A 57,671-nucleotide genomic window follows, 5' to 3' on the forward strand; every position below is an offset into this window, starting at 1 on the left:
CTTACTTCTTCCAATAGTTCTGCTAACTTAGCTTTATCCATATCTAATGTTTTATTCAACTTAACTACGTTATCGGCCATTTCGTTGAATGATTCGCCTAATTCTTGTAATTCATCACCAGTTTTTACATTGGCTCTAACATTATGGTTTCCATTTGCAAATTCTTGCACATTAGTTTTTAAAGAAACCAATGGTCTTACAATTAATCTGTTTGTGAATAAGGCTAAAAGTAACGTCAAAAGGACGTTTAATATACCTATTATTAATATAGTAATCTGTATTTCCGAAATTATTTGCATTGTTAATTCTGCAGGTAATCCCACATACCAAGCTCCAATAATTTCATTTTTTGCATTTTTAATTGGTATTATTGTATCGTAATATACAATACCTGCAATTTCTTCTTTAAATGGTTCGCTATTCTCATTTAAAATCTTTTCATAATTTGAGTCAGGTATTGTTTTACCCATTAATGACTGAGTACTATCCTTACCTAATGCAACCCATTTATTGCCCATAATTAATTCGGCCATTTCGTGGGTATTTCGTTGTATTTTATCTAAAACATATGCATCTTTATTTAAAAAATCAATACCGACAATATAACCTTCTACTTTACCATTAGCTTTTAATGGTACTGCAGAAACGGCACAGAAAACTCCATCAACGCCAGAAATTAAAGATTCAGGGTCAATTTTGTTTGCAGTTTCGGTATTCATTATTTCGTATGACATATATTTACCAGAACTTACTGTTGAACCAATAAGTGAATTTAAATTTAATGATTCAGTTTTACCTTGTGAAGAAGATATTACATTCATATCCGCATCACAAAACGCTACATAATCAATATACTCCATTTTAGATTTATATTCTTTTGATTTGGCATATAATGCATTATAATCTTTATCTTCAATCGCACTTACCAAAGGTCCCTGATTTACGGGGGTAATTGCAGATTTTAAATTGGATAAATGTTCATTTGTAAGGCCATTAATGGCCACAACATCCTGATTAACGTCAGAAATCATTTGTTGGTCTAACTTCTCAGAAACCATATTGTTTGTAATTATACCTAAGGAGGCAAGGGGGATTAATGATGCCGCCAAAATTATAATTAATAGCTTCATATTTATTTTATTTAATCCCGGGATTTTCATAACTATCTCCTACTTAATTGCTATTTGAGTAATATCGATATTAAAAATAAGATACTTAACAAATAATTGCCCAGATTATCATAAAATATTGTAATTAGTAATATAACCCGTAATATGTCATATGTTGCCCTTAATATTTTTGTGGACGTTATATAGTCACAAATATAATATGGTTTTTAAAAGTATATATATTTATGTAAAAATATGGTCAATTAAACTTTATTTAATTTAATAACCATTGTTCCGACTAAATTTAATAAAAATATTGCCATATCCCCCTCAGCAATATGTTATAAACTTAAAATGTCGTTCAAATAAAATAATAATAAAATAATAATAAAATAATAATAAAATAATAAAAATAAAGATATTTATTGATTCGATTTACTAATTTTTTCGGGAAAACTAATTGCACCATATTTGCAAGCGTGTGAAACGCACCCAGTACAGTTTATTACACAATTATAGGGATATTTAACCACTACAGAATTGTTATTTTGTACATATACACCTTTTGGGCAAAAATTCACGCATTCATTACAATTCACGCATTTTTCATAATCTATTTTTGGATACCATTGAATATCTTTTCTTTTTATATTGTCATATTCAATATACTCTGTTTCTTTGATTAATTCATAAAATTCTTGGTAAATTGAAATATGGTATTCTCTTAAAGTCTTATAATTATTATTGTATGCTTCTTTCAGCTTCGGTAATTCTAAAACATCTGCAATTTTTTTAATTTCCATATTTAAAATCATTGATTCTTTCATTTTCTTTAAAAGTTCTTTTTTATGAATTTCGGTATTTTGTAGAATAGTATCACCAAATTTCTCAATATATTTATACCAACAATGTTAGATATTTAAAGTTATATTTATATATATTCAAGTTATATTTATACTGCATTTATATTTTTAACTACGTTATAGATAATTAATTACCTAACTAACCAAAATACCGATAAAAATTTTAAAATGGTGTAATAATGTTTGAATTTAATATAATGGACATTTTTCAGTCCATAATCGAAGCTATAAAATATACAATAAGTATAGCTTTAGTAGTACTTTCTTCAATGTTTATAATGAATTATTTGATAAATACGGGAGTTATGAAAAAATTAAGTGATTTTATATACCCTATTACAAAAAATTTAAAAATGAATCAACTATCGCTATACTCAATAATTACGTGTTTTTTTAGCCCAACGGTAGGTTATTCAATACTTGCAGAAGGTTTAAAAGATGAAAAACTAACTGAAAAGGAATTAATTGGTTCATCACTTGCAAATTCGTTTCCGTCCATATTTTCGCACATTTTCACATTTTTCATACCTGTTGCAATTCCCATATTAGGTTTTACAGGTGTATTGTACATAGTATTACGTTCAGGGGTTGCATTATTAAAAACAATTATTGGATTGGCTTATTTAGCAGTAGTTTCTAAGTCTGTTGACTTTACACCTAAAGAAAATGAAAAAAACAAAATAAAAGATAATATAAAGAAATCCTGGAATAGCACGCTTAGATTCTCAAAAAGAATGGTTCCAGTGATGTTTATTACAATGTTTATAGTTATATATTTCACAAAGTTGGGGGTATTTGAGTATTTAAAATTGTTAATTAATCCATTTACGTCCGTTTTGAACCTTGATTCAAATGTAGGGCTTATTATATTAACCGACCTTGTAAATGTACAAGCTGCAATGATTATGGGCGGTGGATTCTTAAAAGAAAGTATATTAAATCCCCGTGAGGTTTTGATTGGGTTAATGTTTGCAAATGTACTCTCATTATCTACAAGGTATGCAAAACACTCATTACCGATGCACATTTCAATTTTTGGGGCTAAATTAGGTACTAAAGTTGTAATGATAAATGCAATAATAACATTCATATTGGATATTCTCATAATTACGGGTTTGTTATTATGGCAAATCTAACTAAAATTAACTAATGGAATAAAGATAAATTAATAATGATAAATTAATATAAAATAATAAAAAAATAAAATAATAAAATAATATAAAATAATAAAATAATATAAAATAAATACGGATTACTAAAGGGGTATATATGGAATTTTTTGAAATTATATATTCATCGGCATACGGTTCTTTAAGGTATACGCTCGGAATATCCATCACAATTGTAATTACCGTATTTATAATGAATTACTTGATTAATGCAGGGTTAATGAAAAAAATAAGTGAGTATTTAAACCCTTTTACTAAAAAATTGGGGATAAATGAAATATTAACATATTCAATGCTCGTATGTTTTTTTGACCCTACGGTAGGGTATAGTTTATTAGCCGACGGAATAAAAGATAACAAAGTAAGTGAAAAAGAGGCCATAGGTACTGCTTTGGCTAATTCTTTTCCATCAAATGCATCAGAAATACTTACCTACTACATTGCGGTTGTAGTGCCACTATTGGGCATAGTTGGAATATATTATACAGTTATTAGGTTAGGAATATCCTTATTCAAAACTTTAGTCGGTTTAATTTACCTAAAAAAAGTTTCAAAGCCACGTGAAGACATTTTTAAATTTAAAAAAATCGATAGAAAAAAGAATGTTAAAACATCATTTGAAAAAACATTTTCACTTGTTAAGCGTATTGTACCCGTAATGTTTATTACGATGTTTATTGTAATGGTAATTTCCGAAATGGGATATTTAGACAATTATAACATATTTATGGAGCCATTCACTGAAATTATGGGCATAAGTCCGAGTGTAGGCATATTAGTAATCACTAACTTAGCTAACTTTTCAGCTTCATTAGTACTTGCATCAGAATTTTTGCAAAATGGCGTATTAAATGGAAAAGAAGTTTTAATTGGATTACTTTTTGCAAATGTAATAAGTTTTTCAACTAAATATGCAAGATATTCCTTACCTTTTAATATTTCAATTTTTGGGGCTAAATTGGGTACTAAAATAGTTATAATAAGCTCGATACTTGCATTTTTGGGCGATTTATTCGGAATATTGTTTTTATTATTCCTTTTATAATAAATAACATACTTAAAAATAGATAAAATTATATTTTATATATTCAATTTTTGAATATATTTTTGAATATATTTTTGAATATGTGAAATATATTTATTAGATATTGACGATTTTTTATGAAAATTAGGGGAATTTCTAACTTTTTTAGGGTCTTTAATCTTATTTTTGGATATTTTTGATAGATTATCGTTTATTTTATAATCCATTTGTTCATTTGAGTATTTTTTAATAACATTTGTCCCTAAACCCATATTAATTTTTTCTTTTTCATAATTAATTTTTTCAATTAATTTTTTATAATATAATACATCAATATAGACTAAATAACTTCTATTACTTAGTAATTTATTAATATTATCCAGTGCAATGTCATAATTTTTAAAATAAATACTGTATTTTATATCTTTTTCCAATTGTTCAATGTTTTTAAGTATAACAACCTTGTCATCTTGCTCTAATTTTCTAATAGATATTTCTTCAATTAATTTAATATATTCTTCAGATTTGGTAATTTCAAATAATTTTTTAGCATATTGAAGTGCTAAATCATAATTATTATTATCCAAATAATTTTGCATTTTCTGATAGTATACTTCATTTTCATAATAATTTTTAAATTCCGGCATAGTTTCTTCAAATTCTGAAATGTAGTATGTAATATATTCATCTAAATCGCTGTAATCGTATGCTTTTTCAAATATTTTTTGAATTCTTTTACGGCAAAGCTCATAATCTCCATTGTAATATGCAATAACTGCAAAATAAGTATTTGATATTAAATCATCTGGGCAATTTTCCACGATATTATTTAATACAGTCGTAGCTTTGGCGTAATTTTTGGATTTTATGAGTATTTTAGCTTTTTCTCGTAATAAACATACATTATCAGGGTCTTCGTCAAGCATTTCGTTAATATCCTGCAAATTATATAGGTATTCTATATCAGTTAAATTTCCAGTAATTTTGCATTTTTTAGTTTTTTTAGTTTTTTTAGTTTTTTTAAAGTTATTATTAAATTTATTAACAAATTCCATTAATCCTTTTTTATTATAGGGTATTTTAGATATATTAGAGATATTAGATATATTAGATATATTTTTTATATGGGTTATATCTTTTACATTTTGTAAATATTGTCCATTTCTTTGGTCAACGAGTCTAATATTATCACCCCCACTTAATTAAATATCTATAAATTGAAATATATATAATTATAGATAATTAGGATTAAATAATAATGTATAATCGAGAATAATTAAAAAACTGAATATATAACCACCATATAAATGATTAATGGATAATAGTTTACCTAAATACAAAATGTAAGTATAATTAATTACTAATTTAAAATTATATCTCTATATTTGTGTTGTTTTATTAACAATTATTTAAATGTACTTTAATTATATATACTTTGAAAAAAATAATATTAATTAGAATAGTATCTATCAATTATCATACAACCATTTAATGGATTGACAATTTAACAATATAACTATTTTTTAAAATTTTAAAAACCGATATTTTATAAAAGTACTGGTAATTATTTAAAAAATTCAATAACGCAATGCCAACAGTTTATTAAAAGTTTACTAATTAATCATAAATTAACGAGGGGATAATTTATGAAAAAATATCTGATAAGTTGCGTGATTTTTGCAATGATTTTCTCATTAATCCCATTTGCAACCGCAACCGATTATGAGTTAGTCGCAGGAAATGGAATGTATGATGCAGGGATGGTCACGATATCAAACGACAACACTTGGGTTTACGTTACGATAGCTACAGGCCCAGGCTGGTGTTTAAATGAAAGCCACGTGCAAATAGTAGGTGCAGAACCTACCTTGCCAAGTGAAGAATATGAAAAACAGAAAGATGTTCCAGACGAAGGCTGGTATGAATACATTACATTTACAGGAAATCCAGTACCTGGTCAGTTTGAATATCACAATTATCAGGAAGGAGTTAAAATTCACTACTACCAAATACCTATTTCAGAAATTTGGAACTATACCGAAGGGGAACCGGTAACAATTGCAGTTCACGCAGCAATTTGCGAGTGTGCACTTGATTACGAATGTATAACTGTATATGACTCTTGGGCAGTTGACTATGAAGATTACCAACCGGGTGAAAAAGGAAGTAATCCAGTAAGTAGATATAATCCAGATTACTGTTTAGGTGAAAGGGATTCAGACGGTGGATTGGACATGTTTACAAGTTTAGGGCGTGGAGGCTCTATTGTACTATTATTTAACAACTCAATATGCGATGGTCCAGGACCTGATTTAGAATTTTACGAAATCACAAACGGGCACAATCCTGGCTGGGATGAACATGTTCGATTAGAATTATACTATGACGGCGAATGGCATAACTCCACAAGTTTTGTAAATAATGAAGGGGATGCAATAGGTAGCCGTACATTTAGAAACAGCGTAGAATTAGATTTGCCTTACGGAAAATGCGCTGAAAAAGTAAGAGTAATTGATGAATCCACTGGAAGTAGTGGGTCTTACTTATACGATTACGATATCGATGCAGTTAGAGCAAACTATGAATGCGTACCAATTTATGGAGACCCTACTCATTGCGAAACTGCGTGGGGAGATGGTCAACAATTCTATGGTAGAAATTGGGCAATGTTCTTTAACTACACAATTGAACCATTAGGACCTTAAAAAAGGAATTTAAATTAAAAATACTTAAAATAAAATAATAAAATAATAAAATAAAAAAGAATAATTAAGATATAATAAATAAAAAAGAATAATTAAGATATAATAAATAAAATAAATAAAATTTCTATTTTTTTAATTTTACGGCAGTTCCATAGCATAAAAGTTCTGAAACTCCTTGCATAACTTGTGAAGTTTCAAATCTCATACAAACTACGGCGTCTGCACCCATTCTTTCGGCATCTGCTATCATTCTATCCATAGCTTGTTCACGAGAGCCCGCTATCATTTCGGTGTATTCTTGTATTTCACCACCCACGATATTTCTAAATCCTGCAACGATGTCTTTACCTATATTTTTAGCTCTTGCAGTGTTTCCTTTTGCAATTCCCAAAGTTTTTTCAATTTCATAGTCTGAAAATTTATTTTGCGTTGTAATTAGCATCAAATCACCATTAAATATGCAGTTAAATATTTATTAATTTTAGTTTTATTTTTATTTCTTATTTTTATTTCTTATTTTTTTATTTTATCGTATTTAGAATCATCTTTATTTTTATATCTATCCCAAATAACTTTTATTAAAAGTATAAACGCAATAAGTATTGCAAATACGTAAAAACCTATGATTACATACGTAAACTCATCACCAGTCATAGTATCCCCTAATTTTTACCATTATACTATTAATTATGTAATCTAAAGCATATAAATATAATTATTTGATATTAAATTAAAAAAATATAACTTATATATTTTTAAGATAATATCTCGCAAAACAACCTTTTGAATTAAATTTGGGAAGTTTAAAATTATTATTGAGGTCATTTACAGTTCCAAAGTACATATTATCGATTCCTTCAAGAGTTGGGCAAGCATAAATATTTCCCACTTCATTGACGTACAATAAATCACCAGAATTCAAATAACAGTATTTATTACTGTTTCCATTATTGTTTTTTCGATTTAAATTTTTTATAGAAATAGGATATTTTTTAGCACCCAATTTATTAATTAATTTTATAAAATCTTCATATTCCGGTTCAAAAATTCCATTATTATCAAATTCGTCTTTATTTTTAAGTTTTAAAAAATCAAAGCTAATGCTATGAACCTCCAAACTCAATAAATAGATTATTAACTCTTCGAGTATGGTTTCACACATATTTTTAGATGTAATCACCGATGTAATACCAAAATGAACACCGTTCTGTTTAAGCAATGTCATATTTTTTAAAACATCGATTTTACAAGGCTTTTCATTTGCATATACCCTAAATTCATTATTTAAATCATCTAAGCTAATTCCAAGCCCTATTTTAAATTTTTTTATGAATTCTATTATCTCAGAATTAATAATCGTACCATTTGTTTGGATTGCGAATTTTATATTATATTTTTTATTATTTAGTTTATTTAGTTTATTTATTTTATTTATTTTATTTTCTCTTTTATTTTCTCTTTTATTTTCATTTTTTATTTGTAAATTAAGATTATTACAATATTCAACAATCTTTTTAAGTAGTTCAAAATTTAAAAGAGGTTCTCCGCCGGTAAATTGTATTTTTAAATTATTGTCGATACTTAATAAGTAATCTATGGCTTTTTTGGCGGTTTCAAAATCCATATTTCTATTACTAATATCACCATCCAAATCAGACGATAAATTTGCATAACAGTATTTACACCGTAAATTGCAATTATTAGTAAGTTTTAAAATCAAATACTTCATAATTTCACTACCAAAAGTTATAATTAATTTTAAAATTAAAAGAAGGGATAAATATAGTTATTATTTAAATAATTTTATATTATATAAACTAAGGTTATTTATATAAACTAAGGTTATTTAAATTTACATACTTTCTTCAAGGTCCCCATCGATTTCCAAATATCTTTGTCTTAACTTTTCAAGAGTTTCATCGGAAGCATTCCACATATTTCTCGCATTTGCTTCAAATAAACGCTCGATAATATTTAACTCAGCATAAGGATTGTTTTCTTCGAAGAATTCTTGCATTTCCTCGTCAAATACGTAAGTTTTAGCTATTGTCTCATACATCCAATCATCTGCAATGTTTGAAGTGGCGTCCCACGCAAATGTGTTGTCTATCATTTTGGACATATCTCCGGCTCCTTTATAACCGTGTCTTTTCATCCCTTTAATCCATTTTGGATTCATAATTTTTGTTCTGAATATCTGTTTACATTCTTCTTTCAAATGTTTAGTTTCTAATTTGTTAGGGTTTGAGGAATCACCCACATAACTCCTTGGCTGCTTACCTGAGTAATGTGTGATTGCTGCAATTAAACCACCGTGGTAGCTGTTAAAGTCGTCCCCTTCAAGGATATCCCCTTCCTGGTTATCCTCGTTTTTAACAGTCGCTTGTATCCTCGAAAGCTGTCTTATAAATTCGTCTTTTGCAACTATCCCATAGCAGTCTCTTCCATATACATTACAACCCCATTCAACATAAACTTTACCCATATCTTCAACGGTTTCCCAGTTTTGCTCGGTGATTAATTCGGCAATTCCTGCGCCGTAAGTACCTGCCCTATCCCCAAAAATCCGATAAAGACTTGTTTTTTCAGCTTCAACTTCAGACATTCCGCCATTTATCTTTTCCGCCATTTCTTCCTTATAATGTTTCTTAATAAAGTTCATTTCGTCCGGTTCATCAAGTTTAGCAACAACTCTAATGGCGTCATCAATTAAATAGATGATTTGAGGGAATGTATCCCTTAATAAACCACTTATCCTAAGGGTTGTATCAATTCTCGGTCTTTTGAGCTCTTCGAGAGATATTACCTCCGTACCAATTACTTTTTTATTTTTCCAAACTGGTCTAACACCTAAAAGGTGCAATATCTCCGCTACATCGTCCCCTTTGGTTCGCATAGTAGGCGAACTCCAAAGTACAACACCTAAATATTCGGGATATTCCCCTTCTTCTGCAACGTATTTATCGATTAATTGATTTGCAAGTTTAATACCTAAATCATTTGCTGAAGTAGTTGGTATTTCTTCAGGGTTGCAAGAATAGAAGTTCCTACCTGTAGGTATACATCTTGTATCCCTTGTAGGGGCTCCTGCGATTCTTGGAGGTATGTATTCTCCCGCAATTCCTCGTACAGTATTTGTTAATTCATCACCTACTTTCATAAGATTTGTATGGATATCCGATACTATTGCCAATACTTCCTTTAATTCTTTTGTAAACGATATTTTATAGAGTATATTGTCAACATCTTCCGTATTGTTAATATTTTTATCTTCATTTATTTCAGGATTTTTACAGAATTCGTATAATTCATTTATCCTATTTTTATCAAAATTCAATTTTTCATACTCAAATAATAAATTACTTCCAATTTCATAAATTTTATCGATTATAAAATGATTTTTACCCTTATCTTCGTTTAATTCATCCCAATTATAACCTAAACTACTTGAAAGAATTTCCAAATATTGATATTGCCAACGAGTAATCATAAATAGCATATTATTTAATTTAGTATCATACAACGGTAAGCCCATTATATGTAAACCGTCATTAATTTGTCTTGTTTTTAAATCTTCCAAATAATTATGAATTTTTGTTAAAAAATCATCAAATTCTTCCTTAGAAAGACTATTTAAATAATTTATATAACTTTCATCATTTGAACCGGTTTCTTCTTCTTTATTCGTAGTTCTATCATTATTTTTTCTACCCGTGGTTTGAATATCGTCTAAACTCTTTGAATCCATCAAATCCTCATCGAGCTTTAATTCCCTTATCTTTTCGATAATTTCTTGCTTTAAAAATCCTTTTTTAGTACTCATATCTAAATCCAAATTAGAATCTTCCGCTGACATAGAACTCTTATTTTCAGTACCGTCTAATTCATAATATTCATCGATACTCCTCTCAAGAGTCATCAAATCATCGTAAATCTCAGATATGGTCATAGGAGGTATTAAATGCGTAATTATGGTAGCATAACCTCTTCTTTTGGCCTGCGTACCTTCTCCAGGATTATTTACGATATAAGGATATATATTAGGCAATTCCGAACAAACGTCTGGATAACAATCTTCCGAAAGTCCTAAACCTTTACCTGGCAACCATTCGAGAGTGCCGTGCTTACCGATATGCATAACCGCATCAGCCTTAAATACGTTTTTAACCCATTTATAATATGCTAAATAGTGATGGGGAGGTACAATATCTACAGAATGGTATAGGGCATCTTTATTATCACTATAACCTCTTTGAGGTTGTACGGAAATAAATATATTGCCCCCATCACCTTCTAAAATACCCGGAACAATTAATTTACCATCAAAATTCATAACTTCGCCAGGAATATCGCCCCAATCCCTAATAAGTTCGTTTTTAACTTTATCGGAAAGATTGTCGTACCATTCTTTATAATCTTCTCGACTAATTTTTCCAACGGCCTTTTTAATTTTATCTTCCGTCATATATCTTAAATCATTTGTAGCACATTCAAGCATTTGTTTAATTAATTCCGTTCCATTCTCGTAGTTTGTGTTTACTCGATAACCTGCTTTTTCCATAGTTTTTAAGATGTTTAATACACTTTCCGGACTATCTAATCCGTGAGCAGAAGCTATTTTATCATTTCTCGGAGGGTAATTATGGAAGATTATTGCAATTTTTTTATCACAATTTGGTTTCTTATTAAGTACAGAATATTTAAGCGTCATATCAACTATTTTATTTACCCTGTCTTTTATCGGGATATATTTCTTTATTTCAGTGTTTAATGTATTATAGCCCATCTTTTCAGAGCTCGATACTGGAAAATGAATAATACAACCATCAAATTCAGGCATTGCTACCCCTATAACTAAATCTATAGGGCTTAATCCAGCTATTGAGTCTTTCCATTCCTTATAACCATTTAATAGTACATTTGCTTGTATTATTGGTACATTTAAATTGGTTAAAAACTCTGCTTCGCCTTCGATTAAGTCGGTTCTTGTACCCATTGAAAGAGTAAACATACTTGTATTTAATAATGCATCAATTATAGAATCCCCGAATTTTTCAGTCTTATTTTTATAGAAATACTTTTCAAAGGTCTTTTCTATACCGATGCAACCCATTTCATTTTTTAAACTTGCATAAAATACCGGTACCGGAATTGCGCCCTTTTCAAACAACTTATTGCATAAAAATTCAATATGTTGCCTATTGTTTGATATGTAGAAATTTCTGTAAAAAATTACGCCTATTTTGGATTTATTTTGTATATCTTCTTCAGAATAATCATATTTTTCCATTAAATATTTGAAATAATCCTCGGTTTCTTCAAAATATGTATTGTCCCAAAATATGCCCTGCCAAGGTACAGATTTTGGTTTTTCAAAACTTAATTTTAAAATTGGATTTTCAATATTTTTATTGTCGGTATCTGCAAATTTTTGGGCAAGGTATAAAATTAAATTTTTATAATTTTCTACGCCATCCAAACCCAAATATTTGGATACTTCAAGTTTTACGTCGTTTGAAACCGTTATCGCTTCGTCAAGCTCAGGGTGATGCTCCCCAATAGTTGGAAGGGGTAAAAATGGAACATTATATTTTTTTAAACAGTCCCTAAAATCTTCAAATTGGGGAAATGAATCCTTTCCACCCATTAATTTAGTAAATACGATGTTTGCACGTTTTGAAAAGTTCTTGAATTCCTCGTATGTTTCTTCTTCGCACTTGTAAGGAAGAACTTTAAACTCTAAATAATCCCCTAAATTTTTATTATCGTTATTATCGTTATTATCGTTATTATTTTTATTGAATATATTGTCCGTTATTTGAGTTAAAGCCTCTATAAAAATAGCATCATCACTATCTGTCGTCGATACAAAGCCGATTTTTATCATAAATTCACCAAATTTTGATTTTCTACATATAAATCATTTATTAACAAATTCAAAATACACCATATAATCTTATGAGGTATGACTAAAAATTAATTAAAAATTAAATTCAACATATTTTTTATAAATATATCTTAAATATTATTAAAACTATCTTTAATAAGATAATAGATTTAATGTATTTCTATAATATATAGTTTTTTAAAAATTTTGATGCAAATGTAAAATGATATATATCACATCAGATAATCTAAAAAGTGCTAATATTAATAAAATAAACTTTCAAAAATATAAAATAAAATTTAATAAATTTAGCAAATCTAATGAAAAATTATAAAAAATTATAAAAATGGTATATTATGTGTAAAACCAATTTAAACGATGAAAATGTAAATAGTACAACTGATACAAAAAATAGTGTAAAACAAGATATTTTAATGTATACACTTCGAGACCATCTTTTTAACGGAATTAGGCAACATTCAAACTGGCAATACCATAAATATGGTATAAACTGCAAACTTTCGGGCTCACTAAATACTGCTGTTGAACTTGAAAATTCAAAAGTAATAGTGCACGGATGTTCCCATTGTGCTTTTAATCAACGATTATCCCCTCGAACTATGTATGACCCGGCTTATGACGTTGAATGTACGAATATGACTGAAAAAGACGTAATATACGGGGGAGAAGAAAAATTACGTGCTAAAATAATAGAGGTCTATGAAAAATATCACCCTAAAATAATTACAGTATTGCCTTCTTGCGTACCTGGTTTGATTATGGACGACATTACCGGCGTTATTACTACATTAAACGACGAAGGTATACTAAAAGATTGCAAATTAGTACACGTGGCTTCAGAAGGCTTTTCTCACCGTGCAAAAAACGCTTTTGAAAGAGTTATGAAAGATTACACCAAAGCGTGGAAAAACCCAAAAGACGTGCCTAATTATGAAATAAGGGGCTGTGGAAAACAAGAAGCGCTTTATTCATTTTTTAAGCAACTTTATGGTCGAGATGAAGAGGAAAAAATAGAAACAGTAGCAAAAATAGAAACAGCCGAAAACTTTAAAACAGATGCTGATACTAACAATACAGATTCTTTCAAAGTCGTAAATATTGAATCCATAGGTTTACAGGGTTTTGTAAACAAATTAGAAGTTGAAAATATATCTAAAATTCTAAAAAAGGCTTCAATAGACGTAAATTTAATACCTACTAATTTAGAACATTGTAATAATGCAAGCAAAGCTGATTTAAACGTTGTAATGGGCAATATACGATGGGCAGAGCGTATGAAACAGGAATTTGGCATAAATTACGTTAAAAAATGGTTTTACCATTATGGAATCGATGGTACTGAACAATTTTTCAACGAAATATTTGAAAATGTAGGATTAAGCGATGAAAAATTAGAAAATGCTAAAAAAATTGTTAGTGATGAAAAAGAAAAAGCAGTGTTAAAATTAAAAGAATATTCTGAATTCTTGGGTAAATATGATTATGCTGTTTATACGTCAGGATTTTTCACTACGCCGTATATTTTAAAAATATATTTGGAAGATTACGGTTTACCGATTAAATATGTGTTATTAGATACCAAATCACTTAAAAATCTTAATATATCCGATGAAACAATCGACGAAACTGTGGAAAGTATTCAAAAATTGTTTAAAGAATGGAATTACGATATAAAAATAATATTAGACCCTGAAATCGATGAATTAAACGATATTGCTAAAAATGTAGATTACATATTAGGCGATAGACATTTACCATATATTGAAAATATTCCAATAATCAATTTACACCTTGTTTCGTCATTCCTATACCGTTCAAGCTTTGATTTGTTAACAGAATTTTCTAAATACATGGTGCGTAAAATTAAAATTAAACAAAACTCTAAATACCAAATTGATAATTCAAAATTGATAATTTCCAAATTTGAGTATGATAAAGTCCATTACCCACTTTTAGACGAAGAAATACCTCGAAACTCTATGAAGATATGGAGAGAAATTTGGGCAATAAAATCAGAATAATAAATTAGATTAAACTAATTAAATAACTAAAAATTTAATAATTGGTGAAAAAATGGACGCAGGCAAATATTTTGGAACTTTTAGAGCTTGCTACGGGATTAAAGACGCCATAATACTAAATCACGCCCCCGTAGGTTGTAATTGGGGTACTATGATATATGGGACATCTCAAAATTTAAATGATTTAAGAATGTCCTCAAGTATTATGCACGAGCAAGAAATCGTTTTCGGTGGCGAAAATACGCTAAAAGAAACTTTAATTTCGATGGACAGTAATTATGACAGCGTTAAAAACCCCTTATTAGTATTGTTAGTTGGAGATATTCCTTCAATAATAGGGGACGATGTAAGCGGTATTATAGAAGATTTAGACATTGAAAAGGACCATATTGTAATTAATGCGGAAGCTTTTAAAGGCGATGCTAAAAAAGGCTACGAAGATGGACTTTTAAATCTATATTCCTTAATTCCAAAGAATTTTGATAAAGAAGTTAAAGATAATAATAATACTAATAATAATACGAATAATAATACGAATAATAATACGAATAATAATACGAATAATAATACGAATAATAATACGAATAATACTAATAACAAATCTACAAATTTAATAAATTTAATTGGCGTTTCTATTGACGATTACAAAATAGAAGCAGATTTAAAGGAAATTAAGAGAATTTTAAAAGAATTTAATATCGAAATCAACTGTGTAATCTCAAATTGTACATATTCTGAATTTTTAAATTCTCCTAACGCTGATTTAAACGTTGTAATTGGTCAAGGTTTTGAATTTGCAAAAATTATGCAGAAAGAACACGATATCGATTATATTTCAGTGAATTACCCCTATGGAATTGAAGGAACTAAAAAATTCTTAAAATCAATTATTTCAAAATTCGAAAATAATGCCTATTTCGATGAAAAAGCCTTTGAATTGAAATATGATAGCCTTGTGGATTACGAACCTTACAAAAAAGTATCAGTGTATATGAACGGTCTTTATTCTGTTCCTGTGTCTGTTATTGGAGACCATAAAGCTGAATCAATGGCCGAATTTTTAAGTCAAGAATTGGGTATGGATATGGAAATAGTTGCAAATTATGGTGATGACTATAAACAAGCAGTTTTATCGTCATACAGTACGATGATTTTCGGCAGTAGCTTTGAAAAAGGTCTTTCTATCGATTTAGACGTGCCATTGATACGATATACATATCCTGTATTTGACAACGTTTCATTATGCGATAATATACCTTATGCAGGAATAAATGGAGCTTTATGCTTGGTAGAAGATATATTAAACGCTGCTTTAAGTCGATGTGGTAAATTCGAATTTAAAATGTAATGATAATAGTATATTAGTAATACCACTAATAAAAATAATAAAAATAATATTAAAATATTTAATTTAAAATTTTGAAAAAACAAATTTTTTAAATGTGGAAGGTGTGAAGATGCATTATCAAAACATAACTGATGACAGCGTTAAAATCGAAGAATTATTTAAAAAAGATGATTGGGTGGCTAAAAGAGTCAAACATACTATGGAAATCAAAGATGAGAGTGAAAAAACCAAAACTTTAGTTGTAGAGTTCGAAACCCCTCGAAAAGTTCTATCAACTAACGAAGGAATGGTTAAAGTTGATTACGTGGGTAATAACTCAATTCCCGTACCATTCTGGGATAAAGTACATTCATACAAGGATTATAGAAAACAAATCTTTGAAAAAATTGCAATACCTCAAGAAAAAATTGCATTATTGGGTACTGGGGCAAATATGGATAATTTATCGATACATTATGAAGAATTCGATGAATATTATGTTGTTGCACTTTCTACTGCGGGAGCATTGAATAATGCCATAAGACTTGGTGATGAAAAAGCTGATTACATTGAAAAAGATTTCGAAACATACTACATAAAAGAAGACGGTACAATCGCTAAAAAAGAAAAAGTTGGCACAGTAAATATTATTGTAATTACAAACGCTAATTTGACTGAAGGGGCTATGGCAAAAGCTATTATCACAATTACAGAAGCTAAAACCAATGTATTCTTAGATTTAGGTGTTAAAAGTACAAAACATCCCGAATTACAATCCACAGGAACAGGTACTGATAGCGTAATTGTAGTCGGCGGAAACGGTCCAAAAGTTGGCTATACTGGAGGACATACAAAATTAGGTGAAATGATAGCGAAATGTGTAAAAAGAAGCGTTAGAGAAGCTATGATTATACAAGACGAGTTAAATTTTGAATATGAAGAATAAAATATGAAGATATTCTCATATAACCGAATAAACTAATTTAAAATAATATAAATTATGAAAAAAATATTTTATTTTTATCTTTATCTTTATATTTATTTTTACTTTTATTTTTACTTTTATTTTTACTTTTATTTTATTATTATTATTATTATTATTTTTTAACTATTGAATTAATAATTTCTTTTCACCACGTACGACTAAATATAATACGATAATACCTCCGATAATATCTAATACAGAGCCTATTGGTAAGATAGTCAATGAATTTGTATTTGTTAGCAATGCTATAGGTATATAATATTTCAAAGATATGATATAACAAACCAACATCAGAATTGCGCCAATTAACATACTTGCAGGTAATAAATACCTATTATCTGACGTTTTTATGACAGGTCTTGCCAAATAAGGGGCTGCAATACCTACAAAAGCCATTAAACCAACCATTGGAATAATTAAACCAACTACGAACGAAGTAATAAGTAAAATTTTAATTCTAATCTGTTTTATATTTGCACCAAAACTTTTAGCGTAATTTTCACCGAATAGTAGGGCATTGAGCGGTTTTATTAAGTAAATAGCTACTATTATAAATATAATCATTGCAAAAGTCATTGGATATATATTATCTAACGTTAATTTAGATACTTCACCAATTGAAAAGCCATAGTATTGTTTAATAGATTCTATTGTGGCATTACTTACCAAATAAGACGTTAATCCTGAAAACATATAACTTGCAAGAAGTGATATTATAATTATACTGTTTGACTCGTTTGATTTATGTGCAATAGCTATTAATAGCATCGTAGATATTAACCCGCCTATCCAACCCGCCACTAAAGTTTCATAACCTACAATAGATTTAAAAAACTCTGAAAACGAATTAACAAAGATAACTAACGAAACCATTAGCAAAACTCCGCTTGATATACCTGTGGTGTAGGGAGAAGCTAATAAGTTTCTAAATAATACTTGCAACATTAAACCACTACCTGCTAACGCCATACCGACTAATACTGCACCAAAAACTTTTGGAAATCTTATTTCTTTTATGATTATATCTTTGTATACTTCACCACTGGTTTGGTGAACTATTACCGAAGTAATATCATTTATTGATACAGATTCCGCATTTCCTCCGAAATAAATGGAAATTATAAACAATACAATACATAATATTAATAACAATAATAATATAGAATATTTATAAGATTTTCTCTTAAATAGGGATTCTAAATTATTGTTTATTTTTTCTTTTAAATTAATTTTTGACTTTTTGCACATTGTTTCACCAATATGTTAATGTATGTTAATAATAGGGCAATAATTTAGTATTAATTATTTATTTTAGCAATTATTCGATTTATTAATTAGTAATGTTTTCTAATTAGTAATACTTTCTACATTGTAAAATTTTTAGATTTTGTGTACATATATATCGCAATAGGGGCGCCCATAATTGATAATGGACATAATAATGGCAAAGCGTTTGCATTTTCTGGTAAGACTACACCAGGACGGGTTAATATATCTGCAATTGTTAAAAATATCGGACCTAATAATAAGGATAAAGGTATTAATTCGTTGTGTTTAGCAGATTTATTAATCATTCTGGCAAGTATTGGGCAAAACATACCTATAAAAGCTATAGGTCCAGTAAAAGCCACAACTGTAGCTGTTAATATAGAAGATATTATTAATAATTTCCTTTTAAACGTTTTTAGATTAATTCCTATGCTAACGGCATAATTGTCTCCCAAAACGTTTGCATCCATATTTTTTGAAAGAGCAATTACCGAAAATATCATAAATGGGACGATTATAAGTGCCATTGCACCCACCTGATTCCAATAGAGATTGTTAACTGCACCCATACCCCAACTAATAAGTCCGTGTAGTTTTTCACCATCTCCGCCTAATATATCCCCAGTATATACTAAAATGCTCGTAAAACCTGATGCTAAAGCACTTACCATAATTCCCGAAATTAATAGGGTGGATATCTGCCTCGTTATTTTGGCAATGGCCGTAATTAACATCATAACCAACATAGTGCCCGCATAAGCAAATAAAACAATTCCAAACGACGATGTGCCAATTGTAGATGTCATTACCAACGTTAATAACCCATAAACTACAACACCCAACATTGCACCGCTTGAAGCACCCATTAAGTAAGGGTCTGCTAAAGGGTTTCTGAAATAACTTTGCATTAATATTCCTGCTAAAGATATACCCATACCTGCCAATAAAGCACCTAAAGTCCTTGTAGCCCTCATTTTAGCAAGTAATAAATCCATAGAGTGGTTTCCAGTAGTTCCATTTAAGATGTACGTGAGAATATCGGAAATAGAGATAGGCGTAGTACCAAGCATTAAACTTAACAAAATAACAGAAAACAATATGAAACTAAGTAAAATACATAACTTTGTAAATCTTTTCAATTTTTCACCGAATAATAATCCTATATGTCGTAAATATTGTAAGTATTGTAAATATCGTAAATATCGTAAATTCCTAAAAATTAATAATTCAAATATTTAATACATTATTTATTAATTATTCTATTAAAATTTAATACTTTAAAGTTTAATTTATAACTTATAGTATTGTAATAATATAATTTTTTTCAAAAACTTCAGTTCTAAAAACATAAATTTATATATTTAGAAAATAAATAAAGTTTTGTTTAAATATATTAAAAATAACTATAATATATAATAGGATAGTTGTTATACTTGTATATATAATTATCCAAAATAATTGATATAATGGGATAAATATACAGTAAATACGACAAAACTACGATAAATGTAATTTAATATTAGAATAATGCTTAAAAATTAAAAATTAAATATTAAATATTAAATATTAATCGATAAAAATTCCGATATTAAATAAAAAGGTGATTACTTTGAATATGAATTTAAAAGCCAAAATTGGGCTTTTAATGTTATTCGTGCTTATGATAATCCCATCTGCTTTTGCAACGGGTAATTATGATTATAGGCTCGGGGATATTAACGAAGACGGTAAAATATCTGTTTCAGATGTTGTTTACTTATTTAACAACAGAGATTTAGATATTGAAGATGCAGACGTTAACGCAGATAATAAAATATCTGTTTCAGATGTAGTTTATTTGTTCAATTACTACGATGAAATGAGTGAATCAATTACTCACTCAGTAAATATGGATTTAAAATACTACGATGCTGAAGGCTACGAAGTAAATCCGTACAATGGTGAAGAATACGAATACAAAATATTAACCGACTCAACCGGTAAAAAAATATTATTAAAGCACGCCGAACAATCAGAACCTACGGGTGGCAATTGGGATTCAAAATATGAAACATGTGTGGATATCCCAGTAACCAAAGTATTGGTAATGAGTTCGACACAAATAGCTTTAATGAACCCTTTAAATGATGATGGAAGTGTTTTCGACTCAGTTAAAGGTATCACCTATGGTGGTGGATACGCTTGGTATTACCCTGACATTGAGACAGGTCTCGACGATGGTACAATCGTGGACTTAGGTAGTTCAAGTGCTCCGGTAGAAGACAGAATTACTGCTTTAAGTGATTCAGACTTATCATTTGTATACCCCGACTCCTGGAGTGGGGACGCATTTGCAAATACTTGCGATAGAGCAGGTGTTTTACCAGTTTCCGATGCGGAATACCTCGAACAAACATTCTTGGGTAGATGTGAATGGGCAAAAATGTTCGCAGCATTCTACGATAAAGAAGAAATAGCTTCAAAATACTTTAATGAACAAGAGAAAAAATCATTAAATGTAAAAAGAATCACACAGACTGCTGATTCAGTACCTACAGTAGCCTGGGGTAGTAGGACAGCTTACGGTACATACGTACCTAACGCACAGAGCTACGTTGTAAAAGGTCTTGTACAGGACTGTAATGTTCAATATACCTTCTTAGACCAAACAGGTACCGGAAGTTCGTCTGTTGATTATGAAACATTCTTCGACAGAAATAAAAACGCAGATGTATGGATTGTTTCGTCATCAGCTGGTTATTTAACCGAATTCAAAACATTGAATACAGGATTATCAGAATACAAAGCTTACCAAAACGATAAAATATTCTGTTTCTCAGATTCATTCTATCAGACTGGTTTAGAAAAAACGGACAAAGTTCTTGAAGATTTAGCGATAGTTTCACACCCTGACCTTTATGAGGGTAAAACAACTGAATTTATCTTGCACTTTGACCCAGAAACAAGCAGTGCATCGCCATACACTGCATAATCAATGTAATAATCGAAATAAACGTATAATAAATAGAGCTAATATACTAAGCAGATATTAATACGGGTAATTATATACTATAAAATAAATATTTTCTTTTTTTTTAATTTTTAAAACCAATTTATCGCTTAAAACATAATTAAACTCCATACTAATCTAAAAAATAGTATAATAAAATAAGATAAAATAAGATAAAATAATAATTAATAAAATAATAATTAATAAAATAATATAATATAATATAAAATATAAAATTAAGATAATAAAATTAAGATAATAATTTTTTTAACTCTGAAACACTTTTATCAATTTCTTCAATGTTATTTAACCGTCTACTTTGGACTTCTACCATTTTTATACAATTTAAATCTTTTAAAGCTTTTTTGTAATTTTCGAAAGGTATTTTACCATCACCTAAATTCAAATGTTCATCAAAATCGCCGTTATTATCGTGAATATGAACGTGTTTTATACGGTTAAATACTTTCTTTTCCCGCAAAAATTCATCAATGTTGTTATTTAGGTAAGAATGCCCCATATCAAAGGTAATTCCAATATCTCCAAAACTATCAATAACATTCATATCTGGCGTTTTAAACAACATCATATCATAATTTGGCATATTTTCAATAGTGAGCTGTACAGAATGCTCTTGTTGAAGTTTATTCATATCTTCCACAGTTTTTAAGAATGATTCAACCGCCTTAGGTCGCATACTGTCAAAAACATTATAACCGGGGTGCAAAACAATAACTTTTGCATTTGTATTGTCTGCTATTTTTACAAGTTGTTCAATGATATTTACATTTACTTTTCTTAAATTTTCATATTTTGAAGCAAGATTCATATCTTCTAATGGGCAGTGGATAGTATATTTTAAATTGTATGATAAAGGAGTTTCTGGGTTATTAAAAACTCCTATATCACTATCACTTACTAATTCTACATAATTTACCCTTTTTTCGAGAAATTCCAGTGCTTCGTCTAAACTATACTTTGTTTCGTGGAATAAACTCGAAGATATTCCTATCACAATTACACCCCATTAGTAATTAATTTTAGAGTTAATATATTTATTAATTTATTAATTTAATTAATTTATTAATTTAATTAATTTAATTAATTTACGGAAGATATTGTATTTAATATATCATCATCGGTTAAATTATCAATATTATAATAATCTATACCATATTTCTTAGCAATATTTTCACCGATACCAATTTTTACAAAGGATTTCTTTTCAGTGTCTATAAATATTGTTCTAATATTTTTTTCAAGCAATTTTTCAACGATTTCGCAAATTTCAACAAAATAATTTTTGTTAATATTTACATTTGGTTTAAAATCGCTAATCATCACTAATATGGGTATCATATTTGGATTTTTACGCATTTCTATCTCAAATGTTTCATAAGCCTTAGTAAACGCATCGTAAAGTGGTGTCCTACCGCCTGTTTTTAAACCTACGAGGTTAGCCTCTGCAAGTTCCACTGATGAAGTAAATGGAACTACAAGCTCTGCTTTATCTTTTCTAAAAGCTACCATTGATACTTTATCTCTGTTTTGATAAGCGTCCATCAATAAGGAAACTACTGCACCTTTTGAAGCTTCCATACGCTTTAAAACTCCCATTGAGCCACTTGCATCCACTCCAAACATTATGTGGGTAGAAATATTTTTCTTTTTAACCTTATATTTCATATCTTCCGATTCAATATATAGCGATAAATTTTTATTACTGTTTTCTCGTCGGAATTTTTGAAATGGTGCTGATGCTTTGATTGTAGCATCAAAAGCGATGTCGTTATTTGAATTTGACTTGTATTTTACATAGCTACCTTTAGAACTATAACTACTTACACGTTTACCGCTTGAATATCTTTCTATTCTATCATTTAATTTAATATCCAATATTTTTGGATTAATTTTGCCTGAAACTCCGAATTGTTCTTCAAAATCGTTATTTTTAGTATTCTGATTATTTTTATCCTTATTATCTTCGCTATTATTTTCGTTATCATCTTCATTATCGTTTTCATTATTTTCTTCAATATCTTGATTTTGAGGAATTTCATAAGTATTTTCTTCTTCTAAATTTTCATTATTGTTATCGTTTTCAGTATTATTGTCTTCATCACTCTCAGAGTCATTTTCTTCAGTTTCAGGCTCATCTAATTTTTTGAATCATCTTCATTATTATTGTCATTATCGTTATTATCGTTTTCATTTTCAAATTCATCGAAAAATTGCTCTAACTTTTCATTGTTTAAGGTAGGTGGGTCGAATGGTTTTCTTCTCATTCTGTGAGGTAAAGCAAGCTCACAAGCTTCTTTTATATCATCAATAACGACGTAATCACGTTGATTTAGTGCTGCAATTGTTTTTGCGGTTCTCGCTACTGTAATATCTGCCCTATTAGTTGGTATATTCATTTCGATACATATCTGAGATATAAACTCAAGCAAATCATTTTCAATTTTAACCGTTGGTAAAATCTTTCTTGCATTGCTAATTTGTTCCATTAATACGTTTTGTTCAATGGAATATTCTTCCAAAACAATTTCGGGGTTTAAATTGAACTCTTCAACCTTTTTAATTACATTTACTCTCTTCTTAACGTCCATTAATCCATCTACGTTAACCATTAATCCAAATCTATCCAATATTTGAGGTCTTAATTCCCCCTCCTCAGGGTTCATAGTACCCACCAATATAAATTTAGATGGGTGCCTAATGTTTATACCTTCTCTTTCGATAGTATTCCAACCCATAGCTGCGGCGTCGAGTAAAATATCTACAATATGGTCATCTAATAAGTTTACTTCGTCTAAATATAATATATTTCTATTTGCATCTGCTAAAATACCTTTATCAAGTGATTTGATGCCTTCCTTAATCGCTTTTTCTATGTCGATTGTACCAATTACTCTATCTTCAGTACTACCTATAGGTAAGGTAACGACCTTCATTTCTTTAAAAACTGTTTTATAGGGTTTGTTCTTTGATAAACATTCATCGCACATATTTCCTTTAGGGTCACAGTTAAAAAGACAGCTGTCCATAACTTCTATTTGTGGTAATATATCGGTTAAAGACCTAACTGTTGTAGACTTTGCAGTCCCTTTTTCACCCCTTATTAAAACGCCACCTATTGAGGGATTTATAGCGTTTAAAAGTAGTGCTTTCTTCATTTCTTCTTGTCCTTCTATTGCAGTGAATGGGAAATGGAAATTCTTGGCCATTGCATTCTCCTCCATACTCCATAATTATGGTAATTAGGTAATTAAGTAATTAGGGTATATTGCTAATTATAATGGTAATTATTATACTAATTGCATTACATATTATATAAATTTAACATAAATTTAATAAAAATAAAATTTTCTTTAATAAAAATTATTTAAAATAAAATAGTGTTGAAAATATCAACCATAGAATAGAATGCAATAAAAAATAAAAATAAAAATAAAAATAATGTATTAAAACTAAAATAAAAGAAATTCAAAATTTTAACTTATTGTACTTGTTGTAAATTACCGTTTAAAAATTCTTTTAAACTGTTTTCTACGTCCAAATCGTTTGCTCTGTATAATGCTGTTTTTCCAGCTAATGAAGTTATACTTCTTTGACCCATGTTAATAAATAAAACAGCATCAGGATTTTCAGCCAACAAAGTTTGTACGGTACTACCGTGTCCAGAATGTGAACCATCACCGCAAGGGTTATTTTCTAATTTTTTAGAACCTATTACTTCATTGTTTTCGTTAATTTCGTAAATAATAAAGTATTCTGATTTTCCGAAGTGTTCTGAAACTTTTTCGTTAATGATAGGTATAGCTAATTTCATTTTTTCACCGAATATATAAAATTATATCTAATTTTTAAATTATGTATAAATTATATATAAATTATATTTGATATCATATATTTAAATGTCATTTAATTATTAAATCGTTTAAATTTTGGTATTACTTTGTTAATAAAATATAATATGCGACAATAATATTTAGATAATCACATACTTAAAAGTTAGGGATTTAATTTAAAATTGTCCCCTACCTTGACCTCTACCCATTCCTCTGCCTGCGCCCATTCCTCTGCCAGCTCTGTTAAAACCACGACCTAAACCGCAACCTCTTCCAAAACCTACATTATTAGCAAAGCCTGCACCTACGCCTGCTCCAGCACCAACATTTCCCCTACCATAAAAGCCTCTTGCATCAATTACTTCATTGTTATCGATGTTATCGATGTTATCCACGTTTTCAGTACCTTCAGCACCTTTATTTTCAACGTTGGTAGTTTCAGTATTCATATTTAAATTGTATCTTTCTTTTATTTCATTGAGGGACATACCCATTGCGAGTAATCTCCTAATTCCTAAGCCTCTTTTTGATGGCTCGATACCTAATTTATCACATATACAGTTTCTATGTAATCTAAAGTCCATTTTTTCACCAATTTAGTGTTATTATGTTTATATTCATATTCTTACATTATTTTTAATGTATTTTGTACAGATTGGTATTGAATAATATCTAATAATTATTTTGCACATATGTGCAAAATATAATATGTTGGTCATCACTTATATATTTTACTATAATATCTTAATATCAAAAAATAAAAAAATTTAGGAGATTTTAAAATATTTAAAGACGATTAATTAGCCAAAATAAATTTATTGAATTAATGAATAAATAAATAATAAATAAATAATAAATAATAAATAAATAATAAATAAATAATGATTAATTATTTAATTTAAGAGATAATTCATTCCATATTTGGATTATAGACCGACCTGCTTCACTATTTTCATATTTTACGACAGGTATCTCATTTTGTATTGCATCACTAACTGATTTGTCAAAAGGAATTTTACCAACAACTTCCAAATCAAAATTAAAGTCTTTATCTGATTCTTTAATTTTTTTAACGTAATTCTCTATTTCAAGTGTTTTATCAGTATTTAAATCGTATTTATTGATAATTACATAACAAGGCATATTGAAAAATTTAATTAATTCCACGACTCTTTGTAAATCGCTTAAACCTGATTGAGTTGGCTCTGTAATGACAAGGGCATAATCACAGCCCGTTAATGAAGCAATTACGACACAGCCAATTCCAGGTGAACCGTCAATTAATAAATACGGGAATTCTTCATTTTTTTCGTTAGTTGCACTTTTTTCATTTTCATTTTCATTTGATTGCAATTTCTGACCTTCTGCCATTTTTCTGACTTCAGTCACAACTTTACCCGCACCTTCAGCACCTATTTTTAAGTTAGCGTATGATAAATACCCATTTTCAATTTTAGCACTGTTTATATGACCTGTTAATTCGTCTTCCATTGTTATGGCATCTACGGGGCATATATATTCACAAAGTCCACAGCCTTCACAAGATAAATCATCAATTACAACGTTTTCATCTTTATCCAATAATATTGCATCAAATCTACATTTTTCATAGCATAATTTACAGTTTGTGCATAAATCTTGATTTAATACTGCACATTTTACGCCATAATATTCTTTTTGTTCTATTAATTCGTGTTTAAACATTAAATGAAGATTAGGTGCTTCAACATCACAATCTGCAATGTTTAATTTAGAAGATTCACCCATAAGGCTTGCAAATGATGAAGAAATTGTCGTTTTACCAGTTCCACCTTTTCCGCTTAAAACTACTATTTTTTTCATAAATTTAACCTCCTTTTGAGGTTTGAAAATATTAAATCAATATTTTCAGTAAATAAATTTTCATTATTTACATCAACTAAAAGATTTCCTTTTGAATAATTTTTCGCAATTTCTTTTGAAAAAGGAATTTTACCCATAATTTCAATGTTTTCTTCATTGCAATAATCTTCGATTATACTGTCATATTCATTTGATTTGTTTATTACTACTGCGTAAGGTATGCTTAAGTAATCCAAAACACTTACAGCGATTTTTAAGTCGTGTAAACCGAATTTTGTAGGTTCAGTAATTAATAATGAAAAATCAGAACCTTTTACAGTACTTAATACGGTACAAGAGCTTCCAGGCGGTGCATCTAAAATATGTATAACAGGATTGCCATCAATTTCTTTGATTAAATCCATTTGTTTTTTCATCTTTTTTATTATTGGAACACCCGTAGGTTCTTGAATGCTTAAAAAACCACTTGTAGCTTGTATTTTTGCTTTTTCAGAATAACCTTTTTTGATTTGTCCGATTGGTCTCGTAATTTCACTAATTGCATTTACTGGACATACTTCATAACAGAGTCCACAATCGTGGCATAATTTTTCAAAGACTAGTGCACTATTTTTTGTAATTGCCAATGCGTTAAAATTACAATATTTTGCACAATCTCCGCATTTTGTACATAAGTTTTCGTCTATTTTTGGCACTTTTGATAATACTTCTTCAGTTTTTGCAATTTCAGGGTTTAAAAATATAAAACCGTTTGGCTCTTCAACGTCAAAGTCCCAATAATGCACCGAATAATCATTTAAAGCCATATAATAACTTAAATTAGTGGAAACGGTAGTTTTACCAGTTCCACCTTTTCCACTTAATATTGAAATTTTCATAATTCCCCCGTAATTCGTTATTAATTTATTATTAATCTATTATTAATCTATTATTAATTTATTATTAATTTATTATTAATCTATTATTAATTAAAAAATTAGTAATATTCATTTTTTTAAGGTATTATTTCATTCCTTGGTGTGGCATACCTGCTTTTGTTATTTCCACCAATTCATTTGCTTCAAATTTATTGATGTTTTCAATCACTGTGCTTTCAGTACCTTTTAATACATTAATACCTTCTGATTCGAGAACTGCTTTTGCATTAGGTCCAATATTTCCGCTGATTAAAACTTTTGCCTTATTTTGGATTATTAACTGTGCTGAACCGATACCTGCACCGTGTGCGGATGATGTGTTTGTGTTGTCTATTGCTTCAAATTCCTTGCTTTCTGTATCGTAGATTATAAAGTATGGGCTTCTTCCGAATCTTTGTTCAAAGTTGCTATTTAATTCTTTTCCAGTGCTTGTAATACATATTTTCATAATTTCACTCTCATTAATTTTTTAATTTTTTACTTTTTTATTTGTTATTTAACGTATATTTATTTCGTATTTTAATTTGTAAATTGTAATATATATAATTATGCACATATGTGTAAAATAATTATTGATGCCATACATTAATTAGTTTATAATATATTATAAAATATATTATAAACTATATACTCGAGTGTATTTTTCAATCCATCAATGATATAAATTTTAAAAAAAAAATATTATTAGGTTTATTGATTAAATTATATGTATAAATCAATAACCGGTTTTTGAGTAATTAACTACTTTTCTAATTAAATTAACCATATTTAATTTATTAATTCAATAAATGATTAACTTACCATCAAAGAATCGTATTTAATAATCAATAATTTGTATAATTACCCAACATAATTAAAAATTTAAAATAAAAAAATATGGTAATTACCAATTACCGAGGTAAATATATGAAAAACTTAAACGAAGCTCAAATACACGGTTATATTACCAGCGGATTAGATTTGACAATAAGAGCAAGAACGCCAAATGGTCAAATAGTTTCTTTTGAAGTAATGCCTAATGGTACAACTGCAAAATATCTTGGGAATGAAATAGAACTCCCAAATTCGTTAAAAAACATAAATAAAATAAAAGATTTATTGATGGTTTTAAAAACACACGGGATACAAATCGGATATACCGGCTATGTAGTAAATCTTGTACCTATTGCAAATCCTCAAATGGCAAGAGATAATTTAATGCAAGTATCAAATGCTTGCGCCGGTGATGCTTCACCTTGCCCTGCTTTTGATTGTGGTGGTCAAGCTTGTGCAGGTCAGGCAGCTCCTTGCGGCGGTCAGGCCTGTGGAGGAGACGCTTGTGCTGCTCAAACTTCACCTTGCGGCGGTCAAACTTGTGGTACTGCAGGTTGTATAGCAAAAGGTAGCCCTTGCGCTGGTGATGCTTGCGGTGCAGATGTTTGTGGCGGTCAACTTTCACCTTGTGTCGCAGAAGGATGTGTAGGACAAGCTTGCGGCGGTCAAACTTCACCTTGCGGCGGAGATGCTTGTGGCGGAGATGCTTGTGCAGCTCAAGCTTCTCCTTGTGCTGCTGATGCTTGTGGAGGTATGGCTTGTGCTGCTCAGGCAGCTCCTTGTGCAGCTGATGCTTGCGGTGGTCAAGCCTGTGCAGCTGATGGTTCACCTTGTGCGGGTATGGCTTGTGCTGCTCAGGCTTGTGCGGCAGCAGCTCCTTGTGCTGCAAAAGCTTGTGCGGGTATGGCTTGTGCAGTAGATTGCCCTTGCGCCGGTGATGTACACGCTGGTCCGTGTATACACATACCATATTGTCCATTGGTATTATAACATATCGCATACTAATATCGCTCATTAAAATCATACTAAGGTGTGAAATTATGAAAAACTTAAACGAAGCTCAAATACACGGTTATATTACCAGCGGATTAGATTTGACAATAAGAGCAAGAACGCCAAATGGTCAAATAGTTTCTTTTGAAGTAATGCCTAATGGTACAACTGCAAAATATCTTGGAAACATTATCGAAATCCCAAAAAAATTAGTTGATATGAAAACATTGAAAGAAGTTTTAGAAGTGCTCAAAGCTCACGCAATAGTTTTAAACAGCTCAAATTCAAAAGTTCACTTTATACAATTAGATAAAAGCAAAAATTCCCAATTATGCGAAGGTGGAGAGTGTGTAGTAAGTGTAATACCCCCATTAGAGGAAGATATGGGACAAATTATGCTTGAAAGAGCAGGTATCAATAATTCGAACAGTACTTGCGTAATACAAATCGGTAGAGGAGAAATGACTCCAAAAGTTGAGGAAATATTGCAAAGAAGTTGCGTAATACAAGTAGGTAGTGAAAACCAGCAAACTCAGAACAATAGACTTGATACGGACAGCATATTTAGTAGTTGTGGCATACAAGTCGGTAGAGAAGAAATGACTCCAAAAGTTGAGGAAATATTGCAAAGAAGTTGCGTAATACAGGTAGGTAGTGAAAACCAGCAAACTCAGAACAATAAAAGAGAATTTGCCAAATTTTGCCCTACCCTTATTACAGAAACGACTTTCGGACCATATGAAAACAAAGGTGCTTGCTCCTGCTTACTATCTATGCCATACCCTTGTGCAGTAGATTTCAAAAAAGAACAGGAGGAGGAACTTGCTAAAAACAAAGGTTCTTGTACTTGCTTAGCTTCTATGCCCTACTGTCCTATTGTACATTAAAGTATAAACTTAAAATAAATTACTTTTAATTATTTATTTATTATTTATTTATTATTTATTATTTATTTATTATTTACTTAATTAAATTAAAATTATGATTTATTTCTCTTAAATCATTACTAAAATGGTGGGAATTTGGATTCAAAATATAAATATTCCAAATATAATATTATAAATGAAGTAAATGAGGGAAAAGTAGTATACAATACATTAAGCGGAATTTGCAGTCTCTTAGAAGAAGAAGACTTGAAAATATTTGATAATATTGAAACTAAAAAATTAGACAATATGACACCTATTGAAATTGATATATTGGATAATTTACTATTAAATAACTTTATAGTCCCGAAAGATATTGATGAAACCGTGGTTTTCGAAGAAAAATATAATTCTATGCGGAATAACCAGGAAAATTTAATAATGACTGTCGTACCAACGTTAAACTGTAATTTTGAATGTAATTACTGTTTCCAAGGAAAATTAAAAGACAATAAGGTAATGTCTGAAGAAGTCCAAGATGGTATATTTCAATTAATTCAAAATTATTCAAATAATTTAAGAAATGTGAGTTTAACCTGGTTTGGAGGGGAACCTACAATTGCAATGAATGTTGTAAGAAGATTATCGGACAAAATAATACCCTATTGCGACAAAAACGGTATAAATTACACTTCAATGATAGTAAGCAATGGATATACGTGCACGCCTGAATTAATGGGTGAATTATACGCTCGAAGGGTTAAAACCGTTCAAATAACTTTAGACGGTGCTAAAGAAGTGCACGATAGTATAAGGTATTTAAAAGGTTCCAAAAAAGGTTCTTTTGATAAAATAATAAGTAATATACGCAGTTATACTGATATTTACCCAATATTTACGACAATACGGGTAAATGTGGACCAAAACAACTATAAATCAATCTATCGACTAATTGACCAACTTGCAGACTCCGGACTATCTAATAAAAACGTTTCTATTTATTTTGCACCGATTATTTCATCAAATTCATTGTGTCATCACATATCAAATCAAACACTTGAATTATCGGATTTTGCAGGCATTGAATCTGAATTAAGGAGGTATGCCCATTCTAAAGGTTTGTGTGGCACAAGTTTGCCTATGCAATATATGGGACTTTGCGGTGCTACACGTCCAAAAGGTTTTGTAGTCACCCCCGTGGGTAATATCCATAAATGCTGGGAAACGGTTTCTTACCTCGATAAAAGCGTTGGTAATGTACTATCAACCCCCCCATTGAACGAAAACGTAAAACTTTGGGATGAATGGAGTCCTTTTAACTACGAAGAATGCAGAAATTGTATTATATTACCTAATTGCGTAGGATTTTGTCCGTATAAATTTTTATATCATTCGGAATTTATGGGCAATTCTGGAAATTTACCCTGTCCAAGTTTAAAATATAATATAAATGAAAAAATAATGGACCACGTTAAATTAAAAGGATTAATAAAAAATGAAGATTTATAAAATAAAATAATAAAAAAATATAAAAAAATAAAAATAAAAATAAAAATAAAGTAAAAATAAAGTAAAAATAAAATAAAAATAAAATAAAAATAAAATAAAAATAAAGTAATATATTAAGATAATAAAATTAATAAATAATTTATTTATTAATTTACTATTTTATATCCGCCGTCAACCCATTCTACCATTATAGGTTCGGTAGGTAATTCATTTAAGGTTTTAAAGTATTCTAAAGCTGCCTGAGTACCGTATCTATCTGAACCAGCAATGTATATTACATAATGGCTTGAAACGACTTGTGAAGAGTCATCTTGAACTTTTAAAACTTGAATAAGTCCTCTGTTTTCACCAGGATTTTCATTATTAACTGGCTTTAAAAATTTATTATTATATTTTTCCGCAAATTTATTAACTACAGGACCGCCTACAACGATTACATCTTCAGTAAGTGCGTTAAGGTCGTTTAATTCGAGTTCTTGTTCCATATCTTCAGAATCTTGAATATTTTCCTTTAAACAATTTTCTGCATTTAATTTATCAAATTTATCATCTGCAATAATTTTAGAATTTGTTACAGTGTTTCGGATATTTTCTGAACTGAAACCGTTTTGAGTCCCTTCACTTTCAGCTTTTTCAGCCATTTTTTTAGCCGAATTATGATTATTGTTGTAATAATTATTATTGTCATTATTACTTGGTTTTGTGGTGTTATTTCCCGCATAATTGAACACGTAATTATCTAATGTCGTATATCTCGAATAATTATCACTGAATGCTCCAACTACATAAGGTTTTGTTGTGAAACCTTTTCCATTGTCCACAGGATTTTCCTGAGCTTGTGAGTGATTGAAGTTAAACCAATAATTACCAAATTTATTTATGTATACATTGTCATTTACGTTATATTTGTATCTTATATCATTTGGTGATTCAAATGTACAGTTTACTAACGGATTGTATGCTGCCATACAACCTGCTAAAAAGTCATTTAAATATATGTTGCTGTTTTGTATTGGTCCAATCATCATAAACGCATATACGAATGGTGCATCAACACCATTAAATGTGTTGTATGATAAAGTTATGTTGTCTGACACTATAGTATTGTAAACACAGATACCATATATGTTTGTTGTAGCATTAAATACTGTATTATTAATTAATAAATCTTTTAACGTTTCTGAATATAGTATTATTCCACTACCGTTTGTATTGCCGTGCATATATAAATTAGAATCTTTTATGTACGCATTTTCAAATTTATTCATTCTAATTATTTTACCAGTATTATTTAAAACATTTAAATCTATTTTTAAATTATCCATTGGTATATTTGAATAATTACATCGAATAACGGTTGAATTTTCGCCGATTATGGTAATATTATTATTTGATATTTTTGAATTTGGATTATTTGTAGTATTAAAAATCCCATAATTTCCTACTTTAACACCAATTCCAATAGCATTATTATTACCATTAACATTTGTATTGTTATTTTTAACCATAATTATGTTATTATTGATTACAGGGGAATTTAATGAATTTTGTGCGTCATTTGGATTAAATCCAATTCCAAAAGTACCGTTATTTATTATTATATTACAATTTTCAATGGTAAGATTATTTACTGAAGAATTTATCATTATACCATTACATTTGTAATTCAAAGGTGTTTCAATAACCAAATTTTTAATTGTAATGTTATTGTATATTTTACCACTTTTGTAGATTTGAAGTACATCTAAAGCAGTTGAATCTGTACCGAGTTTGTGGTTATTACCATCGATTACTACGTCGCTTGACTGAACTAAAATTCCTGCTGTAATGTTTGTAATATCTTCGTCCAATATATAAGTTCCAGGACCTACAATCGTTCTATTATTGTTATAACTTGAATTATTAATATGAATTATTGAGGATTTGTTTGTCGTATTTTCAGGGGTGATACTTCCACTTGAGAAATAATTTTCCCATTTTTCAACTAATGGGTGGGTATCGTTTCCTTGAATTCCCATAATAATTACCGAATAATTACCGTCTCTAATTCCATCACCGTTTGCATCGGCTGGATTTGTGCAATTATCCCAGTAATTACCCATTACACTTGAATATTGTTGACCGTTGTACGTATAATTTATAGCGCTTGGACTGTGATATATATTACCTTCAAAAGAATCAACTTTGGCATCCCTTATGTTGTCTATAAAATTATTTAGATATATATAGTTCTCTTCAGGGGAATTTCCAGTATTAAGATACAAAGCCCCTCCAAACGAGTTATTTTTAACTGTATTGTATGCAATTGTTGAACCGTGTGTCCCAGCAAGCGAAATACCAAAACCTTGTGAACCCACACCCCCGCTTGAAAAACTATCGTTTATTACCGTATTGTGTGAGATATTAAGATAATATGAATTAGACCCTTGAATTCCGTTTGTGGCAAAATTAGTAATAGTATTGTTATACACTGTAGTGTAAGATGAACTTTGAATTACTACACCGCAATAACTACTGTTATCAACAAAGTTATTGGAGAATTTAGTATTTTGTGCGAAATTTATAACTATTGGAGAATTTAGTTCCAATAATGTGTTGTTAGTTATTAACGCATCATCGTCGTTAATCCAAAATCCAGAGCTCCAACCTTTTGATTTTATATTTTTAATAGTGGCATACTGACCATTTACATAAATTATTCTATCAGATGCGTCTTTTGTACTATTTAACCAGTTGTTATTTCCATCGATTACTACGTTATTAGCGTTTATACATATTAAATTGCTTGAAACGTTTAAATCTGAAAGACTGCAATTTATTATATAAATTCCAGATAAGTTAATTGTATATGTGTCTGTTAAGTTTTCCGCATTTAAGTAATAAGTCTGGGGTACATAAGCAGTCCCGTGTACATTACTTATTGTGAAGATACACAAAAATAATACCATTACTAAATACATTTTTTTATTGATTGTTATAATTTCACCTTCATACTTGCATATTTGGTTGTAATTTTAATATATTACTGTAAATATAATTATATTAAGAGGTATAATATCTTGATAAATTAAGATATTAAACTTAATTAGATAGTTTCATATCTATAATTTATATATTTATATTATTTAATTGTTGTTATTTATGCGTTATATATCATTCTAAAACATTAAATTTAATATTTTTAGTATTAACACGATTAAAATATATTTTTTTAAAATAACAACTCAAATATATAATTTAAGGGCAATTAATCTGTATATTAAAGAAAAAATACAAAAAAAAATAAAATAGAATAAAAAAATAAAATAGAATAAAATAAAAATTAAAAATAGAGATTATTGTTTTACACCTCTAATCATATCCCTTAATGACCTTGCTGTAGGTTCAAATTGTGGGTATTTATCAGTAGCTTTTTTTATTATTCCTAATGCGTCATTATACTTACCATATTCGATTAACGTAATCGCCGTATCATAATAAGGGTCTAAATACGTCTCATCAGCCAAATCCATAGCTTTATTTAAGTAATTCATACCTTCGTCGAGTTTACCCAATTTTGAAAGAGATAGACCCATACCTTTATTGAGATAAGCATCATCAGGTGCAATTGAAAGAGCTTTTTCATTGACAATTCTTGATTTCTCATAATTACCGAGCATAAAACTAATGAAACCTTGTAGGCTCAATAATTCTGTGTCATTAGGAGTAATAGAGAGAGCTTTATCTAAAACCATACTTGCAACTTGATAATCACCTGCACGTGTAAAATTATTGGCCATATCTTTTAAGGTGTCAAAATCGTTAATATCTTCTAACCATTTTAAAGCCTTATTCATTGCTACAACATAAGAACAATAACTATTTTCAGAATAAATCGTGCCATTCATAGTTAATCGTGTATTAGGACATCCGCCCAAACATATTTGACCGTAAATACATTCATTGCAAAGACCGCCTAATTTAGACTTGTCCATAGTCCTACTCCAAGAGAAATTATCCTCATTTTCCCAAATTTCACGGAGAGGCGTTTCTCTAATGTTTCCTTCGATATATTCCCTATCCCGTATAGAAGTACAGCCTAATATTTCACCGTTGTGTAATATTCCAAAGCTACGTTTGCCCGCAGTGCAACCCTTCCACGTCACGTCGTATTCTTTAGGATAAGCTTTTCTACGAACTTCAAGCTCTTTAAGGTTGTAATACCCTATACAATCAGCCGGGAATATTATTATATCATCTTTTAAAGAATCGTGTGCAAAATTAATGAGTCTATCAACATCTTCAGGTTTTATGATTAATTCAGGATGGTTTACAAAATTACCCATCGGTAAACCAATTTGCATTTGCCAAAGTTTAACTCCTTTGTCAATTAATACATTTTTGAGTTCTTCGAGTTCATTCATATTTATGGTATTTATGGTTGTAATGGCGCCCCCCGTGATACTTGAATCCTCCATAAGCTCAAAAGCATTCATAATTCTATCGTATGAACCATTCATACGCATATAATCGTGAGTATCCTTTAAACCATCCAAACTTATTGCCATAGTACCTACTTCAGCCTTTTCAGCTTTTTTTAAGATGTCTTCATTAAAAAGCCATCCGTTAGTAATCATATTTGGTATTACACCATTATCAGTTAATTCTTGTGCTATAACTGGCCAATCCCTCCGTACTAATGGTTCCCCACCAGATAAAGTTATCCATTTTAAACCCAAATCTCCGATATCCTGAGATAACTTAACTGCTTCCTCAGTTGATAATTCATCGGGCAATGGCTCTTTACAACTCGAACCACAGTGTTTACAACGCATATTACACGCCATAGTAATTTCCCAGACCGCTGTTATTGGTTTATACTCCAAAATATCCCCCATTAGTATATTGATTATTTTTATTTTCTTTATTTCTTTATTTCTTATTTTACCTTTTTATTTTACTTTTTTACTTTTTTATTTATTTTATTACTATTTTTATTTATTTTTTTATATTTTTTTATATTTTTTATTATTTTTTCTTTTTATATCGTACTTTATTGTGATTAAATCAAAAATTAAACTTAAAAAATTAAAAAATTAAAAATATGGTATTTATTCAAGGATAAAATTATAAAATATCCTTTTTATTAAATTATTTGTAAGTTCCGTCTGGGAATCCGTATTTTACGATACAATTAGGATGTTCTATAAATCCAATAGGGAATCCGTATTTTAAATTACATTCATTTGCGTTTTTAGCAATACCGCTTGGAGTACCGTATTTTACGATACAGCGTTCTGAATCTTCTGATGCTTTTTCCATACGTACTGGGAATCCGTATTTTAAAATACAATCCTCACCAGCTGCTTTTTCACAGTCAAATATCGGAATTCCGTATTTTAAGATACATTCTTCGGAGTTTCTTGATAAACCCCACGGAGTACCGTATTTTAACAGACAGTTGTCTTTACTTTCTATTACCATCGGTGCAGCATACAGCATTTGCGTTTGTGCCCCTTGGTTAACTGCTGCAGTAGTAGGTGCACAATTTACACCGTAAGCTACAATTGGGTCATAAAATTGTCTTGAAAATCCGTATGGTGGTATACAGATGTTATTTGATGACAATCTTAGACAAGGAATTCCGTATAATAGCGGAGGTATTGTATCAGCTGCCGCTGTTAGACAAGGGATTCCATAGTCTGGAACTGGCGTAGGTGGTGTTGGAGCTCCGTAAACCACAATAATACCGCCAGTATCCGGGTCTTTATATGCCTGAATATTTTTTTCATTTACCAGTGTGCTTAGTGCCTCAGGGGTAATTTTTAAGAATTTGCTATCACCCATCACCGCATTTAAACTTGCTACCTCATTTTTAGCTCTTTTAATGTCTGCAGAATCTACAATTAAAGCGTAAGCTACTTCTTCCGCTACTTCAAAGTCTCCGAAAGGTTGCACGAGTTTAAATTGTAAATAATCTTGACCTTTTTCTAATGCTAAAAAGGTAAATGTTATTTTTACCCTCCCCCCTGCTTGTTGGTCGAGAGGTGTTGTGGTTTTATCCACAAAAGCCACAAAATCAGGAATATGGGAAATACCCCAAATGTATGGTATACCCGAGTTTGTATACAAGTCTACGCTGAAACTTTCTTTTGCTTTTGCGTTTATATCTCCAATTTTTTTATTTTCCATATTTCTCCCCCATAATATTATATTTTGTTAATCCCCTCTATAAATGGTTAATATACCCCGTCAGTCCTCTTAATAGCCCATAAAATATATGAAATATTTGTATTATATAATTTGCTATATTTTTGTATTTGCATATTTGAATACAATATATTTTAAAAATAAAAATAGAATAATAAAATAGAATACTAATATCAAAAAGGTAAAATAAAAAAGTAAAAAAGTAAAATAAAAAGGTAAAATAAAAAAGTAAAAAAGTAAAATAAAAAGGTAAAATAAAAAAGTAAAAGATAAATTAATTATTCATATTTTTTTCTAACTAATTCTTCAATACTTTCTGTTAAGTCGTCAAGACCTTGCTCACTTAATGGGGTCGGTATTGTGGTTTTTTTGTTCTCATAAATTGCATTCGCAAGTTCTCTAAATTTATTCGCAATTTCGGAATCTGGCGCATATTCAATTGTTGTCTGTTTCCTAAGCTCTGCTTTAGTGATTATATTACTCATAGGTATTTTACCCATTACTTGCGTATTTATGCCTTGTACAAACTTATCGATAATTTCAGGCTCATCTACAACGCTCCTACCATTGTATATAATACCACCGAGTGCTATTTTACCCCTATTGCCGTATCTTTGTATACCTTTACATATGTTGTTTGCTGCATAAATTGCCATCGGGTCGCAAGTGGTTACGATATATACGTCTTCTGCGAGTCTCTTTTGAAGTGGCATAGCAAAACCACCGCAAACGACGTCCCCCAATATATCGTACATAACTACATCAGGTTTTAGTTCGTCATAAACACCCAATCTATCTAACATATCAACTGCGGTTATTACTCCACGCCCTGCACAGCCCACACCAGGCTCTGGACCACCGCTCTCTACACAGTAAACGCCATTAAAACCCTCGTAAACAATATCTTCAATTTTCATATATTCTGGTCCTTTATCACGGAATGTATCTAAAACAGTATTAATCTTGCCGTGCATTAAAGTTCTTGTTGAGTCGGCTTTTGGGTCACAACCTACAACTAAAACTTTCTTACCATCTTCTGCCAAAGCTGCTGCCATATTACCGACATTTGTGGATTTTCCAATCCCTCCTTTACCATATATACAAAATTTCCTCATATTTACACCTTAGATTTGATAATTTTAAAATTTAATACCTTTGGTACATAAACTATTTAACAATATAATAAATAGTAATTGTATTAAAAATGTAGTTTAACAATTTTAACAATTTTAATAATAACGTAATAACGTAATAAAAGATACTTTAATTATTATAAAAATATATTTATTTAAATTTAATAAATGTTTAAAATTGAATTATTAATACTCCCTAACAAATTCATAATATGGAGATTAGGTATATAAATATGTGTAATAACTATGTGTAATAACTATGTGTAATAAATATATGGTAAATTAAATTTTATTAAAACTTACCACCATAGGAAAGCTTCTTTTGATTCCGTATTATAGAACCATCCGTCATTATCCTTTTTAAGTATGGTTTTTAATAGCTCCTTTACACTATTAATTTGCGTTTCTGTTAACTCCATATCCCTTGTTTTGGTATATCCCGATATATATTTATCATATGCTTGGTCAATATCATCAAAGTACTGACAAAATGATTTTTCGTGAATATTGATGTTAGCATAAATCCCATACTGATTAAGAATATTGTTTATTAAAATGTAATTAAGACTAAAATCGCCTCTTTTGGTATTTTCAATGTTCAGAAGATTCCCTATTTTAATATATATGTCCCCATGTACAGGTAAACTTCCAAAAGTCAAAATCCCACAAAATTTATTTTTTGATTCATTCATCTTTAAAAGACTTTTACCTAAGTCATCAACCACCAATGAATAAGAGGAAAAAACTAAATCGTGCTTCTCAAAATCATTATATAGTTCTACATCGTCCCATCTTTTATTTATAACTGTGATATTGTTGATAACTTCTTCTTTAGCCCTTTTTAATAAGATATTAGACATTCCGGTTGATGGCTCTACAACGGTTATGTGTTTTACAATTTTCGCAAGTGGTATTGTATAAGTACCAGGACCAGGGCCTATTTCAAGAATTGAAGTATTTTTATCAAGATTAAAGACTTTTTTAAATTTTTCCACATTTCTTTTTATATCCTTGTTTAAATTTTCATTTGTAAGGATATGTTTTGCATAATTTTCAGAGAATTTATCCCAAAAGTCCACCAAATCTTCTTTAGATTTATGGCTAACTCCCGCATAATTTTTAACCCAGTATTCTGCCCAGTCAAAATTTATTAAATCTGTTGAATCGTCTAATTTCATAAGTTCACCAATATAAAATTAATAGAAAGTATATAGTATTACTATTTTTAAAATAATATTACGATACAGTATAGTTTAAAATACTATTATTAATAAGTACTGATATAATTTCAAAAAAAAAGAAAATTAGGATTGTATATTATATTATTATATTATTATATTATTATATTCTAAATTAGATTATAAAAAATATTAAATGTGCTAAATGTGTGTGTTTAAAATATTATTTTCCGTTTGTAGATTACTAATTATAACTTATTGGGCAATTTAATTTACATATAAATGTTTAAAATGTTTAAAATGTTTAATAACTATTTTTACTAATTAATACTAAATATTAATTGATATTAATAATATTAATTGATATTAATCAATTTAAATAGATACGGGGGAATATATCGTTAAGGAAACTGAGAATATTTCCTTAAACCATATTTAAATATCAACTGTGTTAATATATACCATTATATATGATTTATAGATGAGTTGTACTTGTTTGATATTATAAAGAAATAAAAATAATTTTATTTCTTTGTTAATGTACTAACTATGTTAAGTTAGATGATATATTAATTACAATATTAGTTATTTTTTTGCCAAAAATGGCATATTATAGTCTACTCCAGGAACGTATCCGAGAGCTTCCCTTATTTTTAACTGTGATTTATGGAATAACTTGGATAAGGGGATTTCCATAGGACATACGTCTTCACATTGTCCACAGTTTATACAGCTCATTGCTATGTGAGATAATCTCACACCTTGGAAGAATGAAGCTTCTGGAGCCATCATACCTTTTTCGATGATGTCTTGGTTTAAAACGCACTCTTTGCAAGAACATACGGGGCATACGTCCCTACAACCGTAGCATTTTACACATCTATCCCAGTATTCTTCCCATTTTTCATCAGCTGGGTATTCTTCTTCTAAATATTTAGCTTGTAATTTTTTACCGAGTTTAATCATTGATTGTTCGATTTTTCCACGAATAATCATTGCTTTTTCAGCTGGTTCTTTAGTTTCAATATATCCTGCTTTTTCGGCATCTTCAATTAATTGTCTACCTTTTTCAGAAGTAATTTCCACGAAAGTCCATCCTTTCTCAGCTCCCCAATTACCGCAAGCAAGGTCTGCGTTTCTTGGGATTTTAAGCTCACATCTTTGACAGTTCTCTCTTCTACCGAAACCTTCTTCTTCGAGTTCATCGATTTTGATAGCTTTTTCAGTTCCGTCTTTTAATTCGATTATAAACTTACCCTTATCGATTTCTTCCTTAACTACATCGAATGGGTCTACTTCATAGAATAACTCAATCATTTGTTGAGCCACCATTGGAGGAACAGTTCCACCACAGTTTAAACCGATTGTATATATTTTATCCTTGTTTATTTGATGTCTTTTCTCTAACTCTATAATTGCCATGGCATCACATGGTTTTACAGCTACTGCGAGGTTTATATCACTCAAATGCTTTTGGATTAGGCCTCCAAACATTGTAGGAGCACAGTGCAAAGAACCACAGCTATTAACAAGCTCTTCCGAGTTGTTAATAAGTGTAGGAACTCCATCATATACGTCTGCTCCTTTTTCAAGTGCTAAAACTCCGTCAACTACTTTACTATCAAGAAGATACTTGAATAATGCAGTAACAGCTCCACCACATTCACCATATTTTTGAATATCTTCGTTAGTTGATTTAATTAGAAGATAATCCATATTATCACCTTATTAATTTTGATATTATGTTAAAATATGATTAAATTACTTAAATTTAATATGTGAAGTAATTAAGTTTGAATTATTTAAATTTGAATTATTAATGGTATTTTACTATTCAAAATACTATGTAGTATTATTAAATTTTTTCAACTTTTACAGCACATATTTTAAGTTCTGCGGTTTTTGAAACTGGGTCGTATGCAGAATTCGTCAACTTGTTAGTAGGTTCTTCGTTAAAGTGGAATGACATGTAAACAGCGCCTTTTACAATATCGTCAGATACTCTTGCAATAGCCTTTACACTGCCTCTTTTTGAGGAAACCTGAACAGTTTCGCCAGCTTCGATTCCTAAAGCGTTAGCATCTTCAATGTTCATTTCAATGAAGTTCTCATCGATTTCATTTGTGATACTTGGGCATCTTCTGGTCATAGTTCCGGAGTTATAGTGGAATATGATTCTACCAGTTGTTAATAATAATGGGTATTCTTCACTTGGCATTTCTGCAGGGTCTTTGTGCACAACAGGGCATATTTTACCCAATCCGTTAGGTCTTAAGAATTTACCTTCGTGTAAGAATTTTGTTCCTGGGTGGTCTGCTGTTTTACAAGGCCATTGTAAACCATCGATTCCCAATCTTTCAAAGGACATTCCTGCGTATTGAGGAATTACTTTTGCCATTTCGTCGAATATATCGCTTGCACTTTCGAAAGCGAATTTATCTCCGTAGCCCATTCTTTCAGCAAGTTCTTTTACAACAACCCAATCAGGCACAGCCTCACCAGGTGCTTCAACTGCTTTTCTTATTCTTTGAACTCTTCTTTCAGTGTTTGTGAAAGTTCCGTCTTTTTCAGCCCAACAAGCAGCAGGTAAAACTACGTCAGCTAATTTTCCTGTATCAGTTAAGAAAATATCTTGAACTACAAGGAAATCTAACTCTTTTAAAGCGTGCTCAACGTGGTTAATATCCGCATCTGCAACCATTGGGTCTTCCCCTACAATGTGGAGATATTTAAATCCTTTACCCATTCTTTCGAACATTTCAGGACCGGTTAAACCAAGATTAGGGTCTAAACCTTCAACATCCCATAATTCTTCTAATTTTGCGGTAGCTTCGCCTACTTTTTGGTATCCTGGGTATACATTAGGTAATGCACCCATATCACAAGCACCTTGAACGTTGTTCTGTCCTCTTAATGGGTTAACACCTGCTCCTCTTTTACCGAGGTTTCCAGTAATCATTGCAAGATTACAGCAGGATTTAACGTTGTCTACACCGAATGTATATTCAGTAACACCCAAACAGTACATAATAGCTGCTTTATCGGCTTTTGCATACAATCTTGCTGCTTCTCTTATGGTTTCAGCTGGGATTCCTGAGATTTTAGCAACTTCTTCAGGTACATATTTTGAAACTACTTCCTTCAATTCATCGAAGTTTTCGGTTCTATTTTTAATGAATTCATCATCTGTTAATCCTTCAGTAATGATAACATTCATTATAGCGTTCATTAAATCAATGTTTGAACCTGGAATCAACTTCATATGGATATCTGCCATTTTTGAAGTGTGAGTTTTCCTTGGGTCAATTGCGATAATTTTTGTTCCGTTATCTTTAGCTTTCACAATACTTCTTGCAACTAATGGGTGTGCTTCAAAAGTATTGGAGCCGTAGATAAATAATACGTCTGCTTCTGCTAAATCTTCAATAGAGTTAGTCATTGCACCAGAACCAAAGCATTCGCCAAGTCCTGTAACTGTCGGAGCGTGTCAAATACGTGCACAGTGGTCCACGTTATTTGTTTTCATTACCACTCTCGCAAATTTCTGTAATGCGTAGCTTTCTTCGTTAGCACCTCTTGCGCAGGAGAAGAAACCTACTTCATCAGGGTTGTACCCTTTAAGCTTGCTTGCAATTAAGTCCAAAGCTTCTGCCCATGTGGATTCAACTAATTCGCCGTTTTTTCTAATTAACGGAACAGTAAGCCTGTCTTCGCTGTGTACGAATTCGTAGCAGTAGTTTCCTTTTATACAAACTTTACCTTGGTTTACAGGGTGTCTTTTAAAAGGAAGGGTGTCTACAAGCTTACCGTCTTTAACAACTAAGTCAATACCACAACCAGTACCGCAGTACGGGCATATTGTATGGACTACTTTAAATTCAGTCACTATATCACCGTCTTAATGAATATTTCTTAAAATTACAAAAAAGCTAATAAAATTATAAAATAAGCATAATACATAAAAACTTAATATTTTGTATTAATTCGTATAGGGATTTGAATTAATATAAAAAATACATAAGTTTCATATTTATTTAAACATATTATACATTATTTAACCTGAATTAGCTAATTAAATATATTTCAAGAAAATAATTCAAATATGGGTTTTTAAATTAATTTAGCAATTAATTAAAAGTTATGTATCAAAGATTAATTAATTTAAATGTTATATTATTAATTTTATATTCGTTCTATTTGGTCTATTTATTCTATTTATTCTATTTATTTTAGCTATTTTAGCTATTTCATTTTATGCAACTATTTTATTTCATAGATGTTATTTAGCACACAAAATATAATATATTGTGTGCGTATCGTGGTCTTGTGGGACACTACCCTCACATATGTTATTTATAATATATCCAAATGTCGAATTAATTTAAAAAAAAAGGTTTATATATTAGATGTAATCATATATGATTATTACATTTTAAAAGGTAATCAAAAATAATTAACTAATTTTTTAGAAAAATAGATTATTAACGATTATATCTTTAAAAAAAGTTTTAAAATTCTATTTTATAAAATTAAAAGGTTTATATAATTTTTAAACTAATATAACGTATTTTGACAGTTTTTTAGCTTTTTCTAAGAATTTTTTAGATTCCATATTTGGAAATAAATCTACAAAACACACATCTATACGATTATCCTCATTTTTAGAATTATTATGTTGATTACTAAAATCTAAGTCCATAAAATCCGAATGAATTATTTCAACACGGTTATTTTCGAAAATTTCATTTCCAAAATTTATTTTTAAATTGTATTCTAAGTCATATAATGCTATATCGTTTATGTCCGAAAAAATAACTTTCTTAGCCCCTTTTTTTAATGCAACCATTCCCAAAGTCCCACAGCCACAAAAACCATCCAAAACAACTTTATCAGTTAAATCTAACTTTTCTATCTTGTTTATTTTTGGATTAAATGGTCTTGGAAACTCAATATGTAATTTAGATTGATTTTTGCAAGATATAACACACGTTGACAAAGACCTTATTGTAAATATATCACACCGAAAATCATCGCCCACAATCAAATCATTCATATTTTTTGAGTTTTTTCCAGCTATTCTTTTATTATGTGAAATAACCGATTTTATTTCAGGTATTTTAATAATTTCGTTCGCACAGTCTTTTGATACATAATTATTCAGTAAAACCAAATCATTTTCGCATAAAACAGGTGCATACTTCAAAGGATAACCAGCTTCAATCATTGGCATACCAACATCTTTTAAAGCAAATTTATCATCATTTATATGATTAGGTACTTCATTACATTCTATTAGTATATTAGCAACATCTACCATTACATCATCAATTTGTGAACGTCCACAGTGGCATTTTCGTTGCCTACCTTTCAAATTTAGCTTTTTTAATGGTATAGTCTTTGAAATTGGTTTATTGCATTGTTTACACGGTTTATATGACTTTACTTTTTGTATGATTTCGCCCCTCGATATCATATTTTTCATTCCCTCCAAAAAAGTAATTTAAAATTAAAATTAGAATTACAACTAAAATTAAAATATTTATATAAAATATACACATATTTTTGTAAAAACGATTATATTTATATTATTAAATAAATCGATTAGATAGTTATATAAATAAAATTAAAAAATAAAAATAGTAATAAAAATAGTAATAATAATGATAAAAATAAAATTTATCGATATTTATTCATAAATTTAGGGATAAATTCAATTGCATCTTTTTTTGTAAGTGTCATAAATCCATTTTTAAGATATTTACGAGCTACCATTTCTTTGCCCACCCATTCGGCAAATCTACGGTCTTGTATTATTACTACCCCGTAGTCTTCCTCTGTTCGTATCAACCTACCAATCATCTGCACAACAGTTCTCGACATTATATGAAACGAGGTCATTAAAAACGCTCTCCAATGTGCATTTGGTACTCTTTTATTCAATTTGCTTTCTATTAAACTCTGTTCCTTATTTAATAACGGTGTAGGTACTGGGAAAGGTAAACTATCAATTATAACCGCCGTTAGTGCTTCTCCTGGTATGTCCACCCCTTCGGCAAATCTACCTGTAGCAAGTAGTAAACCCCCCTGTCTTTCAAAGTCATTTTTCAGTTTTTTAGCTTCTTTGCCATCCATTCCTTGTTGATAGCAGTGTATATTTTTTTTATAGCCTTTCATTAAAAAGTAATTGTATGCAGAATTTAAGTCTCCAAAACTTTTAAAAAGTATTAATGTATTGCCCCCACAAGCATTTACCAAATTAAACAAATTTTCATTTGAATTTTTACGATTAATTACATTATCATCTCTTGATTTAAATTTCATATCTACTCCGTCAGATAATGCAATTATTTTCCGTCTTTCTTTGGAAAATGGACTGTCTAACAACAAATTAGTGCTATTTCCCACACCTGTTTTCATTGCGTGGATATTTAAGTCCCCTAATGTAGCAGAACAGTGAATTACGGAAGCTCCGTCGTATAAATTCTTTAATATGGAAGATACAAGTACAGGCTCGCATAAAACCTTGTTTTCATTCCTATAAATTACATAATTACTGTTAACATTCCTTAAACCCATTACATCGTCGATAAAATCCGAAAGGGGCATATCATTAATTCGTTTTTCCGTAATAAACTGTAATTCCAACGGAATTAATGCATTATTCTCTATTTTAAATTTAAATTCTTTTCTATCTAATTCGACATTTTCTTCAAATTTTATAATTTTCTTTTGAATATCGCTAATTTCATAATATCCTTCGAGTAAAGTACCCAAAATTGCCACATCTTCCTTCATTCCGAAAGAAGTGATTTTTTCACCATTATTTACCAAAAATTGTTTAAAATCTTTGTCTTTTCCAAATGTATGCACATAATTTTCAATAATTTCCCAAAATTGTTTATCAGTTGCCCCATCATCACCATAGCCGTACCTATCAATAGCTTTTCTAATTCTAAGCGGTGCATAGTTGTAAGCCATATATCTAAGTCTACCGAGTGCCATTTTTGGATTAATTGTAATTGTAGCCGAATTTCTAATACTGCCCTCTAATTTATGCGCTTCATCAACAATTACGATGTTTGTCTTTTTCTTTTTGTCAATTTCTTCCTTTAAATAATAGTAGATACTGTTATTCATAATTACGATATCGGCGTCTAAACAGTCAATTTTAACTTTTTGATACTCACACGCACAAATTGGGCAATAATAACGCACATAATCGTCATTTAACTTTAATTCTTCTTTTTTTGTTCCGCATTCACAAATTGGTTTCCTATTAGGTCTATACCTACAATGTCTATTAAATTGGCAATATAAACGATTTGCTCGGTCCCCTTTTGATTTACAGAAGAAATTTCCTTTTCCCATCATAAAAGAAACTTTTAAATTGTGTTTTAATGAATTTAAATCTTCCAATATACGTTCTTGCTGGTCTATTGTTTCTGTTAATATAATAATTCGATTACCCCGCTCTGCAAAGTATAAAGAAGGTATCAAGTACGATAATGTCTTTCCTACTCCAGTAGGTGCTTCTACGACCAGATTTTTATGAGATTTTTTTGAATGTTTTGAATTTAAGTCTTTTGAGTTATTATTATTGTTATTAGTATTATTATTGTTATTATTATTATTATTGTTATTACTATTATTGGTATTAATAGTAGATAATTCTTTATTTTTTGAGTTTAATAGGTTATCTAATTCTGTTTTTTTGTTATTCACAATACAATAGAATATATTTTCCATAAAAGTCATTTGTTGGGGTCTCATACTTGTATATGGAAATTTGTCGTTGATATATTCTTTAAATTCGTAAAAATCATATCTTTTGTTATTTTTAGTAACTTCATTATTATTATTATTATTATTATTGTTATTATTATTATTATTATAATTCATTAAACCACCAGTAATTAAAACATATTTATGAAGAATTAAAAGTTTAGGTATGAAAATTAAAATTAGAAATTAGAAATTAGAAATTGATTTAAAATAAAATAGGTACATATTGTATAAAAATTTGCCTAATTACGTTAATGTCGTTATTTTTTAAAAATTAAAAATAGAAAATAATAATGAAAATTTTTTTATTTTAATATTTTATTCTTTTAATTGGTATTTAAAGGCTTTATATATAAAGAAAGAACCCATAATCAACGTTAAAAATCCTGACAATGGTTCTGCGCACCATATACTATTAACACCCCAATACATTGGTAGTATGTACAATAGAGGTATTAAAAATCCGAATGATTTAAATAACGATACTATGTTGGACACTTTACTATCTCCAATAGATTGGAAGTAAGTAATTATTAAGAAAACAGGTCCTAAAACCAATGTACCATATGAGTAAATATTTAAACCTGTCGTAGCAGTTTTAATTAATTCAATATCTGTAGAGTTAAATATATTAATTAGATATGTTGGGAATAAGTTGTATGCAATAAATGAAATTATACCAATAATCAACGTTAAAGTTCCTGTGATTTTTAATATATTCTTTACTTTATCGTATCTCTTAGCACCATAATTATAACTTATGAGGGGTTGTACTCCGCTACATAATCCTAAAATTGTCATAAATAAGGTTATAAATATATAGATTACAATACCATACGCAGAAACGTATAATGAACCACCGTATTTTAAGAATTGAGTACTGTATACCAAAGCGACTATTGCAGATGAAAATTGCAATAAGAACGGAGAGATACCTGTTAAAATTATTAATTTTAAAATATTTTTGTCATAAGATTTGAAATTAAGTATATTTTTTAAACGATAGGTTATATCCTCTATTTTTAAGTTTGATTTTTTTGCTAAGAAGTGATGTAAAAATATTATTGCGCCGAGTGTTTCTCCCATCATTGTGGCAATTGCTGCACCTGCAACGCCCCAACCAAATACGATTATGAACAATGCGTCAAATACAATGTTTGTTAAAGCGCATACTATCATTACATTCATTGCTTTTTTTGGGAATCCGTCATTTCTAATAATTGGTTCAAGACCTACGTTAAACAATAATCCCATAGAGCCAATAAATGCGATACTCAAATATGTTAATGATAGATTTAATAAACTTCCTTCAATTCCAAAGCTTAAAAGCAACGGTTTTATTGCCAATAAACCGACAAATGTTAAAAACACACCTAACAAGATGAGTATACAAAAAGCATTTTTAAAGATGTTTTGAGCTTTTTCAGGGTCATTCCTACCTAAATTAATTGATATATGTGCAGAAGCTCCGATACCAATCATAATAGCAAATGATATTATCATCATTTTTAGAGGGAATGAAAGCGTAATACTCGCAATAGCCTCTGAACCTACCCAATGACCTAAAAATATACCATCTATGATTGTATATATCCCATTAATTACAAATCCAATTATTGCAGGTACTGCATAACGAATTACTAATTTTGGAATCGGGGTAGTATTTAAGTCATAGTTAGTCATAAATTCACCATATGTAAATTAAATTTTTATGTTGTAAATTATTATTTAGGTATGTCCTAAACAATTAATACTAAAATTAGGTGTTTATGTATAAATACTTATCTAAATTAATAAGTTATATCGTTAATTAGTACTATAGCAATATATTATTTGAAAAAAATTAAAAAAATAGGTAAATTATACATATATTCGAAAATAATGATTTTAAAATATGTAGATTACAAATAAAACTTTGTATTATCATTTTTTAAATATTATAACTATTTTAAACATTTTAATTATTCTAAAAAAGTATATTTAAGTTTTTTAATTATTTTTATTGTATATTATATTATATTATATTATTGGTAGTATTCTATTTTCTTTATTATTTTCTTTATTATTCCTGGAATTCAAGTACTCCCACATAATTGTGAGGCAATGTGTATAATATAATGTCTCCATCGTTGTACACGTGTATATTTAGAGTTCCGTCTCCATCATAGGTGGTTGCTTTGAAACTTCTTTCTTGATAATCTGATAATTTTTTGTTATCTATTGCAATTTGGTAGTTTTTATTGTATAATGGGTCTAAGGATATTTCCCTAATATTATATATCCTGTAAAGAATACCAGTTTTTTGCACGGAGGAATAAAATGATGTTCCATCGTTTGAAATTAATTCTCCATTTTCTATATAATAAATAACGCCGTATTCATCAGTTGCTTGGAAATTAGTCAGTTCTGAAGAACTTGGACTATATATTAAGCAATTTTTAATCCTTATTTCGCCAGCATACTGTTCTAATGGTATTACATCAGTACTTTCACCACTTTCGCCTCCTGTATCGTTATCATTACTTTCATTTTCGTCGTTAGTAGTATTACTTGAATCTAATGCGCCACCAACTGAATAACCGCCTATTACTGGCGTATTGGATAATAATGTAGAGCCCTCTTCGATTCCATTAATAAATGTATAACCTACCACCATTACAGAACCCAATATTACCAAAGTAATGATTATCATTTCAAGAGATATTTGTCCTCGTTTCAAAGTATCACCCCGTAAAATGAATTACTATATAATATACTATATCTTTATATTACTATATATTGTATGTGGTATATTAGTCTATCGAATGTAAACAATACAACAATATAATCATAAATATCCTAATTATTTTATTATATAATATTATTTTTACTATTATTATTTTTACTATTATATCCTATTTAATAATTTATCTATATTAGGATATTATTAATTTGTTATTTACAATTAATTTATGATTTGAAGTATTATTTTTAAAATAAGATAATAAATGCAAATTAATACAAAATATTAGTATTATATTTTAACATAATTATGGTTTTAATGGTTTTATGCACTATAATCAATAAAATAGACCCTAAATACTTAAAACTATATATAGTTATAGAAACATATTAAATTTAATAAACTTATTTAATATCCCCCCTAAATATTACTTAAAATAATCAGCCTATAGAATTATCCCCCCGTAGATGTTGATAGTATGAGTATTGAATATATATATGGTTTTTTTTGCATACTTGCAGGCATATATTTTGAATTTGGTAGAAAAAAATATTATGATATCTTTTGGATATCTATGCTTTATTTAGGCGTAATGCTTCATTTTAATATGTATGAATTATTTGGAATAATATTATTAACAATCGCAAATTACTTAAAAAAGCATACTAAGCTCATTGCGTATATTGGCATAATATTCTTTGTAATATCGTACTTACTTTCTGGTTCTTATTATGCTTTATCATTGGTAATGTATTACTTTATTGCATCAGCACTTTATCACTGTAATTTAATGGAAGGTCAAGAAACCAAATATTTGATAGGTATTGCTTATTTGAGTGGTTTTCTCATCTCTTCGTCCTTATTTTTAGATTCTGTGCTTTTTGTGATACCTATTCCGATTTATTGCTTAATTAAAAATTATCGAAATTATCCTTCAGAATTTGAAGATATTACTTTACCGGATTTTGCAAGATTGGCCACTTCTATTAAGAAAAGTGAAAAAGATGTAAAACCTAACGACCACGTGGTAGGATATGATAAAAAATCTTTGATACGTGCAGGATTTGAGAATAACCCTAAAAACCCTTATTTAAATAATAATATTGACATATCAGCTATTGGTGAGTTATCCAATAGTATGAAGCATAAACTTAATTATAATAATTCATCAAACTTTGATAGTACATTACTTGACAAAAAAGTATGGATTACCCCTCACATTCCGTTTATGCTATTCATTGGATTTTCTTATATCGTATTTTGGTTTGTAAGAAAGCCCCTATTATTTGTACTTATTGATAATTTGGTACATTAAAAATAAATATATAAATAAAATATAGTATAATAAATATAAATTAAATTATACTTAATTTAATTAATTATATTTTTAAATTATAAAACATAAGTTATAACTTACCAACTAAATATAATAAATAATAAAATTAAATAAATTTATAAAAGTGGGATATTACGACTAACAATAATAACAATACGAGTAATACAAATAAAGAATCAATAATCGAAGATTTCGGAATTTTTTTACATATGCTAATGGGTAGGCAGATAGAAATCTCTAAAAAAAAATTTCCAAATATTGAAGAGGAATATACAAAACTTACAATAATTCAGTTAGATTACTTGTATGCAATATATAATTTGGATAACCCCTCTTTTTCAGATATTGCTAAGTTTATGAATGTTGCAAATTCATCAGTTAGTGAAATGTATCGAAAATTATATGATAAAGGTTATGTATCTAAATCGAGGTCTAAAAAAGACCGTAGAGAATATCAAATATCTTTAACGTTTAAAGGTCGGAGATTAATTTATAAAGATTTAGTTTCATCAATTTATTTATCAAAAGAAATTTTTGAAAAAATACCTGATGAAAATGTATTGAACGCATATGAAGTTTTAAAAGATTATTTATATGAAGTTAAATCCAAAGAACTTGAACAATATTTTAAAAAATATGCAGAATATAAAAGTATTGAAAAAGAATTTTTGGATTAATAATATAAAATAAATAAAAATAATTGCAATAATAAAGAATTGTAAATAAAAATAATAAATTAGTATAATTCCAAATATTTTTTATTTTTTTTCATTAAATATTTTTGATGATACTCTTCTGCCTTATAAAATTCTGTTGCTTTTCTAATTCTTGTAACTATTTTTTTATCAATTCTCATATCATCAAGTGTTTTTTGCACTTTTTTTAAGGATTTTTTGGCTAAATCACACTGTTTTTTGGTTGTATAAAATATGGTGGAAGCATATTGCTCCCCAACATCCCAACCTTGCCTATTTACGGTGGTAGGGTCATGATTAATCCAAAAAATATCCAGTAATTCCTCATAATCAATCATTTTAATGTCATAAATTATAGTAACCACTTCAACGTGCCCAGTATTACCGCCACATACCTCTTCATAAGTAGGGTATTTAGTTTTACCGCCCATATAACCCACTTCAGTATCTAAAACGCCCTTGACTCTTCTGAACAACTCTTCCGAACCCCAAAAACAGCCCATTCCAAATATTGCTATATCATAATTAGGATTGGGATTGTGTATATTTAAATTAACTTCACTACACATATAATCACCAGCATTATGATTATATTTTAAACCATAGTACGTGTAATAACTTATTAAATACCTAACTATTAATAATTAAAATATAGTCATATAATTCTATAAAGTAGACATTATAAATAACTATTTTTAAGTATGTTTTAAGGTTATAATGAATGTTAAATATAAATAACTCGGATAATAAAATATTATTTATAAATTAACCAATGGGATATTCAAATTGCTAATTTTTGACTTAAAGGTGAGATTTTGACTAATACAGCAGATAATGGGGAAAATAAAAATATGTCAAATATCAATAATGTTAAAGATATATCCAAAATTAAAGAACAAATCCAAGATAGTCTTAAGGAAGACATAAATACAATATATTACTTCTCTGGTACGGGTAATTCATATTATGTAGCAAGAGAACTTGCTAAAAGGCTTGAAAATACGGAAAATACGGAAAATAAAGGTAATGAAGATAATGAAGATAATGAAGATAACAAAACTAAAGAGATTGTATATAATAAATTAGATATATCTAATTTAAAAAATACAAGAATTATATCAATTGCAAATGAACTAAAAAATAGAAATATTATTAATAATTCTGATAAAATAATATTTATATACCCAGTTTATGGATTTGGAATACCTGAAATCGTTGAAAGATTTATAAATAGAATAAATATTAAAAATCCACAAGTAAATGTATATAGCATCGCAACTTGTGGAAAAATGCCTGGTGGTGTACACTACCACATAAACAAGTTATTAAATAAAAAAGGAATCGAATTAAAAGCAGGTTATACGTTAAAAATGCCAAACAACTATATTTTAGCATTTAACCCACCATCTGCTCAAGATGTAAACCATATGTTGGATAATACGGATGTTGATATTTTGAAATTAAGTGTTTTGATTAGAAATAATCGGGAAAATACTGCAAAGGATTCATTATTTGGTAAACTATCATCAGACGTTTTATATCCATTTTGGAAAAAGGGATTATACAAATTTGATGAAAAATTTAAGATATCAAAAGACTGTAATCTTTGTGGAATATGTGAAAAAATTTGCCCTGTTAACAATATAGAAATCATAGATAATGAAAATTTAGAATATAACGATAGAATTATCTTTAAACATAAATGCCAAGAATGTTTATCCTGCATTCAAACTTGCCCGGTTAGGGCTATTAGTTATGGAAATAGCAATAAAAAAAGACGTTATTTTAACCCTCGGGTTAAAATTAATGAGTTAATCGAAGCCAATACTAAGACTAAAAATAACTAAAAATAACTAATTAAATAATTTATGAATAAAAATTAACTTTTATTTTAATTTTGAATTTAAATATTACTTTTTAATTGATTTTTAGGTCTTTAAACGCAGGAGGTTGGCTATTATGGATTTAAGTATTAAAAATTTAAAAAAAATGTATTTAAATGGTCAAATGGGTGTTAATGACGAAAATATGGAAGAATTAAATAAAATATTCAATGTAATTAATTTAAATAATGGTAAAGTTTACAATTTTGAAGCTGAAAATATAACATACCTTAAAGCGATTTTAACGAATATTTTAGAATTTCAAAATTCAAATATGGAGTATACGTTTGAAAGAGGTATCATATTTGCAATATTTACAATTTTATTTTTAGGGCTTTCAAGTATTTCAATTACAAATTTAATTACAATTATGACTGCATTATTCTTTGGAGTTTATGTCAGTTTATTGTATTCCGCATATTCCATTGTTTTTTTATTATTCGTATTATACATAGCTTATCATAATATGCTGTACAATAAGTTAATTATTGCAATATTTACAATTTCAATACTGGTTAATTATTATTTGTACTATATTTTCGGATTCTTAGACTCTTTAATTATGTATTCGCTGTGTATCGGTGGTATGCTAACCATAATAGCGTATATTTATCTAAAATATCGTTTAATTGCAAAAGAGAAAAAATTAACTTGCAAGATGATTAGTACCATTTTTAAGTTAAATTTACCTATTGAAGATAGTATCAAGTACAATATGTCTATATGCAGAGAATATGCAAAAATAACCGCTATGCTATTAAATAAAGCTGGTTTTAACGATATTTATTACTTTGTGATACTTGGGCACGTTGCTACAGGTTTAAAATTAAATGGTAAATATTACGTTTTAGACCAAAGATTACCCATATTGTCATTAAACGATTGGTTGTATAAGGTTGGACGTAAACAGGTAGATGCGTATAGTTTAAAATTTTTAGAAAAAAATAACTCGAATGAATCAAAAAACAATGAAACCACTTTAAAAATAACCTTGGAAGATATAAAAACAATTTATCGTGATTATGACCATAACAAAAATTTATACGGGGAATTGGATTATATTGAAATTTCTAAAAAATTATTAAATTTATTAAATTGCCATCCAAAACCGATATTAAATAAAAAACCAGATTTTAGTATTTCTTTGAAATATTATATTCGTGAAATTGATGATATCATTGAATATAGTATACTAAGAATGCTTTATTTAGCTGTTGAAAAGAAATTCGGGAGTAATATTTCTAAAATCTCAAATATTGAAATTATTAAAAGTAAAGACGTTAAAAATGAATTAGTAATTAATATATGGATTAACAATAAAAATTAATTTATTAGTATTACATTTGTTATTATTTTCATTTTTATTACTTTTAAATATTTATTTTCCGTACATATGTTTAGGGTAATAACTATTAAATAGGATTATGTATAATATATGTAATTTATAATATATATAAACTAAAAATTCACAGATGGATTATAATAATATGTATATATTAAATAATTCAATCTCCGAATTTAAATTATACACAAATAATTCAGCGTGATAGTTTGAAAAGAGCACAAATATCTCTTGAATTAATAATTTTGCTGTTTGCAGTAATTTCAGTAGCCGCTATTGCGGGCTACACCTATATTTCAGGGGTTAAAGACACTTTACAACCGATAAATGCTACAGATTATGTGGACTATTTCAATAATCCTAATATCAACAATACACCCTCAAATAGTACGAATAGTACGAATAATACAAATAGCACCCCTACCGAATCATACGTGGGTTATATATACATTCGATATTGTAGAATCTACGACCCGGGTAGTTCGGAAAGCTCAAACTTCCGAGCCGTTAAAGAAGATGGAACGACTTATAAAATAAATGGCGGTCAAGTTGTCGACTCTTCGGGCACTGTAATAGTTCAACCAGGATTGGACGTTTCAATATCGCCTACAGCGGAAGTTAAGGGAAAATCCATATCTTCAAACCCTGCAACAGATTACTATTCAGTTTCTGTTAACGGTACTGCAATATCTGGACACCATAAGGACAGCTTTGTGGTAAAATCGGTTTCAAATCCAAAAAATATACACTTATCAGAAGATGCCGACGGTTCAATATACTTACATATTAATCCTTACGAATATTATGGAGTTATTGAATTTTACTAAATATTAATAAACTATCAATAAAAATAACTTATTAACTTATTAATTTTTTTAAATAATTTATTTTATAACGTATTTCTATTTTTTATATAATCCCATATATCTAAAAAAATAATAAACTAATAAAATAAAATAAAAATAAGTATTTTTTAAATTATCGTTTTTGACGTTGTATTCTCTGTTTTAAAATACAAGCACCGCCTCTATTTCCACCTATTGGGTGTTTTGGAGTCCCTAAACAATTCATACATCTTGCCATTACCCCTGCTCCGAGTGCTAATCCATCCTCAACAAAAACGACGTGGTCGTTTGGATTGTCCCAAATATTCAAAGCTTTTAGCATTTCTATTAAAACCTCTGGTTTTTGGCCTGTAATACCTGCCCTACCAGTAATACCCACGGCAGATTTTTCATTTACTAAACCATT

The 57,671-nt window shown here is 29.0% G+C and carries 45 protein-coding genes (1 of these 45 running past the window's edge); 15 read left to right on the forward strand and 30 right to left on the reverse strand.

Going from position 1 to position 57,671, the window contains the following annotated elements:
• Together J3E06_RS04330 and J3E06_RS04335 are read right to left on the reverse strand one after the other, a co-directional pair.
• On the reverse strand, nt 1-1,160 hold a 1,160-nt coding region (locus tag J3E06_RS04330), incomplete at its 3' end, for a cache domain-containing protein (RefSeq protein WP_259164295.1).
• Between the two features lie 371 nt (nt 1,161-1,531).
• The gene (locus J3E06_RS04335; protein WP_259164296.1) at nt 1,532-1,912 is read right to left on the reverse strand and encodes an ATP-binding protein; all 381 of its coding nucleotides are present in this window, start codon (nt 1,910-1,912) and stop codon (nt 1,532-1,534) included.
• A gap of 239 nt (nt 1,913-2,151) precedes the next feature.
• Between J3E06_RS04335 and J3E06_RS04340 the strand changes: the two genes are divergently transcribed.
• On the forward strand, nt 2,152-3,108 hold the full coding sequence (locus tag J3E06_RS04340; RefSeq protein ID WP_013180059.1) for a hypothetical protein: 957 nt from the start codon (nt 2,152-2,154) through the stop codon (nt 3,106-3,108).
• A gap of 133 nt (nt 3,109-3,241) precedes the next feature.
• Complete coding sequence (locus J3E06_RS04345) at nt 3,242-4,186, forward strand: nucleoside recognition domain-containing protein (RefSeq protein ID WP_013180060.1); 945 nt, start codon at nt 3,242-3,244, stop codon at nt 4,184-4,186.
• A 35-nt stretch (nt 4,187-4,221) separates the two neighbouring features.
• On the opposite strand, the gene J3E06_RS04350 is transcribed toward J3E06_RS04345, so the two are convergent.
• Nucleotides 4,222-5,220 (reverse strand): tetratricopeptide repeat protein, encoded by a 999-nt coding sequence (locus tag J3E06_RS04350; RefSeq protein WP_013180061.1) that lies wholly within the window; start codon nt 5,218-5,220, stop codon nt 4,222-4,224.
• Nucleotides 5,221-5,811: 591 nt separating this feature from the next.
• Between J3E06_RS04350 and J3E06_RS04355 the strand changes: the two genes are divergently transcribed.
• On the forward strand, nt 5,812-6,870 hold the full coding sequence (locus J3E06_RS04355; protein WP_013180062.1) for a hypothetical protein: 1,059 nt from the start codon (nt 5,812-5,814) through the stop codon (nt 6,868-6,870).
• Between the two features lie 124 nt (nt 6,871-6,994).
• Here the strand turns inward: J3E06_RS04355 and J3E06_RS04360 are convergent, their stop codons facing one another.
• From J3E06_RS04360 to J3E06_RS04375, 4 genes are all read right to left on the reverse strand, one after another.
• Nucleotides 6,995-7,312 (reverse strand): YbjQ family protein, encoded by a 318-nt coding sequence (locus J3E06_RS04360; RefSeq protein WP_013180063.1) that lies wholly within the window; start codon nt 7,310-7,312, stop codon nt 6,995-6,997.
• 71 nt (nt 7,313-7,383) lie between these two features.
• A complete protein-coding gene (locus J3E06_RS04365; RefSeq protein ID WP_013180064.1) occupies nt 7,384-7,524 on the reverse strand; it encodes a hypothetical protein in 141 nt (46 codons plus the stop codon).
• Between the two features lie 91 nt (nt 7,525-7,615).
• On the reverse strand, nt 7,616-8,599 hold the full coding sequence (locus tag J3E06_RS04370) for a radical SAM protein (RefSeq protein WP_013180065.1): 984 nt from the start codon (nt 8,597-8,599) through the stop codon (nt 7,616-7,618).
• 123 nt (nt 8,600-8,722) lie between these two features.
• Entirely contained in the window at nt 8,723-12,757 is a 4,035-nt protein-coding gene (locus J3E06_RS04375; protein ID WP_013180066.1) for a cobaltochelatase subunit CobN, read from the reverse strand.
• Nucleotides 12,758-13,113: 356 nt separating this feature from the next.
• Between J3E06_RS04375 and J3E06_RS04380 the strand changes: the two genes are divergently transcribed.
• The 3 genes from J3E06_RS04380 to J3E06_RS04390 all read left to right on the forward strand — a co-directional run bounded on the left by J3E06_RS04380 (nt 13,114) and on the right by J3E06_RS04390 (nt 17,072).
• Nucleotides 13,114-14,799, forward strand: coding sequence for an oxidoreductase/nitrogenase component 1 (locus tag J3E06_RS04380; RefSeq protein WP_013180067.1), 1,686 nt, complete (start codon nt 13,114-13,116; stop codon nt 14,797-14,799).
• 52 nt (nt 14,800-14,851) lie between these two features.
• Nucleotides 14,852-16,147: an oxidoreductase/nitrogenase component 1 gene (locus J3E06_RS04385; RefSeq protein ID WP_013180068.1), complete on the forward strand. Its 1,296-nt coding sequence runs from the start codon at nt 14,852-14,854 to the stop codon at nt 16,145-16,147.
• Nucleotides 16,148-16,256: 109 nt separating this feature from the next.
• Nucleotides 16,257-17,072, forward strand: coding sequence for an adenosylcobinamide amidohydrolase (locus tag J3E06_RS04390; RefSeq protein WP_013180069.1), 816 nt, complete (start codon nt 16,257-16,259; stop codon nt 17,070-17,072).
• 162 nt (nt 17,073-17,234) lie between these two features.
• Here the strand turns inward: J3E06_RS04390 and J3E06_RS04395 are convergent, their stop codons facing one another.
• Together J3E06_RS04395 and J3E06_RS04400 are read right to left on the reverse strand one after the other, a co-directional pair.
• Nucleotides 17,235-18,359: a FecCD family ABC transporter permease gene (locus tag J3E06_RS04395; RefSeq protein WP_013180070.1), complete on the reverse strand. Its 1,125-nt coding sequence runs from the start codon at nt 18,357-18,359 to the stop codon at nt 17,235-17,237.
• A gap of 116 nt (nt 18,360-18,475) precedes the next feature.
• A complete protein-coding gene (locus J3E06_RS04400) occupies nt 18,476-19,519 on the reverse strand; it encodes a FecCD family ABC transporter permease (protein WP_013180071.1) in 1,044 nt (347 codons plus the stop codon).
• Between the two features lie 476 nt (nt 19,520-19,995).
• Between J3E06_RS04400 and J3E06_RS04405 the strand changes: the two genes are divergently transcribed.
• Entirely contained in the window at nt 19,996-21,351 is a 1,356-nt protein-coding gene (locus J3E06_RS04405) for an ABC transporter substrate-binding protein (RefSeq protein ID WP_013180072.1), read from the forward strand.
• A 268-nt stretch (nt 21,352-21,619) separates the two neighbouring features.
• Here the strand turns inward: J3E06_RS04405 and J3E06_RS04410 are convergent, their stop codons facing one another.
• From J3E06_RS04410 to J3E06_RS04445, 8 genes are all read right to left on the reverse strand, one after another.
• The gene (locus J3E06_RS04410) at nt 21,620-22,384 is read right to left on the reverse strand and encodes a sugar phosphate isomerase/epimerase family protein (protein ID WP_013180073.1); all 765 of its coding nucleotides are present in this window, start codon (nt 22,382-22,384) and stop codon (nt 21,620-21,622) included.
• An 86-nt stretch (nt 22,385-22,470) separates the two neighbouring features.
• The gene (locus J3E06_RS04415; RefSeq protein ID WP_013180074.1) at nt 22,471-23,265 is read right to left on the reverse strand and encodes a VWA domain-containing protein; all 795 of its coding nucleotides are present in this window, start codon (nt 23,263-23,265) and stop codon (nt 22,471-22,473) included.
• Between the two features lie 260 nt (nt 23,266-23,525).
• Nucleotides 23,526-24,596, reverse strand: coding sequence for an ATP-binding protein (locus tag J3E06_RS04420; protein ID WP_013180075.1), 1,071 nt, complete (start codon nt 24,594-24,596; stop codon nt 23,526-23,528).
• Nucleotides 24,597-24,868: 272 nt separating this feature from the next.
• On the reverse strand, nt 24,869-25,201 hold the full coding sequence (locus J3E06_RS04425) for a NifB/NifX family molybdenum-iron cluster-binding protein (RefSeq protein ID WP_013180076.1): 333 nt from the start codon (nt 25,199-25,201) through the stop codon (nt 24,869-24,871).
• Nucleotides 25,202-25,396: 195 nt separating this feature from the next.
• Entirely contained in the window at nt 25,397-25,804 is a 408-nt protein-coding gene (locus J3E06_RS04430) for a hypothetical protein (RefSeq protein WP_013180077.1), read from the reverse strand.
• A 301-nt stretch (nt 25,805-26,105) separates the two neighbouring features.
• A complete protein-coding gene (locus J3E06_RS04435) occupies nt 26,106-27,062 on the reverse strand; it encodes an ATP-binding protein (RefSeq protein ID WP_013180078.1) in 957 nt (318 codons plus the stop codon).
• Complete coding sequence (locus J3E06_RS04440) at nt 27,059-27,940, reverse strand: P-loop NTPase (protein WP_013180079.1); 882 nt, start codon at nt 27,938-27,940, stop codon at nt 27,059-27,061. The genes J3E06_RS04435 and J3E06_RS04440 overlap by 4 nt, the downstream gene beginning before the upstream one ends.
• Before the next feature lie 124 nt (nt 27,941-28,064).
• Nucleotides 28,065-28,427, reverse strand: a complete 363-nt coding sequence (locus J3E06_RS04445; protein ID WP_013180080.1) for a NifB/NifX family molybdenum-iron cluster-binding protein — start codon at nt 28,425-28,427, stop codon at nt 28,065-28,067.
• A gap of 458 nt (nt 28,428-28,885) precedes the next feature.
• On the opposite strand from J3E06_RS04445, the gene J3E06_RS04450 reads away from it, so the two are divergent.
• The 3 genes from J3E06_RS04450 (at nt 28,886) to J3E06_RS04460 (ending at nt 32,160) form a co-directional block, all read left to right on the forward strand.
• On the forward strand, nt 28,886-29,782 hold the full coding sequence (locus tag J3E06_RS04450; protein ID WP_013180081.1) for a hypothetical protein: 897 nt from the start codon (nt 28,886-28,888) through the stop codon (nt 29,780-29,782).
• 50 nt (nt 29,783-29,832) lie between these two features.
• Entirely contained in the window at nt 29,833-30,672 is an 840-nt protein-coding gene (locus J3E06_RS04455; protein WP_013180082.1) for a hypothetical protein, read from the forward strand.
• A 135-nt stretch (nt 30,673-30,807) separates the two neighbouring features.
• Complete coding sequence (locus J3E06_RS04460) at nt 30,808-32,160, forward strand: TIGR04463 family radical SAM/SPASM RiPP maturase (RefSeq protein ID WP_013180083.1); 1,353 nt, start codon at nt 30,808-30,810, stop codon at nt 32,158-32,160.
• Between the two features lie 146 nt (nt 32,161-32,306).
• On the opposite strand, the gene J3E06_RS04465 is transcribed toward J3E06_RS04460, so the two are convergent.
• The 11 genes from J3E06_RS04465 to J3E06_RS04515 all read right to left on the reverse strand — a co-directional run bounded on the left by J3E06_RS04465 (nt 32,307) and on the right by J3E06_RS04515 (nt 51,161).
• A complete protein-coding gene (locus tag J3E06_RS04465; protein WP_198003557.1) occupies nt 32,307-35,096 on the reverse strand; it encodes a NosD domain-containing protein in 2,790 nt (929 codons plus the stop codon).
• A 399-nt stretch (nt 35,097-35,495) separates the two neighbouring features.
• Nucleotides 35,496-37,025, reverse strand: coding sequence for a radical SAM/SPASM domain-containing protein (locus J3E06_RS04470; RefSeq protein ID WP_013180085.1), 1,530 nt, complete (start codon nt 37,023-37,025; stop codon nt 35,496-35,498).
• A 265-nt stretch (nt 37,026-37,290) separates the two neighbouring features.
• Nucleotides 37,291-38,331 (reverse strand): protease inhibitor I42 family protein, encoded by a 1,041-nt coding sequence (locus tag J3E06_RS04475; protein WP_013180086.1) that lies wholly within the window; start codon nt 38,329-38,331, stop codon nt 37,291-37,293.
• Between the two features lie 296 nt (nt 38,332-38,627).
• Nucleotides 38,628-39,464 (reverse strand): nitrogenase iron protein, encoded by an 837-nt coding sequence (gene nifH / locus J3E06_RS04480; protein ID WP_013180087.1) that lies wholly within the window; start codon nt 39,462-39,464, stop codon nt 38,628-38,630.
• Nucleotides 39,465-39,781: 317 nt separating this feature from the next.
• The gene (locus tag J3E06_RS04485; RefSeq protein WP_013180088.1) at nt 39,782-40,660 is read right to left on the reverse strand and encodes an rRNA adenine N-6-methyltransferase family protein; all 879 of its coding nucleotides are present in this window, start codon (nt 40,658-40,660) and stop codon (nt 39,782-39,784) included.
• A 585-nt stretch (nt 40,661-41,245) separates the two neighbouring features.
• Nucleotides 41,246-42,376, reverse strand: coding sequence for a Coenzyme F420 hydrogenase/dehydrogenase, beta subunit C-terminal domain (locus tag J3E06_RS04490; RefSeq protein WP_013180089.1), 1,131 nt, complete (start codon nt 42,374-42,376; stop codon nt 41,246-41,248).
• Nucleotides 42,377-42,515: 139 nt separating this feature from the next.
• On the reverse strand, nt 42,516-44,546 hold the full coding sequence (locus J3E06_RS04495; protein ID WP_013180090.1) for a formate dehydrogenase H subunit alpha, selenocysteine-containing: 2,031 nt from the start codon (nt 44,544-44,546) through the stop codon (nt 42,516-42,518).
• Between the two features lie 663 nt (nt 44,547-45,209).
• Nucleotides 45,210-46,133: an RsmD family RNA methyltransferase gene (locus tag J3E06_RS04500; protein WP_013180091.1), complete on the reverse strand. Its 924-nt coding sequence runs from the start codon at nt 46,131-46,133 to the stop codon at nt 45,210-45,212.
• 203 nt (nt 46,134-46,336) lie between these two features.
• Complete coding sequence (locus J3E06_RS04505) at nt 46,337-48,559, reverse strand: ATP-dependent DNA helicase (RefSeq protein WP_013180092.1); 2,223 nt, start codon at nt 48,557-48,559, stop codon at nt 46,337-46,339.
• Nucleotides 48,560-48,760: 201 nt separating this feature from the next.
• On the reverse strand, nt 48,761-50,125 hold the full coding sequence (locus tag J3E06_RS04510) for an MATE family efflux transporter (protein ID WP_013180093.1): 1,365 nt from the start codon (nt 50,123-50,125) through the stop codon (nt 48,761-48,763).
• Between the two features lie 379 nt (nt 50,126-50,504).
• Nucleotides 50,505-51,161, reverse strand: coding sequence for a class III signal peptide-containing protein (locus J3E06_RS04515; protein ID WP_013180094.1), 657 nt, complete (start codon nt 51,159-51,161; stop codon nt 50,505-50,507).
• Nucleotides 51,162-51,642: 481 nt separating this feature from the next.
• Here J3E06_RS04515 and J3E06_RS04520 point away from each other — a divergent pair, with 481 nt between their 5' ends.
• Nucleotides 51,643-52,479 (forward strand): hypothetical protein, encoded by an 837-nt coding sequence (locus tag J3E06_RS04520; protein WP_013180095.1) that lies wholly within the window; start codon nt 51,643-51,645, stop codon nt 52,477-52,479.
• A gap of 236 nt (nt 52,480-52,715) precedes the next feature.
• On the forward strand, nt 52,716-53,177 hold the full coding sequence (locus J3E06_RS04525) for a MarR family transcriptional regulator (protein WP_013180096.1): 462 nt from the start codon (nt 52,716-52,718) through the stop codon (nt 53,175-53,177).
• Between the two features lie 59 nt (nt 53,178-53,236).
• On the opposite strand, the gene msrA is transcribed toward J3E06_RS04525, so the two are convergent.
• A complete protein-coding gene (msrA, locus tag J3E06_RS04530; protein WP_013180097.1) occupies nt 53,237-53,764 on the reverse strand; it encodes a peptide-methionine (S)-S-oxide reductase MsrA in 528 nt (175 codons plus the stop codon).
• Between the two features lie 246 nt (nt 53,765-54,010).
• On the opposite strand from msrA, the gene J3E06_RS04535 reads away from it, so the two are divergent.
• From J3E06_RS04535 to J3E06_RS04545, 3 genes are all read left to right on the forward strand, one after another.
• Nucleotides 54,011-55,042: an EFR1 family ferrodoxin gene (locus tag J3E06_RS04535; RefSeq protein WP_013180098.1), complete on the forward strand. Its 1,032-nt coding sequence runs from the start codon at nt 54,011-54,013 to the stop codon at nt 55,040-55,042.
• A 112-nt stretch (nt 55,043-55,154) separates the two neighbouring features.
• Nucleotides 55,155-56,405, forward strand: a complete 1,251-nt coding sequence (locus J3E06_RS04540; RefSeq protein WP_013180099.1) for a transglutaminase-like domain-containing protein — start codon at nt 55,155-55,157, stop codon at nt 56,403-56,405.
• A 224-nt stretch (nt 56,406-56,629) separates the two neighbouring features.
• Nucleotides 56,630-57,247 carry a class III signal peptide-containing protein gene (locus J3E06_RS04545; RefSeq protein ID WP_013180100.1) on the forward strand — a complete coding sequence of 206 codons (618 nt, stop codon included), beginning with the start codon at nt 56,630-56,632 and terminating at the stop codon, nt 57,245-57,247.
• 151 nt (nt 57,248-57,398) lie between these two features.
• Here the strand turns inward: J3E06_RS04545 and J3E06_RS04550 are convergent, their stop codons facing one another.
• Nucleotides 57,399-57,671, reverse strand: the end of a protein-coding gene (locus J3E06_RS04550) for a methanogenesis marker 14 protein (protein ID WP_013180101.1). 1,191 nt of this gene lie beyond the right edge of the window; 273 of the gene's 1,464 nt are visible here — the last part of the coding sequence; its start codon lies off the right edge, out of view; its stop codon occupies nt 57,399-57,401.

This window comes from Methanococcus voltae, assembly GCF_024807655.1.
GTDB classification, from domain to species: Archaea; AGJL01; Methanococci; order Methanococcales; family Methanococcaceae; genus Methanococcus; species Methanococcus voltae_D.

Bases quoted from the DNA above. Each gene is read 5' to 3' on its own strand.
- J3E06_RS04335 (WP_259164296.1), bottom strand. From the start codon at position 1,912: ATGGAAATTAAAAAAATTGCAGATGTTTTAGAATTACCGAAGCTGAAA.
- J3E06_RS04340 (WP_013180059.1), top strand. From the start codon at position 2,152: ATGTTTGAATTTAATATAATGGACATTTTTCAGTCCATAATCGAAGCT.
- J3E06_RS04345 (WP_013180060.1), top strand. From the start codon at position 3,242: ATGGAATTTTTTGAAATTATATATTCATCGGCATACGGTTCTTTAAGG.
- J3E06_RS04350 (WP_013180061.1), bottom strand. From the start codon at position 5,220: ATGGAATTTGTTAATAAATTTAATAATAACTTTAAAAAAACTAAAAAA.
- J3E06_RS04355 (WP_013180062.1), top strand. From the start codon at position 5,812: ATGAAAAAATATCTGATAAGTTGCGTGATTTTTGCAATGATTTTCTCA.
- J3E06_RS04360 (WP_013180063.1), bottom strand. From the start codon at position 7,312: ATGCTAATTACAACGCAAAATAAATTTTCAGACTATGAAATTGAAAAA.
- J3E06_RS04365 (WP_013180064.1), bottom strand. From the start codon at position 7,524: ATGACTGGTGATGAGTTTACGTATGTAATCATAGGTTTTTACGTATTT.
- J3E06_RS04370 (WP_013180065.1), bottom strand. From the start codon at position 8,599: ATGAAGTATTTGATTTTAAAACTTACTAATAATTGCAATTTACGGTGT.
- J3E06_RS04375 (WP_013180066.1), bottom strand. From the start codon at position 12,757: ATGATAAAAATCGGCTTTGTATCGACGACAGATAGTGATGATGCTATT.
- J3E06_RS04380 (WP_013180067.1), top strand. From the start codon at position 13,114: ATGTGTAAAACCAATTTAAACGATGAAAATGTAAATAGTACAACTGAT.
- J3E06_RS04385 (WP_013180068.1), top strand. From the start codon at position 14,852: ATGGACGCAGGCAAATATTTTGGAACTTTTAGAGCTTGCTACGGGATT.
- J3E06_RS04390 (WP_013180069.1), top strand. From the start codon at position 16,257: ATGCATTATCAAAACATAACTGATGACAGCGTTAAAATCGAAGAATTA.
- J3E06_RS04395 (WP_013180070.1), bottom strand. From the start codon at position 18,359: ATGTGCAAAAAGTCAAAAATTAATTTAAAAGAAAAAATAAACAATAAT.
- J3E06_RS04405 (WP_013180072.1), top strand. From the start codon at position 19,996: ATGAATTTAAAAGCCAAAATTGGGCTTTTAATGTTATTCGTGCTTATG.
- J3E06_RS04420 (WP_013180075.1), bottom strand. From the start codon at position 24,596: ATGGCCAAGAATTTCCATTTCCCATTCACTGCAATAGAAGGACAAGAA.
- J3E06_RS04425 (WP_013180076.1), bottom strand. From the start codon at position 25,201: ATGAAATTAGCTATACCTATCATTAACGAAAAAGTTTCAGAACACTTC.
- J3E06_RS04430 (WP_013180077.1), bottom strand. From the start codon at position 25,804: ATGGACTTTAGATTACATAGAAACTGTATATGTGATAAATTAGGTATC.
- J3E06_RS04435 (WP_013180078.1), bottom strand. From the start codon at position 27,062: ATGAAAAAAATAGTAGTTTTAAGCGGAAAAGGTGGAACTGGTAAAACG.
- J3E06_RS04440 (WP_013180079.1), bottom strand. From the start codon at position 27,940: ATGAAAATTTCAATATTAAGTGGAAAAGGTGGAACTGGTAAAACTACC.
- J3E06_RS04445 (WP_013180080.1), bottom strand. From the start codon at position 28,427: ATGAAAATATGTATTACAAGCACTGGAAAAGAATTAAATAGCAACTTT.
- J3E06_RS04450 (WP_013180081.1), top strand. From the start codon at position 28,886: ATGAAAAACTTAAACGAAGCTCAAATACACGGTTATATTACCAGCGGA.
- J3E06_RS04455 (WP_013180082.1), top strand. From the start codon at position 29,833: ATGAAAAACTTAAACGAAGCTCAAATACACGGTTATATTACCAGCGGA.
- J3E06_RS04475 (WP_013180086.1), bottom strand. From the start codon at position 38,331: ATGGAAAATAAAAAAATTGGAGATATAAACGCAAAAGCAAAAGAAAGT.
- nifH (WP_013180087.1), bottom strand. From the start codon at position 39,464: ATGAGGAAATTTTGTATATATGGTAAAGGAGGGATTGGAAAATCCACA.
- J3E06_RS04485 (WP_013180088.1), bottom strand. From the start codon at position 40,660: ATGAAATTAGACGATTCAACAGATTTAATAAATTTTGACTGGGCAGAA.
- J3E06_RS04490 (WP_013180089.1), bottom strand. From the start codon at position 42,376: ATGGATTATCTTCTAATTAAATCAACTAACGAAGATATTCAAAAATAT.
- J3E06_RS04500 (WP_013180091.1), bottom strand. From the start codon at position 46,133: ATGATATCGAGGGGCGAAATCATACAAAAAGTAAAGTCATATAAACCG.
- J3E06_RS04505 (WP_013180092.1), bottom strand. From the start codon at position 48,559: ATGAATTATAATAATAATAATAATAACAATAATAATAATAATAATAAT.
- J3E06_RS04510 (WP_013180093.1), bottom strand. From the start codon at position 50,125: ATGACTAACTATGACTTAAATACTACCCCGATTCCAAAATTAGTAATT.
- J3E06_RS04520 (WP_013180095.1), top strand. From the start codon at position 51,643: ATGAGTATTGAATATATATATGGTTTTTTTTGCATACTTGCAGGCATA.
- J3E06_RS04525 (WP_013180096.1), top strand. From the start codon at position 52,716: ATGGGTAGGCAGATAGAAATCTCTAAAAAAAAATTTCCAAATATTGAA.
- msrA (WP_013180097.1), bottom strand. From the start codon at position 53,764: ATGTGTAGTGAAGTTAATTTAAATATACACAATCCCAATCCTAATTAT.
- J3E06_RS04540 (WP_013180099.1), top strand. From the start codon at position 55,155: ATGGATTTAAGTATTAAAAATTTAAAAAAAATGTATTTAAATGGTCAA.